The organism is Streptomyces sp. NPDC087428 (assembly GCF_044744085.1).
In the GTDB taxonomy this organism is placed as follows: domain Bacteria; phylum Actinomycetota; class Actinomycetes; order Streptomycetales; family Streptomycetaceae; genus Streptomyces.
In genome coordinates this window covers 170717-228072 of sequence record NZ_JBIUXR010000012.1, presented here as the reverse complement: position 1 = coordinate 228072, position 57356 = coordinate 170717, and the positions used below count along the sequence as shown (strand labels likewise).

At 72.1% G+C, this 57356-nt stretch carries 45 protein-coding genes and 2 pseudogenes (1 of these 47 cut by a window edge); 18 read left to right on the top strand and 29 right to left on the bottom strand.

Features of this window, described 5'->3' with window-relative positions:
• Positions 1-84 precede the first annotated feature (84 nt).
• Positions 85-957: an SDR family NAD(P)-dependent oxidoreductase gene (locus tag ACIO3R_RS26215; protein ID WP_402109138.1), complete on the bottom strand. Its 873-nt coding sequence runs from the start codon at positions 955-957 to the stop codon at positions 85-87.
• A 55-nt stretch (positions 958-1012) separates the two neighbouring features.
• Between ACIO3R_RS26215 and ACIO3R_RS26210 the strand changes: the two genes are divergently transcribed.
• Positions 1013-1660 carry a TetR/AcrR family transcriptional regulator gene (locus ACIO3R_RS26210; protein WP_385036427.1) on the top strand — a complete coding sequence of 216 codons (648 nt, stop codon included), beginning with the start codon at positions 1013-1015 and terminating at the stop codon, positions 1658-1660.
• Between the two features lie 47 nt (positions 1661-1707).
• On the opposite strand, the gene ACIO3R_RS26205 is transcribed toward ACIO3R_RS26210, so the two are convergent.
• Complete coding sequence (locus ACIO3R_RS26205) at positions 1708-2118, bottom strand: ATP-binding protein (protein WP_385036428.1); 411 nt, start codon at positions 2116-2118, stop codon at positions 1708-1710.
• A gap of 183 nt (positions 2119-2301) precedes the next feature.
• Between ACIO3R_RS26205 and ACIO3R_RS26200 the strand changes: the two genes are divergently transcribed.
• Complete coding sequence (locus ACIO3R_RS26200; protein ID WP_385036429.1) at positions 2302-3150, top strand: helix-turn-helix domain-containing protein; 849 nt, start codon at positions 2302-2304, stop codon at positions 3148-3150.
• Positions 3147-3353, top strand: coding sequence for a DUF397 domain-containing protein (locus ACIO3R_RS26195; protein ID WP_385036430.1), 207 nt, complete (start codon positions 3147-3149; stop codon positions 3351-3353). Before ACIO3R_RS26200 ends, ACIO3R_RS26195 begins: the two co-directional genes overlap by 4 nt.
• Positions 3354-3369: 16 nt before the next feature.
• Here ACIO3R_RS26195 and ACIO3R_RS26190 read toward each other — a convergent pair whose 3' ends face one another.
• On the bottom strand, positions 3370-4323 hold the full coding sequence (locus tag ACIO3R_RS26190) for a LysR family transcriptional regulator (RefSeq protein ID WP_402109137.1): 954 nt from the start codon (positions 4321-4323) through the stop codon (positions 3370-3372).
• A 63-nt stretch (positions 4324-4386) separates the two neighbouring features.
• Between ACIO3R_RS26190 and ACIO3R_RS26185 the strand changes: the two genes are divergently transcribed.
• The 4 genes from ACIO3R_RS26185 to ACIO3R_RS26170 all read left to right on the top strand — a co-directional run bounded on the left by ACIO3R_RS26185 (position 4387) and on the right by ACIO3R_RS26170 (position 8005).
• Positions 4387-5706, top strand: a complete 1320-nt coding sequence (locus ACIO3R_RS26185) for an MFS transporter (protein WP_402109135.1) — start codon at positions 4387-4389, stop codon at positions 5704-5706.
• A 139-nt stretch (positions 5707-5845) separates the two neighbouring features.
• Positions 5846-6562, top strand: coding sequence for a L,D-transpeptidase family protein (locus ACIO3R_RS26180; protein ID WP_363022308.1), 717 nt, complete (start codon positions 5846-5848; stop codon positions 6560-6562).
• 100 nt (positions 6563-6662) lie between these two features.
• Complete coding sequence (locus tag ACIO3R_RS26175) at positions 6663-7655, top strand: sigma-70 family RNA polymerase sigma factor (protein WP_385036433.1); 993 nt, start codon at positions 6663-6665, stop codon at positions 7653-7655.
• The gene (locus tag ACIO3R_RS26170; protein WP_402109132.1) at positions 7652-8005 is read left to right on the top strand and encodes a hypothetical protein; all 354 of its coding nucleotides are present in this window, start codon (positions 7652-7654) and stop codon (positions 8003-8005) included. The genes ACIO3R_RS26175 and ACIO3R_RS26170 overlap by 4 nt, the downstream gene beginning before the upstream one ends.
• A gap of 66 nt (positions 8006-8071) precedes the next feature.
• Here ACIO3R_RS26170 and ACIO3R_RS26165 read toward each other — a convergent pair whose 3' ends face one another.
• The gene (locus ACIO3R_RS26165) at positions 8072-8434 is read right to left on the bottom strand and encodes an STAS domain-containing protein (protein ID WP_385036435.1); all 363 of its coding nucleotides are present in this window, start codon (positions 8432-8434) and stop codon (positions 8072-8074) included.
• Between the two features lie 447 nt (positions 8435-8881).
• Between ACIO3R_RS26165 and ACIO3R_RS26160 the strand changes: the two genes are divergently transcribed.
• Positions 8882-12148 (top strand): S8 family serine peptidase, encoded by a 3267-nt coding sequence (locus ACIO3R_RS26160; RefSeq protein WP_402109130.1) that lies wholly within the window; start codon positions 8882-8884, stop codon positions 12146-12148.
• A 98-nt stretch (positions 12149-12246) separates the two neighbouring features.
• Here the strand turns inward: ACIO3R_RS26160 and ACIO3R_RS26155 are convergent, their stop codons facing one another.
• The 8 genes from ACIO3R_RS26155 to ACIO3R_RS26120 all read right to left on the bottom strand — a co-directional run bounded on the left by ACIO3R_RS26155 (position 12247) and on the right by ACIO3R_RS26120 (position 21414).
• Positions 12247-13524 carry a thymidine phosphorylase gene (locus tag ACIO3R_RS26155; protein WP_402109128.1) on the bottom strand — a complete coding sequence of 426 codons (1278 nt, stop codon included), beginning with the start codon at positions 13522-13524 and terminating at the stop codon, positions 12247-12249.
• 130 nt (positions 13525-13654) lie between these two features.
• Complete coding sequence (locus ACIO3R_RS26150; protein WP_385041536.1) at positions 13655-14077, bottom strand: cytidine deaminase; 423 nt, start codon at positions 14075-14077, stop codon at positions 13655-13657.
• Entirely contained in the window at positions 14074-15363 is a 1290-nt protein-coding gene (locus ACIO3R_RS26145; protein ID WP_385041539.1) for an ABC transporter permease, read from the bottom strand. Before ACIO3R_RS26145 ends, ACIO3R_RS26150 begins: the two co-directional genes overlap by 4 nt.
• A complete protein-coding gene (locus ACIO3R_RS26140; protein WP_385041542.1) occupies positions 15360-16475 on the bottom strand; it encodes an ABC transporter permease in 1116 nt (371 codons plus the stop codon). The genes ACIO3R_RS26145 and ACIO3R_RS26140 overlap by 4 nt, the downstream gene beginning before the upstream one ends.
• Positions 16472-18058, bottom strand: a complete 1587-nt coding sequence (locus ACIO3R_RS26135) for an ABC transporter ATP-binding protein (RefSeq protein WP_402109124.1) — start codon at positions 18056-18058, stop codon at positions 16472-16474. The genes ACIO3R_RS26140 and ACIO3R_RS26135 overlap by 4 nt, the downstream gene beginning before the upstream one ends.
• Positions 18059-18316: 258 nt before the next feature.
• Positions 18317-19357 (bottom strand): BMP family protein, encoded by a 1041-nt coding sequence (locus tag ACIO3R_RS26130; RefSeq protein WP_385038933.1) that lies wholly within the window; start codon positions 19355-19357, stop codon positions 18317-18319.
• 138 nt (positions 19358-19495) lie between these two features.
• Positions 19496-20734 (bottom strand): amidohydrolase, encoded by a 1239-nt coding sequence (locus ACIO3R_RS26125; RefSeq protein WP_385038936.1) that lies wholly within the window; start codon positions 20732-20734, stop codon positions 19496-19498.
• A gap of 128 nt (positions 20735-20862) precedes the next feature.
• On the bottom strand, positions 20863-21414 hold the full coding sequence (locus ACIO3R_RS26120; protein ID WP_385352877.1) for a hypothetical protein: 552 nt from the start codon (positions 21412-21414) through the stop codon (positions 20863-20865).
• 242 nt (positions 21415-21656) lie between these two features.
• Here ACIO3R_RS26120 and ACIO3R_RS26115 point away from each other — a divergent pair, with 242 nt between their 5' ends.
• Together ACIO3R_RS26115 and ACIO3R_RS26110 are read left to right on the top strand one after the other, a co-directional pair.
• On the top strand, positions 21657-22775 hold the full coding sequence (locus ACIO3R_RS26115) for an XRE family transcriptional regulator (protein WP_402109122.1): 1119 nt from the start codon (positions 21657-21659) through the stop codon (positions 22773-22775).
• A gap of 308 nt (positions 22776-23083) precedes the next feature.
• Positions 23084-24244 (top strand): M48 family metallopeptidase, encoded by a 1161-nt coding sequence (locus ACIO3R_RS26110; protein WP_402109119.1) that lies wholly within the window; start codon positions 23084-23086, stop codon positions 24242-24244.
• A gap of 151 nt (positions 24245-24395) precedes the next feature.
• Here the strand turns inward: ACIO3R_RS26110 and ACIO3R_RS26105 are convergent, their stop codons facing one another.
• From ACIO3R_RS26105 to ACIO3R_RS26075, 7 genes and pseudogenes are all read right to left on the bottom strand, one after another.
• The gene (locus ACIO3R_RS26105) at positions 24396-25382 is read right to left on the bottom strand and encodes an XRE family transcriptional regulator (RefSeq protein WP_402109297.1); all 987 of its coding nucleotides are present in this window, start codon (positions 25380-25382) and stop codon (positions 24396-24398) included.
• A 107-nt stretch (positions 25383-25489) separates the two neighbouring features.
• Positions 25490-25609, bottom strand: a pseudogene (locus ACIO3R_RS26100) (helix-turn-helix domain-containing protein); the annotation flags it as partial.
• A 145-nt stretch (positions 25610-25754) separates the two neighbouring features.
• Positions 25755-26363 carry a hypothetical protein gene (locus ACIO3R_RS26095; protein WP_402109116.1) on the bottom strand — a complete coding sequence of 203 codons (609 nt, stop codon included), beginning with the start codon at positions 26361-26363 and terminating at the stop codon, positions 25755-25757.
• Between the two features lie 211 nt (positions 26364-26574).
• Positions 26575-27633, bottom strand: a complete 1059-nt coding sequence (locus ACIO3R_RS26090) for a hypothetical protein (protein WP_363022272.1) — start codon at positions 27631-27633, stop codon at positions 26575-26577.
• Positions 27634-27644: 11 nt separating this feature from the next.
• A complete protein-coding gene (locus ACIO3R_RS26085) occupies positions 27645-28580 on the bottom strand; it encodes an N-acetylneuraminate synthase family protein (protein ID WP_363022270.1) in 936 nt (311 codons plus the stop codon).
• A gap of 11 nt (positions 28581-28591) precedes the next feature.
• Positions 28592-29860 carry a cytidylyltransferase domain-containing protein gene (locus ACIO3R_RS26080; RefSeq protein ID WP_385352891.1) on the bottom strand — a complete coding sequence of 423 codons (1269 nt, stop codon included), beginning with the start codon at positions 29858-29860 and terminating at the stop codon, positions 28592-28594.
• 95 nt (positions 29861-29955) lie between these two features.
• Complete coding sequence (locus ACIO3R_RS26075; RefSeq protein ID WP_402109113.1) at positions 29956-31344, bottom strand: DUF6716 putative glycosyltransferase; 1389 nt, start codon at positions 31342-31344, stop codon at positions 29956-29958.
• A 220-nt stretch (positions 31345-31564) separates the two neighbouring features.
• On the opposite strand from ACIO3R_RS26075, the gene ACIO3R_RS26070 reads away from it, so the two are divergent.
• Both ACIO3R_RS26070 and ACIO3R_RS26065 read left to right on the top strand, forming a co-directional pair.
• Positions 31565-32545, top strand: a complete 981-nt coding sequence (locus ACIO3R_RS26070) for a glycosyltransferase family 2 protein (RefSeq protein WP_385038963.1) — start codon at positions 31565-31567, stop codon at positions 32543-32545.
• Positions 32542-33915, top strand: a complete 1374-nt coding sequence (locus tag ACIO3R_RS26065) for a polysialyltransferase family glycosyltransferase (RefSeq protein WP_385038965.1) — start codon at positions 32542-32544, stop codon at positions 33913-33915. Before ACIO3R_RS26070 ends, ACIO3R_RS26065 begins: the two co-directional genes overlap by 4 nt.
• A 90-nt stretch (positions 33916-34005) precedes the next feature.
• Here the strand turns inward: ACIO3R_RS26065 and ACIO3R_RS26060 are convergent.
• Both ACIO3R_RS26060 and ACIO3R_RS26055 read right to left on the bottom strand, forming a co-directional pair.
• A pseudogene (locus tag ACIO3R_RS26060) lies at positions 34006-36352 on the bottom strand (glycosyltransferase).
• The gene (locus ACIO3R_RS26055; protein WP_402109110.1) at positions 36349-37902 is read right to left on the bottom strand and encodes a hypothetical protein; all 1554 of its coding nucleotides are present in this window, start codon (positions 37900-37902) and stop codon (positions 36349-36351) included. Before ACIO3R_RS26055 ends, ACIO3R_RS26060 begins: the two are co-directional and overlap by 4 nt.
• A 259-nt stretch (positions 37903-38161) precedes the next feature.
• Here ACIO3R_RS26055 and ACIO3R_RS26050 point away from each other — a divergent pair, with 259 nt between their 5' ends.
• A complete protein-coding gene (locus ACIO3R_RS26050) occupies positions 38162-40669 on the top strand; it encodes a YfhO family protein (RefSeq protein WP_402109109.1) in 2508 nt (835 codons plus the stop codon).
• A 21-nt stretch (positions 40670-40690) separates the two neighbouring features.
• Here the strand turns inward: ACIO3R_RS26050 and ACIO3R_RS26045 are convergent, their stop codons facing one another.
• Complete coding sequence (locus ACIO3R_RS26045) at positions 40691-41335, bottom strand: TetR/AcrR family transcriptional regulator C-terminal domain-containing protein (protein ID WP_402109106.1); 645 nt, start codon at positions 41333-41335, stop codon at positions 40691-40693.
• A 60-nt stretch (positions 41336-41395) separates the two neighbouring features.
• Between ACIO3R_RS26045 and ACIO3R_RS26040 the strand changes: the two genes are divergently transcribed.
• Complete coding sequence (locus tag ACIO3R_RS26040) at positions 41396-42832, top strand: FAD-dependent monooxygenase (protein ID WP_402109105.1); 1437 nt, start codon at positions 41396-41398, stop codon at positions 42830-42832.
• A 95-nt stretch (positions 42833-42927) separates the two neighbouring features.
• On the opposite strand, the gene leuE is transcribed toward ACIO3R_RS26040, so the two are convergent.
• Together leuE and ACIO3R_RS26030 are read right to left on the bottom strand one after the other, a co-directional pair.
• Positions 42928-43596, bottom strand: coding sequence for a leucine efflux protein LeuE (leuE, locus tag ACIO3R_RS26035; protein ID WP_385035959.1), 669 nt, complete (start codon positions 43594-43596; stop codon positions 42928-42930).
• A gap of 51 nt (positions 43597-43647) precedes the next feature.
• The gene (locus tag ACIO3R_RS26030; protein WP_402109102.1) at positions 43648-45228 is read right to left on the bottom strand and encodes a methylmalonyl-CoA mutase; all 1581 of its coding nucleotides are present in this window, start codon (positions 45226-45228) and stop codon (positions 43648-43650) included.
• A gap of 144 nt (positions 45229-45372) precedes the next feature.
• Between ACIO3R_RS26030 and ACIO3R_RS26025 the strand changes: the two genes are divergently transcribed.
• Positions 45373-46287 carry a L,D-transpeptidase family protein gene (locus tag ACIO3R_RS26025; RefSeq protein WP_402109099.1) on the top strand — a complete coding sequence of 305 codons (915 nt, stop codon included), beginning with the start codon at positions 45373-45375 and terminating at the stop codon, positions 46285-46287.
• A 192-nt stretch (positions 46288-46479) separates the two neighbouring features.
• On the opposite strand, the gene ACIO3R_RS26020 is transcribed toward ACIO3R_RS26025, so the two are convergent.
• Positions 46480-47700 carry a hypothetical protein gene (locus ACIO3R_RS26020; protein ID WP_402109097.1) on the bottom strand — a complete coding sequence of 407 codons (1221 nt, stop codon included), beginning with the start codon at positions 47698-47700 and terminating at the stop codon, positions 46480-46482.
• Positions 47700-48518: an RNA polymerase sigma factor gene (locus ACIO3R_RS26015; protein WP_402109283.1), complete on the bottom strand. Its 819-nt coding sequence runs from the start codon at positions 48516-48518 to the stop codon at positions 47700-47702. Before ACIO3R_RS26015 ends, ACIO3R_RS26020 begins: the two co-directional genes overlap by 1 nt.
• Before the next feature lie 503 nt (positions 48519-49021).
• Here ACIO3R_RS26015 and ACIO3R_RS26010 point away from each other — a divergent pair.
• Positions 49022-49762, top strand: coding sequence for a beta-phosphoglucomutase family hydrolase (locus tag ACIO3R_RS26010; protein ID WP_402109095.1), 741 nt, complete (start codon positions 49022-49024; stop codon positions 49760-49762).
• Complete coding sequence (locus ACIO3R_RS26005; protein WP_402109094.1) at positions 49759-52119, top strand: glycoside hydrolase family 65 protein; 2361 nt, start codon at positions 49759-49761, stop codon at positions 52117-52119. The genes ACIO3R_RS26010 and ACIO3R_RS26005 overlap by 4 nt, the downstream gene beginning before the upstream one ends.
• A 475-nt stretch (positions 52120-52594) precedes the next feature.
• Here the strand turns inward: ACIO3R_RS26005 and ACIO3R_RS26000 are convergent, their stop codons facing one another.
• From ACIO3R_RS26000 to ACIO3R_RS25990, 3 genes are all read right to left on the bottom strand, one after another.
• Positions 52595-53935, bottom strand: a complete 1341-nt coding sequence (locus ACIO3R_RS26000) for a tetratricopeptide repeat protein (protein ID WP_402109091.1) — start codon at positions 53933-53935, stop codon at positions 52595-52597.
• Positions 53936-54059: 124 nt separating this feature from the next.
• The gene (locus ACIO3R_RS25995; protein ID WP_402109088.1) at positions 54060-54758 is read right to left on the bottom strand and encodes a class F sortase; all 699 of its coding nucleotides are present in this window, start codon (positions 54756-54758) and stop codon (positions 54060-54062) included.
• Positions 54755-56419: a DUF4331 domain-containing protein gene (locus tag ACIO3R_RS25990; protein WP_402109085.1), complete on the bottom strand. Its 1665-nt coding sequence runs from the start codon at positions 56417-56419 to the stop codon at positions 54755-54757. The genes ACIO3R_RS25995 and ACIO3R_RS25990 overlap by 4 nt, the downstream gene beginning before the upstream one ends.
• Positions 56420-56809: 390 nt before the next feature.
• On the opposite strand from ACIO3R_RS25990, the gene ACIO3R_RS25985 reads away from it, so the two are divergent.
• Positions 56810-57356, top strand: partial view of a nickel/cobalt transporter gene (locus ACIO3R_RS25985; RefSeq protein WP_402109083.1) — the 5' end (the start) only. The gene runs 1178 nt beyond the window's last position; only the first 547 of its 1725 coding nucleotides appear in the window; the start codon lies at positions 56810-56812; its stop codon lies beyond the right edge, outside the window.

Sequence of the window (57356 nt, the reverse complement as noted above, 5' to 3'; positions counted from 1 at the left end):
AATGCCTGGAGCGGGAATTCGGCGGCTGTGAGCTCATCGGCGGCCGCACCACGGCAGGGAGCGAAGCCGGGTGTGGACTCCTCGTCAAGCGGCGGCTCCCTTCGGGTAGTGGCGTCGCAGGTTGGCGGCGAGGATACGGTCGAGCGTGCGGTCGGACAGGATCCGGACCAGGCGGGTGATCACGGTGGCGTCCCGGCCGGCGGTGTAGCGGGTACGCGGCCTGCGGGCTGTCACGGCCTTCGCGAGGACCCGGGCGGCGGCGTCGGCGGTCAGGCCCGATGCGGTGCCCGTGACCATCAGCTTGTTGTTCGCCTGGACCAGGCCGCTGTAGCGCTCGGCCTGCCCCGGCGTCATCCGGACAGCCAGTTCGTTCGCCGCCAGGACCCCGCGGGCGGCCATCTCCGTGCGGACGCCGCCGGGCTGGACCACGACCACCTGTACGCCCAGCGGCGCGACCTCACGGCGGAGCGAGTCGCTGACCGCCTCCAGGGCGAACTTCGTGCCGGCGTACGCGCCGTATGTGGCCATGGCGACCGTGCCGCCGATCGAGCTGACGTTGATCACGCGGCCCTTGCTGCGCAGCAGTGCGGGCAGGAGCGCCTGAGTGACGGCGATGTGGCCGAACAGGTTGACTTCGAACACCCGCCGCCACTCCGCGAGTGGCAGGGCTTCGACCGCGGCGTTCACCTGGATACCGGCGTTGTTCACGAGCGCGTGCAGTGCGCGCGAGTCGTCGGCGACTCGCGCGGCGAGTGCCTCCACCTGCTCAGGCTCGGTGATGTCGAGGATGACCGGCTCGATGCCGGTCGATCGGATGGCGTCGGCGTCACGGACGCGTCGCACGCCGGCCAGGACGTGGAATCCCCGACGGGCCAGTTCGCGGGCGGCCGCCGCGCCCATGCCCGTGGAGGCGCCGGTTACGACGATCAGCTTCTGTGGTTCAGATGACGTTGTCACCTGAACCACGTTACCAATTCAGATGACGCCGTCAACTGAATGTACGATGGGTGCCATGGTCACCCGTGCGGAATCCGCCGCCCTCACCCGCCGCGCCCTGCTCGACGCGGCCGCCGAGCTCCTTGACCTCGGCGGCCCCGAAGCCGTCACCCTGCGCGAGATCGGCGCGCGGGCAGGCGTGACGCGCGGAGCGCCGTACCGGCACTTCATGGGCAAGGACAGCCTGCTGGATGCCGTCGCGACCGAGAGCTGGGAACGGATCGGCGACCGGATGCACGCCCTGCGGACCGACCCGGCCCTGCCGGCCGCCGAGAAGCTGCGCGGCGCCCTCCACGCCCTCATCGGCGTCGGCCGGGACCAGCCGTACAGGTACCAGCTGCTGTTCAAGCGGCTCGGGCACGGTCCGGGAGAGCGCGGCGAAGGGCTCGACCGCGTCGTGCGCCAGCTCTGCGGCCCTGAGGGCGACCCCGCCGCAGCCGTCCGCGCCTCAGCGCGCTTCCAGGACGAGTTCCTGGCCATCGTCGCCGCCCTCGTGGGGGAGCGGAACGCACGCCACTACGGTGCCCTGCTCCTGGCCGGCGCTCACGGCATCGCAGACATGGAACTCAGCGGCCACCTCGGCGAGGACACGTGGCGCACCACCGCCGACGAGCTCGTCGACACCCTCGTCCGCCTGATCGCGGACACCGGCGAAACGACATAGCAACGCCCACGCCCCGTCGGCAGCAGACTCCCCGCGCACGAGACTCCTCACAGCCCAGCCGGCCCCGCCTCCGCCCACACCGTCTTGCCCGGCCCCACCCGGTCACTCACGCCCCAGCGGGCGGCGATGGACTCCACGACGAGGAGGCCCCGGCCTCCGTCCGCGTCCGGGGCGGGCTGCCGCGCCACCGAAGGGTTCGGGCGGGTCTCGTGGGTGTCCGACACCTCGATCCGTACGACCCCGGCCTCCTCGTACGGGTACATGAGCCGAAGTTCGAAGTCGCGGCCCGGCACCCGCCCGTGCAGGACCGCGTTGGCCGCCAGCTCCGCGACCAGGAGCGCCACCGTGTCGGAGAGCCGGGTGCCGTACGGAATCCCCCAGGTGTCCAGCTTCCACACGGCCAGGCGTCGCGCCAGGGACGCACCACGGCGGGTGGCCGAGCACCTCTGGGCGAACACACGTACAGTTAGGGGCGGTTGTGCCTGAAGAGCCGTCATGCGCTCAGCGTTCCGCCTCGGTCGCCCCCGCCAGTAGGAACAACACCCATACACGTTCACTTGTATGGGTTGGTTCCCTGGACGGGACGGGTAACCCTCCGTGATTCTGGCTGCGTTGATCCATGCGCGAAAGACGGGGCAGCGATGACGGCCAACCACGACAGCACCACGCCCCCGGGCGAACCCGAGCTCTCCGACAGCCTGAAGACATTCGGGGCGGTCATGAAGGCCCTGCGCGAAGCGGCCCGCCTCACCCAGGAGGAGTTCGCACCCCGCGTGCGGTACTCGGCGGCCTACATCGCCAAGATCGAACAGGGCCGGCGGTTCCCGCCCGAGGACCTTCCCGAGCGGGCGGCGGACGTCCTCGGGCCGGTCGCGGGCAAGGTCCTCGCCGCTGCGGCACGGAGCATTCGGCGCAGGGCCGGTCTGGCGTCGTGGTTCCTCCAGTGGGCGGGGATCGAGGAGGAAGCGATCACGCTGTACGCCTACGAGTGCCGGGGCATTCCGGGGCTGCTCCAGACCGAGGGGTACATCCGGGCCGTCTTCGACCGGAGGCTTCCGCCGCTCGCCGAGGAGCAGTTCGAGCAGCAGGTGGCCGCGCGCCTGATGCGACAGGAACTCCTGGCCGAACGCCCCAACACCTCTTTCTCGTTCATCATCGAACAGGCCGTCCTTGAGCGTCAGTTAGGAGGTGCGGACGTCACCGCCGCGCTCATCGACAATCTGTTGGTGCAGGGCGGTCGGCGGAACGTGGAGATCCTCGTCATGCCGCTCAAGCAACCGGATCACTCGGGCGTCGACGGGCAGTTGTACCTGGCGGAGACCCCGCGCAACTCCTGGTTCGGCTACGTCGAGGGCCATGACAGCAGCACCCTGCTCACTGACCCTGGATTGGTCAGTGCCATGCTCCAGCGCTATGGCAAGATGCGCTCACAGGCGCTGAGCCACGAGGCCACTGTGGGCCTGCTGAAGCAGATGCGAGGAGCGCTATGAGCACCGAACCGGCCTGGTTCAAAAGCAGTTACAGCGGCAGTGGCGGCGACAACTGCATCGAGGTCGCCCTTCACAGCGAGCCCCTCCACGCCGACGCCGTCCACGTCCGCGACTCCAAGGACACCGCCCGCCCCGCGTTCACCGTCTCCATCGCCGCCTGGTCGCACTTCACCGCCTACGCGTCGTCCACCGCACGGTCCTGACCGTCGCCGGCGCCGCTCACTCCGGCAGCAGGTGCCCCCGCCGTGACAGCAGGAACTCCTTGAACGCCGCCACCGGCGGGGTGTCCGGATGCCCGTCCAGCCAGGCCACGCCGATCTCCCGAGCGGCCCGCGGTGCCGTCACCGTCAGTTCCACCACGCCGGGGCGGGCCACCGCCGGAGGCGGGAGCAGGGCCACGCCCAGGCCTGCCGCCACCAGGCCGCGCAGGGTTTCGGCCTCCTCGCCCTCGAAGGCGACGCGGGGGACGAAGCCCGCCTCCGCACAGAGGTCGTCCGTGATGCGGCGCAGGCCGTAGCCGGGTTCCAGGGTGACGAAGGTCTCGTCGGCGGCCTCCGCCAGGCGGATGCGGCGGCGGGTGGCGAGGCGGTGGTCGTCGGGGACGACCAGGCGCAGCCGCTGTTCGTCCAGGCGCAGGGCGACCAGGTCCGGGGCGTCCGGGACGGGTGAGGTGAGGCACAGGTCGAGGCCGCCCGCGCGGAGGCGTTCGATCATGGCCTCGCCGTAGTTCTGGACGAGCTGGAAGCGGACCCGGGGGTGGTCGGCGCGGAAGGCGCGGATCAGGGCGGGGACGGTCTCCGAGCCCATGGTGTGGAGGAAGCCGAAGGCGACCTTGCCCGCGGTGGGGTCGGCGTCCGCCCGTACCGAGTCGGCGGCCTTCTCCACCTCGGCGAGCGCCCGTTCCGCCGAGCCGAGGAAGGTGCGGCCCGCGGGGGTGAGGGAGACGGTGCGGCCCTTGCGGGCGAACAGGGCGACTCCCAGGTCCTGTTCCAGTCTGACCATGGCGCGCGAGAGCGTGGACTGCGGCACGCCCAGCTCGTGCGCGGCGCGGGTCACGTGTTCGTGCCGGGCCACCGCCTCGAAGTAGGCGAGCCGTGGCGCGAGGACGGCGCGGATGTCTTCTTCGTAACTGCTTGGTGACAGCCGTGGCTGTGAGCTGTGCTGATGCGCCATGGGATTGATTATCGCCCGTTTGTGCATTGGACGCATGAAAGGTGTGCGGCCTACGTTTTCTTCATGCCTCCCGCCAGTACCGGGGCGTCCACCCTGACCGTGGCCGCCTCGACCCAGTCGTCCCCCGTAACCGCCACCATCGCTGCCGAGACCGCCACCGCGGACCGGCTCGAACCCGGTGGGCCCGGCTACCGCCGGATGAGTCTCGCGCTCTTCGCCGCCGGTGTCGCGACCTTCGCACTCCTCTACTCCACCCAGGCCCTGCTGCCCGCCGTCTCCGCCTCCTTCGGCGCCACGGCCGGACAGGCGAGCTGGACGGTCTCCGCCGCGACGGGTGCGCTGGCACTCTTCGTACTGCCGATGAGTGCGCTGTCCGAGCGGTTCGGGCGGCGGCAGATGATGACCGCCTCGCTGACGGTCGCGGTGGTCGTCGGGCTGTTCGTGCCGTTCGCGCCTTCGCTCGGCTGGCTGATCGCGCTGCGCGCCGTGCAGGGCGCCGCGCTCGCCGGGCTGCCCGCGTCCGCGATGGCGTATCTCGCGGAGGAGGTACGGCCCAAGGCGCTGGTCGCCGCGATCGGACTGTTCGTGGCCGGCAACAGCATCGGCGGGATGAGCGGCCGCATCCTCACCGGCTGGGTCGCCCAGCTGTGGGGCTGGCGGGCCGCGCTCGGCTCGGTCGGGGTGCTGGCCGTGGCGTGCGCCGTCGTCTTCCACCTCATGATCCCCAGGGCCCGGCACTTCACCCCCGGTTCGCTGAACCCGAAGGCGCTCGCCCGGACCGTCGGCGGCCACCTCGCCGATCCGCTGCTGCGCCGGCTGTACGCGATCGGCGCGCTGTTCATGACGGTGTTCGGCGCGGTGTACACGGTGATCGGCTTCCGCCTCGTGGAGGCGCCGTTCAACCTCCCGCAGGGCATCGTCGGCTCGATCTTCCTGGTCTATCTCGTCGGTACGGTCTCCTCCGCGGCGGCGGGGAGGCTCGTCGCGCGGACGGGGCGCCGGGGTGCGCTGTACCTCGCCGTCTCGACCACGGCCGCCGGTCTGCTGCTCTCGCTGGCCGACCAGCTGGCGGCCGTGCTCCTCGGCCTGGTCCTGATCACGGCGGGCTTCTTCGCCGGGCACGCGGTGGCCTCCTCCTCCGTCAGCCGTACGGCGACCAGGGGCCGGGCCCAGGCGTCGGCGCTGTACCAGTCTGCGTACTACCTCGGCTCCAGCGCGGGCGGCACGCTCGGCGCGGTCGCCTTCCACGCCGGCGGCTGGGCGGGCACGGTCGTGCTGGGACTGCTCGCGGTCCTCGGTGTCGTCTCGATCACCCTGTTCGGGACGCGGGCCGCGCGCATCGAGCGGCGTCGGCCGGCCGTCATGGTGTCCGTACGGAACTGAGGCAGCCCGGCCTTCAGGCCCTCCGTGCAGAACCGAGACATTCGGCGCACAACCATCCGCTCCCCGACGCGCGTCTAGCAGGCGGAATCACCGCACCGCACGCGAAGGGGAGCTGGCGTACATGGGAGTCACGGGGAGCATGAAGAACATCCAGGGCATACGGGGAGTACGGCTGCGGCGCGTACTCGCGCTGTCCGTCGCGGGCCTGACCGCGATACCGGCGATCGTCCTCGGCAGTGGCACGGCCGCGCAGGCCGCGTCCTGCACGGCGTCCAAGGGACCGAACCAGAAGCAGGTCGAGAAGTACCTGCACCTGAAGGTGGACGGCAAGCAGTCGGCCGCCGACTGCAAGGCGATCCGGTCGTTCCAGAGCACCTACGGGGTCACGCCCACCCTCGGCTACGCCGGGCCGGTCACCTGGCGCACCATGCAGACGCTCACCGCCCAGAAGGCGGCCGGGAAGAACCCGAACAAGGCGAAGAAGTGCCCCACCGACAAGGGCCGCATCGCCTGCGTGGACCTGACCCGGCAGATCAGCTGGATCCAGGACGGCAGCAAGCTGAAGTTCGGTCCGGTGCCGGTGCGGACCGGGCGGGACGGGTACGAGACGCGTACCGGGGCGAAGAAGATCTACTGGCGCCACATCAACCACGTGTCGTCGATCTACCACGTGTCGATGCCGTACTCCCAGTTCTTCGACGGCGGTCAGGCGTTCCACTCGGTGGGCGTGAAGATGTGGAACCCGCCGGGTTCGCACGGCTGCGTCAACATGCGCACCGCCGACGCGAAGTCGTACTGGAAGCTGCTGAAGAACGGCGACGACGTGTACGTGTACGGGCGCAAGCTCGGAACGTGACCCCTTTCCGCTCTTCCGCCTCCCGTTGTCAGTGCCCTGCGGTAACTTCCGAAGTGCTGGAGTGAGCGGTGTCACGGTACGACAGGGGTGGAGCGTAGCGATGGGTGATCTGACGGCGACGGCGGACGATGTCGACAGCCGCCTCGAAGGACACCGGGTCGAGCTGACGGGGTACTGCTACCGGATGCTCGGCTCGGCCTTCGAGGCGGAGGACGCGGTCCAGGACACCCTGGTGCGTGCCTGGCGCAACTTCGACAAGTTCGAGGGCCGTTCCTCGCTGCGGTCCTGGCTGTACCGGATCGCGACGAACGTCTGCCTCGACATGCTGAACGCGGGCAACAAGCGGGCCAGGCCCGTCGATCTGTCCGGCCCGACGCCGCTCGCGCAGGCCGCGCTCAACCCGCTGCCGGAGAACACCTGGCTGGAGCCGATGCCGGACGGGCGCATCCTGCCGTCCGTCGCGGACCCGGCAGAGGCGGCCGTGGCCCGCGAGTCGGTGCGGCTCGCGTTCGTCGCCGCGCTCCAGCATCTGGCGCCCAAGCAGCGGGCCGTGCTGATCCTGCGCGAGGTGCTCGCGTGGAAGGCGAGCGAGGTCGCCGAGCTGCTCGACACCTCGGTCGCGTCGGTCAACAGCGCCCTCCAGCGGGCGCGGGCGACGATCGGCGAACACCAGGACACGGCCGCCGACGCCGCCGATCCGCTCGACGAGGAGCAGGCCAAGCTCCTGGAGCGGTACGTGGCGGCGTTCGAGGGCTACGACATGAAGGCGCTGACCGCGCTGCTCCACGAGGACGCCATCATGACGATGCCGCCGTTCGACCTCTGGCTCCAGGGGCACGACGACATCGCGGGCTTCATGACCTCCATCGGTGCGTCCTGCGCGGGCTCCCGGCTCATCGCGACGGCGGCGAACGGCACCCCGGCGTTCGCGCACTACAAGCCCAATCCGGACGGGCCCGGGTTCGTGCCCTGGGCGTTGCAGGTCATCGACATCTCGGACGGTGCGATCACCGGGATGCACTGCTTCCTGGACACCCCGCGCTGGTTCCCGCTGTTCGGGCTGCCCGATCACCTGGAGGCGGACGCGGCGTGAGCCGACGACCGGGCCGGGGCGCGGTGTACGGGCTGGTCGCGGCATGGGCCGTGATCGCGGTCGGCGGCTGGGGGGTCAGCCAGTGGCTCGGGGAGCCGACGGCGACGTCCGGCCCCGGCCGCGTCCTGCCGCCGGCCTCCGACGCGGAGCCGGGGCCGCAGCCGGAGTCCGGGTACGCGGACGTCTGCGACCGGGCCCGGTCGGGGGCCTCCACCAAGCGGTACGCGCCGCCCTCCCCGTCGCCGTTTCCGAGCGTCCTGCCCTCGGAGACGGTGCGTGACGGGGCCCGTCCGACTGCCGTCCAGTGCTCGAAGGTGGTCGTCAGGGACGGCTGGAGCGAAGCGGACTGAAGGGTCTGGGGTCTCCTCCGTCCGCACCAGGTGGTGGCCGGTGCGGTGCCGGGTCAGGCCGCCCGCTCACTCCGGGACCCTGCGTGCCCCCTCCTGGTCCGCGAGGCCGACGACCTCGTCCAGCCCCACCAGGTCCAGCAGCAGCCGGAGTTCGGGAGGCGTTCCGCGCAGCCGGAGCCGTCTGCCGCCCGACCGGCGGGCGACCAGCGACAGCCGGGCGACCGCCTCGACGGCGGCGAGGTCGGGGTGGACGAGCCCGCCCACGTCGCAGTCCACCACCGTCACCCGCGTGTCCGCGGTGGCGAGCAGCGCCTCCAGCTCGGCGCAGAGCCCGGGGACGGCGGACCGGGTGAGGCGTCCGGAGACGGTGAGAACGATCGGCGTCATGGCATCCACATCAGGAAGACCGGTCGGGCGGCCGAAACTCATCGCCGCGCCGCTCACCGCTTCCCGTCGGACCCGAGCGCTCCGCACGACCGGCGGCTCGGGGCGCCCGGGTGCCCCGAGCCCCCCGTGAACCTCTCCGGCCACCCCTGCGACAGCCGCTCCCCCGCATCGCCGGAGCAACCGGCGGCCGGCCGATCGCCGGTCGACTACCGATCAGCGGCCGACCGACTGTCGATCGGTGCCCGATGAAGATGCGCCAACTCCAGTCATCTGTGTGCCTGCTGTGAACCGATCCGGTCAGATCTCCCCTCTCTACGGGTGAAACGGCCGGCGCCGGTGCGCGCACCGGCGCCGACTGCCCAGTGGCCCCCTCGGGGGCCGCCTGATTCTCCAGGGGGAGAGTTGCGCAGACACGTCAGAAGAGCGTGTGTTTCGACCGTCGCCACGGCAGCCGCCGTGGCGCTCGCGGCCGGGTTGACCACCCCGGCCATGGCCCGCGACAGCAGCCCGTCGCAGCCGGCGGACAGCCCGTCCGGCGCCCGGCACCGGCTGACGCTCATCACCGGCGACCGCGTCACGGTGGACGCCAAGGGCCGGGTCGTGGGCTTCCGCCCCGCGGCGGGACGCGAGCACATACCCGTACAGCGTCAGATACGCGACGGGCACACCCTGCTCGTCCCGGCCGACGCACACCGGCTGATCGGTTCCGGAAAGCTGGACCCCCGGCTGTTCGACGTCACGGAGCTGAACCGGGCGGAGAACCGCAGGGCCCAGAAGTCGGGCCTGAAGCTGATCGTCGCCTACCGGGGCACCGGGGCCACGGCCGCGAGGGCCGAGATCAAGGACGCGGGCGCGACCCGGGTCGGGCCCGTGCTGAAATCGCTGAACGCCCAGTCCGTGGCCACCCCGAGGGACGACGCCGCGGCTGTCTGGCAGGCGCTCACCGCCAGGCCCTCGAACAGCGCCCAGCGGACCACGGCCGCCGGGATCGACCGGGTGTGGCTGGACGGCGTGCGCCGGGCGAGCCTCGACAAGAGCGTCCCGCAGATCGGCGCCCCGACCGCCTGGAAGGCGGGCTACACGGGCAAGGGCGTCAAGATCGCCGTCCTGGACACCGGTGCGGACGCCACCCACCCGGACCTCAAGGGCCAGATCCTCACGACGAAGAACTTCTCCGGGACGCCCGACGCGTTGGACCACTTCGGCCACGGCACCCATGTCTCCTCGATCGCGGCCGGTACGGGTGCGAAGTCGGGCGGGAAGTTCAAGGGCGTGGCCCCCGACGCCAAGCTCCTTGAGGCCAAGGTGCTCGACGACGACGGCTTCGGTGACGACTCCGGCATCCTGGCCGGCATGGACTGGGCGGTCGCGCAGGGCGCCGACGTCATCAACCTGAGCCTCGGCGGCACCGACACCCCGGGCATCGACCCGCTGGAGGAGGCGGTCAACAAGCTCTCCGCCTCCAGCGGCGTGCTCTTCGCCATCGCGGCGGGCAACGAGGGCGACGGGGCGGGCACGGTCGGCTCCCCCGGCAGCGCGGACGCCGCGCTGACCGTCGGCGCGGTCGACGACCACGACCTGCTGGCGGACTTCTCCAGCCGTGGGCCCCGGGTCGGCGACAGCGCGATCAAGCCCGATGTCACCGCCCCCGGCGTGGACATCACGGCGGCGGCCTCACCCGGCTCCGAGATCGACAAGGAGGTCGGCCAGAACCCGCCGGGGTATCTGACGATCTCCGGTACGTCGATGGCGACCCCGCACGTAGCGGGCGCCGCGGCGCTCCTCAAGCAGCAGCACCCCACGTGGAAGTACACCGAGCTCAAGGGCGCGCTCACGGCGTCCACGAAGCCGGGGAAGTACACCCCCTTCGAGCAGGGCTCGGGCCGGATCGCCGTCGACCGGGCGATCACCCAGTCCGTCGTCGCCGACCCGGTCTCGGTGAGCTTCGGCCTCCAGCAGTGGCCGCACACCGATGACGCGCCGGTCACCAAGCAGGTGTCGTACCGCAACCTCGGTACGACCGATGTCACGCTCGCGCTCACCGTCCAGGGCACCGGCCCGACGGGCAAGCCGGCCCCGGCCGGCTTCTTCACCCTCGGCGCCACCGAGGTGACCGTCCCGGCGGGCGGCACCGCCCGGGCGCCGCTGACCGTGAACACCAAGCTCGGCGGCTCGGTCGTCGGCGCCTACTCCGCGTCCGTCGTCGCGACCGGCGGCGGGCAGACCGTCCGCACCGCCGCCGCCGTCGAGCGCGAGCGCGAGTCGTACGACCTCACGCTCAGGACCATCGGGCGCGACGGCAAGCCGGCCGCGTTCACCACGGGCGACGTCTACGGCATCGGCGGCGCCGCGGCCGGCGTGTGGGAGTCGCCCGAGGTCGTCGACGGCAAGGCGAAGCTCCGCGTCCCCAAGGGCGGGTACGTGCTGAACTCGGCCGTGTACATCGACCCGGAGGACTTCGGCAAGGGCGTCGACTGGCTCACCCAGCCGTACCTGAACGTCACCAAGGCCACCACGGTGACCTTCGACGCGCGGCTCGCCAAGCCGGTGGACATCACCGTTCCGTCCGCCGCCGCGAAGCCCCTGCTCGCCTCGCCCGACCTCCAGGTCGACACCGCGGACACCGGCTACGGCTACGGCTGGCTGCTCGACTCGTACAAGTCGCTGCGCACCGCGCACATCGGTCCGAAGGCGACCGCCGTCCAGCTCTCGCAGCACTGGTACGGCACTTGGGCCACCAAGAGCGGCGCGACCCGGTACGACATCGCGGTCGGCGGCCCGGTGAGCCGGGCGGCGACCGGCTACCACCGCGCGTTCAGCAGCGGCCAGCTGGCCACGTTCACGATCCGCGCCGGTACCTCCGTCAAGGGCAAGACCGGCGACATCTCCGCGTCGGGCGATGTGCCCGGCGCGTTCGGCGGCTGGGCGGCCGCGACCACCCAGAAGCTCCCGTCGACCACCACCGCCCATGTGTCCACCGCCGACCAGGTGCGGTGGGCCTTCGACTTCAGCCAGAACGGCGCGCCCGACGAGGACGGCTTCCCGCGGGCCGACGCCTGGTACTCCCTCGGCGCCCCGCAGACCGTCAAGGCGGGCAAGGCGTACGCGAGGACCGTGAACACCGCGGTGTTCGGCCCGTACGTCAACGCCGACTTCGGGGTCTTCCGTGAGGGCAACGGCCTCACGGGGTCGCTGCCGCTGGTCGCCGACGGCCACCGGAACGTCGGAGACTCCGCCTACGGCTCGGTGAAGACCGTGCTGTACCGCAACGGCAAGGTGCTCGTCAGGAACGACGACCCGCTGGCCGGCGAGAACTCCTTCACCGTGCCGGCCGCGGCAGCCGACTACCGGCTGACCACGTCGGTGCGGCGCGGCGCCGATGTCGCTTCCGTCTCCACCCGGATCGACGCGAGCTGGACCTTCCGGTCCGGCCGGACCAAGGGTCTCGTCGCGCTGCCGGTGTCCATGGTCCGCTTCACGCCCGATGTGGCGCTGGACAGCACGGCCAAGGCCGGGAAGTCCGTCTCCGTGCCGGTGACGGTGCAGGGCGCGGCCGCCGGGAAGAACCTCAAGTCGCTCACGGTGTACGTCAGTTACGACGCCGGGAAGACCTGGAAGAAGACGGCGGTCAAGAAGGGCAGGATCTCCGTGAAGAACCCGGCCAAGAAGAAGTCACTCTCCTTCAAGGCCGATGTCACGGACAAGAAGGGCAACAAGTCGTCGGTGGCGATCTATGACGCCTACTTCGGCAAGTAGCCGGTGACCGGCGGAACACGGCCGGCGACCGCATGAAAGCGGCCCGCCGGGACGGTGAGACACCGTCCCGGCGGGCCGTTTCGCGTCGGCGCCCGCGGTTACGCGATGCGCTCGCGCACCACCGGGGTGGCGGCGAACTCCGTGCCCGCCGGGGCGATGTCGTACGCGTCGGGCAGCGCCTTCAGCGCGTAGCCGAACTTCTCCGGGGTGTCCGTGTGCAGCGTCAGCAGCGGCTGGCCGGCCGTCACCGTCTCGCCCGGCTTGGCGTGCAGTTCGACGCCCGCGCCGGCCTGCACCGGGTCCTCCTTGCGGGCGCGGCCCGCGCCGAGGCGCCAGGCGGCGACGCCGATGTCGTACGCGTCCAGGCGGGTCAGCACGCCGGAGGACGGGGCCGTCACGACGTGCTGCTCGCGGGCGACCGGGAGGGTGGCGTCCGGGTCGCCGCCCTGGGCGGAGATCATCCGGCGCCAGACGTCCATCGCGGAGCCGTCGGCGAGGGCCTTCTCCGGGTCGGCGTCCTTGAGCCCGGCCGCGTCCAGCATCTCGCGGGCGAGGGCCAGGGTGAGGTCGACGACGTCCTTCGGACCGCCGCCGGCCAGCACCTCGACCGACTCGCGGACCTCCAGGGCGTTGCCCGCGGTCAGGCCGAGCGGGGTGGACATGTCGGTGAGCAGTGCGACCGTCCGCACTCCGCTGTCGGTGCCCAGGGCGACCATGGTGGAGGCCAGTTCGCGGGCGTCCTCGATCGTCTTCATGAAGGCGCCGGAGCCGACCTTGACGTCCAGGACGAGTGCGCCGGTGCCCTCGGCGATCTTCTTGGACATGATCGAGCTGGCGATCAGCGGGATGGCCTCGACGGTGCCGGTGACGTCGCGGAGCGCGTACAGCTTCTTGTCGGCGGGGGCGAGGCCGTCGCCCGCCGCGCAGATGACCGCGCCGGTGGTGCCGAGGACGTCGAGCATCTCGGCGTTGGTGAGGTGGGCGCGCCAGCCGGGGATGGACTCCAGCTTGTCGAGGGTGCCGCCGGTGTGGCCGAGGCCGCGTCCGCTGAGCTGCGGCACGGCGGCGCCGCAGGCGGCGACCAGCGGGGCGAGCGGCAGGGTGATCTTGTCGCCGACGCCGCCGGTGGAGTGCTTGTCGGTGGTGGGGCGGGAGAGCGCGGAGAAGTTCATCCGCTCGCCGGAGGCGATCATGGCGGCGGTCCAGCGGGCGATCTCCGTGCGGTTCATGCCGTTCAGCAGGATCGCCATGGCCAGCGCGGACATCTGCTCGTCGGCGACCTCACCGCGGGTGTACGCGTCGATGACCCAGTCGATCTGCTCGGGGGTCAGCTCGCCTCGGTCCCGCTTGGTGCGGATGACGGAGATGGCGTCCATGTCCTGGAGTCCTTCCGGCCGGTACGTACGCATGAGTCCCGTTGACTCTACGCGCATAGAGGATAGGAGCACCGCCGGGCGGGCAGGTTTCCCGGCCCGCCCGGCGGCGGTGGTGGTGGGGCGTGCGGCGCTATCCGAGGTGGGACGGCCCGAACGCCTGCGGGAGCATCTCGTCGAGGGTGCGGAAGCCGTCCGGGGTCTCCAGGACGAGTTCCGGCCCGCCGAACTCGTACAGCAGCTGTCTGCACCTGCCGCACGGCACCAGGATCTCGCCGGCCCCGTCCACGCAGGTGAAGTGGGTCAGCCGGCCGCCGCCGGTGGCGTGCAGCTGGGAGACCAGTCCGCACTCGGCGCACAGCCCGATGCCGTACGAGGCGTTCTCGACGTTGCAGCCGACGACCGTGCGGCCGTCGTCGACCAGGGCGGCGACGCCGACCGGGTAGCCCGAGTAGGGCGCGTACGCCCGGGACATGGCTTCCCGGGCCGCGGTCCGCAGGGCGTCCCAGTCGGCCCCCGCCACGGCGGTGGCGCCCGCCCCCGAGGTGGGCGTCACTTGCCCTGGCCCTTGCGGTAGCGCATACCGTCCGCCTTCGGCATCCGCAGCCGCTGCGCGGAGAGCGAGAGGACGAGCAGCGTGACGACGTACGGGGTCGCGCTCACGAACTCGGTGGGCACGGTGTCCGTACCGAGGTACCAGACCAGGACGGCGGCGGCGATGACCCCGCTGACGACGCCCTGCACGAAGCTCTTGCGGTAGAGCTTCCAGGCCGCGATGCCGGCCAGGACGACCACGAGCAGCAGGAGCAGCGCGTGGACGGACTCGCCGCCGTTGCGCAGCTGGAGCGCGTCGGCGAAGCCGAACAGGCCCGCGCCCATGGCGAGTCCGCCGGGCCGCCAGTTACCGAAGATCATCGCGGCGAGACCGATGTATCCGCGGCCGCCGGTCTGTCCCTCGTTGTAGATGTGCGAGGTGACCAGGGAGAGGAAGGCGCCGCCCAGTCCGGCCATGCCGCCGGAGATGATCACCGCGATGTACTTGTACCGGTAGACGTTGACGCCGAGCGACTCCGCGGCCACCGGGTTCTCGCCGCAGGAGCGCAGCCGCAGGCCGAAGGCGGTCTTCCACAGGACGAAGAACGTCAGGACGAAGAGGAGCACGGCGACGATCGTCAGCAGCGACACGTTGGTGACCAGGCCGCCGAGGACGCCGGCCAGGTCGGAGACGAAGAACCAGTGGTGTTTCTCGACGGTGTGCAGCCAGTCGGAGAGGCCGGGGATCGTCACCGAGGTGATGTCGTCGGCCGGTGGGGACTGCTTGGGCGAGCCGCCCTTGAGCGCCGCGTCGCCCGAGTTGAACCAGAGCTTGGCGAAGTAGGTGGTGAAGCCGAGCGCCAGGATGTTGATGGCGATGCCGGAGATGATGTGGTCGACGCCGAAGGTGACGGTCGCCATCGCGTGCAGCAGTCCGCCGAGCATTCCGCCGACGACACCGGCGAGCACGCCGAGCCAGGGGTTGGTCTGCCAGCCGGCCCAGGCGCCGAAGAAGGTGCCCAGGATCATCATGCCTTCGAGGCCGATGTTGACGACGCCGGCCCGCTCGGCCCAGAGGCCGCCGAGACCGGCGAGGCCGATCGGCACGGCCATCGCGAGGGCCGCGCTGATCTGTCCGGCCGAGGTGACGTCCTGCGCGCCGGTGATGGCGCGCACGGCGGACAGCGCGAGCAGCACGCCCGCGATGATCAGGAGGATGACGGGGAAGGAGAAGCGGGTGCGGCCGCCCTTGCCGCCGGAGACCTTGGGGGCCGCGGGGGGCGGGGTGGAAGTCGCCGTGACGGTCACGCCGACACCTCCTGCTGGTCGGAGTTACGGGCGGCCTGTGCGGCGAGTTCCGCGCCGACCTTGCTCTGCTGGCGCTTGAGTCCGTAGCGGCGGACGACTTCGTAGGCGATGACGACGCACAGGACGATGACGCCCTGGATCACGCCGACGATCTCCTTGTCGTACCCCTCGAACTCCAGCTTTCCGGTGCCGCGTTCCAGGAAGCCCCAGAGCAGCGCGCCGAGCGCGATGCCGACGGGGTGGTTGCGGCCGAGGAGCGCGATGGCGATACCGGTGAAGCCGATGCCGACCGGGAAGTCGCCGCTGTACTCGTAGCTGTCGTTGAGCAGCGTGGGCATGCCGATCAGGCCTGCCACGGCGCCCGAGATGAGCATCGAGGTGACGACCATCCGCTTGACGTTCACACCGCTGGCCTCGGCGGCGGAGCCGGACTGGCCGACGGTGCGCAGGTCGAAGCCGAACCGGGTGCGCGAGAGCGTGAACCAGTAGGCGACGCCCGCGACGACCGCGACGACGACGAAGCCCCAGACGGGCGTCGGGGTGGTCGGGAACGTGAAGAAGTGCGAGGACTCCGGGAGCGGCTTGGTGGAGATCTTGGTGCCGGCCTCGTCGAGGTGCCCGAGGCGGTTCTGCTGGAGCAGGTAGCCGATGATCGCGGTCGCGATGGCGTTCAGCATGATCGTCGAGACGACCTCGCTGACGCCCCGGGTGACCTTGAGGACACCGGCGATCCCGGCCCACATCGCGCCGACGATCATCGCGGTGAGGATGATCAGCGGGATCTGGAGGGCGCCGGGCAGGGTCAGCGCGCCGCCGACCGCTGCGGCGAAGAACGCGGCGAGGCGGTACTGGCCGTCGACGCCGATATTGAAGAGGTTCATCCGGAAGCCGACGGCCACCGCGAGACCCGCGAGGTAGTACGTCGTCGCCTTGTTCAGGATGTAGACCTGGCTGTCCGACTTCACCCCGTAGTCGAACATGATGCCGAAGGCGCTGAACGGCTCCTTGCCGGTGGCGGCGAGCACGAGTGCCGTCACCAGGAAGGCGACCACGATCGCGAGTACGGGGGCCGCGATCCCCAGGAGCAGCCGCTCCTTGTCGATCTTCTTCATCGGTCCTCTCCCCCGTCCCGGGGGTCGGTGTCGTCCGTGGTGGGGGCGGCGGACGCGCCGTCGCCCTCGGGCGCTTCGAGGTGGCCCTCGGCCGCGCCCGTCATCGCCGAGCCGAGTTCCTCCGGGGTGACGGTGGCGGGGTCGGCGTCCGCGACGAGTCCGCCGCGGTACATGACGCGCAGGGTGTCGGAGAGCCCGATCAGCTCGTCCAGGTCGGCGGAGATCAGCAGCACGGCGAGCCCCTCGCGGCGTGCCTCGCGGATCTGGTCCCAGATCTGGGCCTGGGCGCCGACGTCCACGCCCCGGGTCGGGTGCGCGGCGATCAGGAGCTTGGGCGCGTGGCTCATCTCGCGGCCGACGATCAGCTTCTGCTGGTTGCCGCCGGAGAGCGAGGCCGCGGTGACCTCGATGCCGGGGGTGCGCACGTCGTACTCGCGCACGATCCGCTCGGTGTCGGCGCGGGCGGCCTTGAGGTCGAGGAAGGCGCCCTTGCTGTTGGGGCGCTCGGTGACGTGGCCGAGGATGCGGTTCTCCCAGAGCGGGGCCTCCAGCAGCAGTCCGTGCCGGTGGCGGTCCTCGGGGATGACGGCCATCCCGTCCTCGCGGCGCTTGCGCGTCGGCGTGCGGGAGATGTCCGCGCCGTCCAGGGAGAGGGTGCCCGCGTCGAGGGTGCGCATGCCCATGATGGCGTCGACCAGTTCGGACTGGCCGTTGCCCTCGACGCCGGCGATGCCGAGCACCTCGCCCTTGTGGATGGTGAAGGTGATGCCGTCGAGCACGGCACGCACCACCCCGTCCGGGTCGGTGGCGGTCAGCCGCAGCCCGTCGACAGTGAGCATCGGCGTGTCCGTGACGGTCGACTCGCGGGTCTCCGGCGACGGCAGCTCACTGCCGACCATCAGCTCGGCGAGCTGCTTGGCCGTGGTGTGCGCCGGGTCGGCGGTGCCCACGGTCGTCCCGCGCCGGATGACGGTGATCTCGTCGGCCACCGAGAGCACCTCGCCCAGCTTGTGCGAGATGAAGATGACGGTCAGGCCCTCGGCCTTGAGCTCGCGCAGGTTGTCGAAGAGCGCCTCGACCTCCTGCGGTACGAGGACGGCGGTGGGCTCGTCGAGGATCAGGGTGCAGGCGCCGCGGTAGAGGACCTTGAGGATCTCCACGCGCTGGCGGTCGGCGACCCCGAGGTCCTCGACCATCGCGTCGGGGCGGACGCCGAGACCGTAGGAGTCGGAGATCTCCCTGATCCTCGCGCGGGCCCGGTCCCCGATGCCGTACAGCTTCTCGGAGCCGAGTACGACGTTCTCCAGGACGGTGAGGTAGTCGGCGAGCATGAAGTGCTGGTGCACCATGCCGATGCCGCGGTCGATGGCGTCGCCCGGGTTGGAGAACGTGACCTGTTCGCCGTCCACCGCGATGGTGCCCTCGTCCGGCTTCTGCATGCCGTACAGGATCTTCATGAGCGTGGACTTGCCGGCACCGTTCTCGCCGATGAGGGCGTGGACGGTGCCGCGGCGCACGGTGATGTCGATGTCGTGGTTGGCCACGACCCCGGGGAACCGCTTGGTGATGCCGCGGAGCTCCACGGCATGGGGACTGCTGGACGCGTTGATGGCGCACTCTCCTTGACAGGAGCGGAGGGCGGAGGCGGTGGGGTGCCGATTGCGGGGGCGGAAAAAGGTACCGCGCCCGAGCGGGCGCTACGCGCGTAGCGCCCCCGAATCGTTGGCCACCCGTTCACAGGTGGCGTACCGGGGCCGGTGACCCCCGTCGCGGGGGTACGTGAATCGGGGCCCGGACGAGCGGCCGAAGCCGCTTGTCCGGGCCCCGATCGACGGGCGGGATCAGGTCGTGGACTTGACCTTGATGGTGCCGTCGACGATCTTCTTCTTCGCGGCGTCCAGCTGGGCCTGGATGTCCTTGAGGTGGTCACCCGTGGTGGTCAGGCTGACGCCGCCCTTGGCCAGGGAGTAGGTGTTCGTGCCGGTCAGCGGCTTGCCGTCCTTGACGGACTTGACCAGGTCGAACACGCCGGTGTCGACGTTCTTGACGACCGAGGTCAGGATCGTGTCCTTGTACTTCGCCAGCGCCGGGTCCAGGGCCTGGTCGGAGTCGACTCCGATGGACCAGGCGCCCTTCTTGCCCGCGACGGCCTCGATCGAACCGGCACCCGAGCCGCCCGCGGCGGCGAAGATGACGTCGACGCCCTTGTCGAGCATTCCCTTGGCGGCTTCCTTGCCCTTGTCGGGGCTGCCGAAGCCGGACAGGTCCGAACCGGTGGACAGGTACTGGATCTGCACCTTGGCCTTGGGGTTCGTGTCGGTGACGCCCTGCTGGAAGCCGGCGGCGAACTTCTTGATCAGCGGAAGGTCCACACCGCCGATGAAGCCGACCTGGCCGTCCTTGGACTTCAGCGCCGCCGCGACACCGGCGAGGTAGGAGCCCTGCTCCTCGGTGAAGACGATCGAGTCGACGTTCTTCACGTCGGAGACCGAGTCGACCAGACCGAAGCTGACCTTGGGGTACTTGGGCGCGATCTTGTCGACCGCGTCCTTGTAGGCGAAGCCCACGGCGACGACCGGGTTGTAGCCGCCCTCGGCGAGCGACTGCAGGCGCTGCTCGCGGTCGGCCGGGGTCTCACCGTTCTTGGCGGTGAGCTCCTTCGTCTGGGCGTGGAACTCGGCCTTGGCCTTGTCCAGGCCGCGGGCCGCGGAGTCGTTGAACGAGTTGTCGCCCCGGCCGCCCACGTCGTAGGCCATGCCGATCTTCATCTCGCCCTTGTCGGAGCTGGTGGACTCGTCGGACGAGCTGCCACACGCGGTGGCAGTGAGGGCGAGCGCCGCCGTAATGGCACACGCGGCGGTGATCTTGGATACCGGGCGCAAGGGAAGGCTCCTTCAAACCTGACCGAAGCGCCTCTTCCGGCGCTGGTTTCGCGGCGATCGTAACGCGCGTAGATGTCAGATAAAGCCCTGTACGGAAGCCGTTATCGGATCGTCGCGAACCGGGGGTGACCTGTCCGGTTACAGATGATTACCGTCCAGCAACGCAGAGGCGGTGAAGAGCTCCACGGCCACGGTGATCGCCTCCTCGTCCGCGTCGAAGTTGCCCCGGTGCAGGTCCAGCCCACAGGTGTCGCCGGGCGTCCGCACTCCGAGCCGCGCCATCGCGCCGGGAACGTGCTCCAGATACCAGGAGAAGTCCTCCCCGCCCAGGCTCTGCTCGGTGTCCTCGATCGCATACGATCCGCGGCGGGCGGTCATGGCCCCGGCGAGCAGATCGATCGCGGCGGCGTCATTGACCACGGGCGGGACGCCCCGGATGTAGTTGATCACCGTCTTGGCCCGGTGCATTCCGGCCACCTCGTCGATCGCCGCGTGCACCAGGTCGGGGGCGGCCCGCCAGGCCGCCAGGTCCAGGCAGCGGACGGTGCCCGACAGCTCGGCGTGCTGCGGGATCACGTTGCAGGCGTGCCCGGTCTCCAGCCGCCCCCAGGTCACCGCGAGCCCGGCCCGCGCGTCGACCCGGCGGGCCAGCAGCGCGGGGACCTCGGTGGCCACCCTGGCGGCGGCGGTGACCAGGTCGGTGGTCAGGTGCGGGCGGGCGGTGTGCCCGCCGGGCCCGTCCAGGGACAGCTCCAGCCGGTCGCAGGCGGAGGTGATCGCCCCGACCCGCAGCCCGATCCGCCCCACGTCGACCTTCGGGTCGCAGTGCACCCCGATGATCCGGCCGACGCCCTCCAGCACCCCCGAATCGATCGCGTCGGGCGCCCCGCCGGGCAGCACCTCCTCGGCCGGCTGGAAGACCAGCCGCACCGGGTTGGGCAGCAGCCCCTGCCGGTCCAGCCCGGCGAGCACGAGGCCGGCGCCGAGCACGGCGGTGGTGTGGACGTCGTGCCCGCAGGCGTGCGCCCGGTCGGGCACGGTGGAGCGGTAGGGGACGCCCGTCTTGGTGTCCGGGATCGGCAGCGCGTCGATGTCCGCCCGCAGCGCCAGCATGGGCCGGGTGGCCTCGCTCCGCGTCCCCACGTCGCACATGAGCCCGGTCCCGGAGGCGAGCACCCGGGGTTCGAGGCCCGCCAGCTCCAGCCGGGCCTTGATGGCCGCGGTGGTGCGGAACTCCTGGTTGCCGAGCTCGGGGTGCATGTGCAGATCGCGCCGGAAGGCGATCAGCTCGGCGCGCAGCGCTTCTGGCAGCGTGCCGGGCAGGGCCTCCGCTGCGGGCGGCTGGGCTTCACAAACGCTGGACGTCGAGTGGTTCACTCGTGAAGCGTAAAGCCGTTCCCCCTCCAACTGACCATGAAACAAGAAAAGTTCAGCCACATAGGCGAATAAATGACCGGGTCACGGCGTGTGGGCCGACACCGTGGTGGGTAAACTCCCGCGCGCTCTCACGGCGGAGCGGTGATCACCTCGCGGGCGCTCCGGGTGAACTTCTCCCGGCTCCTCTCCACCGCGTCGACCGCGTCTTCGAGGCCGGTGCGGTACCCGTCGTCCGGCAGCCCCTCGCGCACCCCGTGGAGCACCCCTTCGAGGTGGGCCCGCAGGGACCGCACGTCCGACCACACGTTCACGGCGTCCTCGGCCACGGGCTCCGGCCCCATGAGATCGAGCCGGGCCTGCGCCCTGTACAGCGCGAACACCGCGCTCCCGAGCTCCTGGACCGCCGCGTCCAGCACCTCGACCGGCGGCGGGGTGTCCCGGGCGGAGGCCGGTACACCGTCCTGGTGGGCGATCCGGTGCAGCACGTCGTCGACCGGTTCCGCCGCCTGCATGAACGCGAGGTACGCCTCACGGCGTTCGCCCCGCAGCGCCCGCCCGTGCTCGACCAGCCCCTGGTCATGCGCCTGCCGCCGGGCGGACGCATACGTCAGCCCGGAGGTGCACAGGGTTCCGGCGACGCCCAGCCCGGTTCCCAGCAGGGCCGCCCACGCTTGGTCCATGCGGTCCATTTTCTGCGATACGCCGCCGGACGCGGCCTTTTCGCGGATATTCGCTCCTCCTAGACTCGGGAGCGCAGACCAGACGTCACACATGGACGATTACGGACCATGGCTTGGAGGACGGACAGGTGGCCGCAGCATCACAGCCCCCGCCGGACGATCCGGCGGCGGATTCGGCAGCGCGGTTCGCTCACGGGTTACGGACCCTGCGCAGCGCGGCGGGCACGCCGTCGTACCGTCAGATGAGCGCGCGTACGGGCCAGTCGCCCGGCGCCCTGTCCGACGCCGCGGAGGGCAGCCTGCTGCCGCCCCTCGAAGTCGCCCTGGCCTACGCGGAGTTCTGCGGCGGCGACCGCGGGGAGTGGGAGCGCCGGTGGCTGGCGGCGAACGCCGGGTCCGGTGCCGCGCCCCGGCGGGGCCGGCGGCGGACGGTCGTCGCCGTCGCGGGTGGTGCCGTGCTCGCGCTCGCGGTCGCCGTGGCGGTCCTCGCGATCCGGCCGGGGCACGAGGCGCCACCGCCGGACGCGGCCGGCGGCTCCTCCCGCTTCTTCGCCGACGACGACGCCTTCAACCAGCGGCATCCGCGCCCCCGTCTGTCACCCGACTCCGCGCAGATGGTCACCGGCCTGCTCGCCACGGGCCGGGTGGAGGTGTACACCGGCACGGCCGGCTCCCTGGTGTACCGGGCCACGTCCGGCACGCGGACCTACGACGTCACTCCGCGCAAGCACGTCGGCCAGTGGGGGGCCAACCCCTTCGAAGGTGCCGCCTTCCCCTGGGACCCGTCGTGGAAGGCGCCCTCACCGGATCGCGAGTGGACGGTGGTGATCGGACCGGACGGGCGGGCGATGGAGTGCTGGCGGACCGAGGTGGTGAACGGCAGGCCGAGCTGTGAGTGGGGAGCCGTCTCCGACACCCGGGGCTCGTCGGTCTCGGAGAAGGGCCAGGAGACGGGCAGCGGCCTGTCCCGCCTCGCCGGACTGATCACCCGCGCGGACTGGAAGGCCGGCCGCATCGATCACGCCCTGAGCTTCGGCACCCCGGACAACGGCGGCGGGCACGTCCTCCCCGCGGTCGGCAGCGACGGCAAGGGCCAAGGGCCCTGGCGCGCGGGGCAGTTCATCTGGCTGGACCCCTCGTACGACATCGACGCCGACACCTCGCTCAAGCCGTACGAGCGGATGATCGCGAAGGCGTTGCAGGAGTACGGCGCGTTCGACGTCAAGAACGCCGGCAGGTTCAGCTTCACGTCCGAGTTCGGATCGCGGGCCCCGGGCGACAACGGCGAGGCGTACGCCTCCCTCGGCCACATCAGGTTCGCGGAGTACCTGCGGGTCGGGACGGTCGAGCCGCCGCCGTAGGCGGCCGCTTCTCGAACATGTCGCTCATGGCCGTCCGCCGCGACGAAATGGCGGAGACTCCCCCGGGCCCTACCGGTCCGAACCGCCTGTACACCCCATCGGCCGGCGGCTTACGCTGCGTCGTTGCCGTCGGACGCGGATACGCGTCCGGCATCGCGTGAACGGTTCCTGGGGGGAGCCGTCGGACGAGGGGGGCCTCAGCAGTGCTCGGCACGGTGGAGGAGCGCGTTCAGTCATGCCCGGAGTGCGGGGAGGAGATCCGGACGGACCACAGGTTCGTACCGTGGTGTGCCGCCTGCGACTGGAACGTGGACCCGGGTGAGCCCGAGGAGCCGGGCGGGCGGATGGAGGCCCTGCGGCGCAGGCTCGCCCGGGAGCACGGGGAGCGGCTGCTGGCCGAGGTGACGACGGACGAGGCCCTGCGCCCCCGGCGCGACGCGGCGAGTGTCCTCGCCCTGGCGCTGGCGCTGGCCGTCCACGGCTTCACGGCCGCGCTGTTCGTCGGCGGAGTGGTGCTGGTCGTCCTCGGCTGGGGCGGCGCGCTCCCGGTCCTCGGCGCTCTGTGCCTGTTCATCGCCTGGCTCCTGCGCCCCCGGTTCTCGCACCTGCCCGAGGACGAGCAGGTGCTGTACCGGTCGGACGCGCCCGAACTGTTCGCCCTGATCGACGAGATCGCCCGGACGGTGGGGACGACCGGGGTGCACGCGGTCGCGGTCAACGGAGAGACCAACGCGAGCGTGTCGACGTACGGCCTGCGGCGCCGCAGGCTGCTGACCATCGGTCTCGGCCTCTGGGAGATGCTCACCACCGGCCAGCGGATCGCGCTGCTGGGCCATGAACTCGGCCATTACGCAGGCGGTGACACCCGCCACGGTCTGGTCATCGGGAACGCGCTCGGCTCGTTGCGCACCTGGCTCTACCTGCTGAGCCGGATCGAGCGCCCCACGGTCCCCGAGGCCGTGCTGAACGCCCTCTGTCTGCTCCCCCGCGGCGCTGTGCTCGGCGCCGCGATGGCCCTCGACCACCTGACCCTGCGCGCCACCCAGCGCGGCGAGTACCTGGCCGACTCCTTCGCCGCCCGGTGCGGCTCGACGGAGGCCGCCGTGGGGCTGATGGACGCGCTGATGGTCTCCGGCTCCGCCGATGCCACCCTGCTGCGCGAGTCCAACGTGCTGCGCGGCCACCGCGGGGCGGCCGGTGAGGCCGAGAGCGGCCTGTGGGACCGGCTGGCCGCCCATACGGAGTCGATTCCGGCGAGCGAGTACGAACGTCAGCGCCGCCGAGACGCCCTGCGCGGGCACAGCGTCGACTCCACGCACCCCCCGACCCACCTGCGCCGATCCCGGCTGCTGGCCGTCGCCGCCCTGCCGGCGGCGGTCACCGTGGACGCGGCGCGCGGTTCCGCGGTGCGGACCGAACTCTCGGGGGCACGGAAGCTGGTGGCGCGCCGCATCCTGAACGGCGGGTAGTTCCGGCCGGGGTGCGCGTCACCCGCGAGGCGATCGGTGACCGTCCGCGACGCCTGCCCCGGTCGCGTCCTCCGCGCTCCCGTCCAGCCGGTTCCCACGGCTCACGGCGACGCACACAACTTCCCGGTACACCTGGGACAGGGCGTCCTGCTCAGCCCTCAAGGCCCAGCCGGCCCGCGAGATCCGACACCGGGGAGACACGGCGTCGCTCTTCGCCTCGCAGATCGGACACGAGGCGTCGGCTCGTCGAGTGGTAACGCATCCACTCCGGTGCGATCCGCTCGGCCGTCAGCAGCGCGCGCACCGCGCCGTCCGCGTTGTTCAGCTCCGTGTGCGCCAGTGCCCGGTCGACGTGGAAGCGGGCGAGCCAGGTCGGCGGGAGGGAGCGCAGATCGGGGACGGTACGGGCGGTACGGAGCGCCTCGGCACTGTCCTCCGTCTCGACCAGGAAGTTGACCTTGGCCACACCCACGTTCGTCGGCCCGAACGGAGTCGCGTAGTCGAGTCGGTCCGTGCCGATACGGGCGGCCGCCGCGCTCACCAGGGTCAGCAGTTCGCGCACGGTGTCGTGGCGGCCGGCGCGCACCGCCGCCGTCGCCGCCCGGAGCAGGAGAATCCCCCAGAGCGACAGTTCGACCGGCTGGGACCGGAACGTCGGCTCGACGCGCTCGGCGGTGACCGTGGCGATCCGCTCGGCATCCGCCAGCCTGCCCTGCCGAGTGAACACCCAGGCGAGACTGGAGATCCCCGCGGTCTCCAGGTGCGGATCGTCTCCCTTGCGCGCGGCCTGTGTCGCCCGCTCCAGCGCGGTGAAGCCCGCGTCCTCCTTGCCGAGCGCGGTCAGTGTGGTGGCGGCAACCTGATACGCCTCGGCCAGCACCGAGTACGCTGCCGCCGCATCCGCGCCGCTGTGCGCCCGTACGGCCGCTCTCGCATCGCGGATCAGCTGGGGCAGCAGCAGACCGATCTCACCGATGCGTCCCTCCCGCCGGACGAGCTCCGTGGACCGCAGCGCCGCCCGTAACTGCGCAAGCGTGGGCGGCTCCTCGGGGTCGGACTCCTCCCCCAGCAGATCGGCGACCGGCGAGAGCACCTGTCGCAGGGCCAGCACCGAGGGCTGGTCCTGTTCGCCGCGCACCTCGAATGTGGAGGGCTGCCCGACGAGTACGGACGGCTCGACATCCAGGCGCGTGCCAGGGCGTTGAGGGTCGTGAGCCGCGCAGTGCTGCGCACGCCCTGTTCGAGTTTGCGGACGACGTCGACCGAGACACCCGCGCGCTCGGCGAGCCTCTCCTGGGTCAGCTTCCGCCGCAGTCGCAGCCGGGCGATCCGGTCACCGATACCGGGCTCCTCGTGGAACTCCATGGCCACCACCCGCGCAACTGGTCCGAGTCCGACTCACCACGATACGACCAGGGTTGAGCCGTGGCGGGGCACCGAAGCCCGATGGGCGCTCCACCGTGCCGCGCGACGGTCGAGCCGCTGTCATCGCAGGAGTCCGGCACCGCCGTCAGTCCGGCAGCCCGCGGCGCACCGGGAAGAGGGCCAGTCCGATGCACAGGGCTCCCGCCGTCAGCAGGTCCAGGCTCACGGCCATCATGACGGTCCCGGCCAGCACCAGCAGCGGGGACCAGGCCGGGACCTCGTTCCGGCGGAGGAACGCGAGCAGGGTGACGAGCGCAAGCAGCCCGAGCCAGAACAGCATCGGCACCGCCGTGTAGACCACCGGCATCACACCGGGCACGTCCTGCACCTTCTCGAACATGTCGCTCATGGCCCGGTCGTCCGCCGCGACGAACCCGACCGCCAGGTCGATCACCGCCTGGACCGTGACCGCGGCCACCCCCAGCAGCCCGGCCCCGGCCGCCACCCGGACCCCGGCCCGTCCGGCGCCCCGTGCCCCGTCCGGCATCCGCAGGCCCCGGAAGACCGGGACGAACGCGAGCACCCCGGCCAGGAACAGCAGGTGCGCCACCGACCACCACGCCCCGGGCCCGTAGTCCCCCACCGCCCGCCCGGCCAGCCGCACCAGGCCGTAGCCGGCCATCAGGGCCGGACCCAGGAGGAACTTCCTTGCGGTGGAGCTGTCCTGACGTCGCGTCACATCCGTGGTCTGCATGCTTCGATGATCGTCCCGGTGTGTCCCCGGCCGCTATCGGGGATGACCCCGGGCCGACCCTGGTCCGGATGCCGGCGGCACCCGGGGGTGGGCTCGGGGTCGGCGGCCGGAGCGAGTCCGCTCGCCGTGGCCTGGCGTTGGTCAGGTCCTCCTACGACGTCCAGGTCATGCCCGTCTGACCCTGCCCGGCCGGCGGGCCCGTCCGGCCGGCTCACGCCTCCCTCGTCACCGCCGTCGCCCGCCACGGCGCCAGCCGCTGGACGTCGCGGGCCGTCTCCGTGACACCGGCCAGGAAGCCCTGGGCCCGTGGGGACGCCGTTTCGCGGAGCCACTCCGGGGCGATGTCACAGACCGCGACCTTCACCTCGGTGCCGACCAGGGCCAGCGGCAGGGTGTGGACCACCGTGGAGGGGAAGCTCAGGACCGTGCGGCCGATCGGGCCGCGGCGGGCGATGAGTTCCAGGGGGAGGTCGGGGCGGACGATCTCCAGGCCGGTGGCGGCTTCCAGGGCGTGGAGCTTCTCGGTGGATTCGCGGCGGTGGGCGAAGTAGCGGGTGGCGCCGTGGGTGCGGGCCAGCTCGGCGACCGCCTCCAGGTACGGGGCGCGGTCGACCACGCCCGTCTCCACCAGGGAGGTGCCGACCAGGTCCGCGCCCTTGGTGAGCAGCGGCGGGCCGAAGCGGGAGCGGGTCCAGGAGAAGGTGTTGGGGATGAGGGTGATGCCGGGCGGCGGTATCACCGGCATCGCGGTGAAGAGTTCGACCTCGCGGGCCGCGGACGGGGTGAAGCGGCGCCGCGCGGTGGCGGTGACCGGGGCCAGGGCCAGGTCGCGGGGGCTCGATCCGCCGCGGCGGTGCCAGCGGGTGAGGCGTTCGCCGCGGGTGATCTGGGCGACGAACTCCATGGTGGCGGTGCCGTCGTCGACCACGGTGAGGCGGCGCGGCCGCACCAGGGTGAGCAGCAGCTGCACGTAGCGGGAGAACGGGTCCCCGATGACGATGTGGTCGGCGTTGCGGACGAGCCGGGTCAGGGCGCGCAGCGACTTCAGGGGGGTGCCCGAGTCGCCGCGCGCCTCCTGCCAGCGCACGGTGACGCCCTCGTCGCGGGCCAGCTCCGCCATCCGGCGCAGCTGGCCGCGCGACATCGGGTCGACCGGAGGGAGGACGACGACGGTGACGTCCGCGAGGACGCGGCCGCCGCCTCCCTCTGTGTAGGCCCACTCCAGGACGTTCAGGAGCTGGACCGGGCTCTCGACGAAGGCGAGGTTCACCGGTCTGCCCGTCAGACCGCGAGCGGCTCGGCGGCCTGGGCCGTCTCACCGCTCTCCGCGACGACGCCCGGGACCCGGCGGAGCTTCTTCATCGGGCCGAGCTCCGACTCGTACACCTTCTTGACGCCGTCGCCGAGGGACGCCTCGATGGTGCGGATGTCGCGGACCAGGCGGGTGAGGCCCTGGGGCTCGACGGACGCGGCCTGGTCGGAGCCCCACATGGCGCGGTCGAGGGTGATGTGGCGCTCGACGAAGGCGGCGCCGAGGGCGACGGCGGCGAGGGTGGTCTGCAGGCCCGTCTCGTGGCCGCTGTAGCCGATCGGGACGTTGGGGTACTCCTGCTGAAGGGTGTTGATGACCCGGAGGTTCAGCTCCTCCGCCTTCGCCGGGTACGTCGAAGTGGCGTGGCAGAGCAGGATGTTGTCCGAGCCGAGCACCTCGACCGCGTGGCGGATCTGGCGCGGGGTGGACATGCCGGTGGAGAGGATCACCGTGCGGCCGGTGGCGCGCAGCGAGCGCAGCAGCTCGTCGTCGGTGAGGGAGGCGGAGGCCACCTTGTGGGCGGGGACGTCGAACTTCTCCAGGAACGTGACGGCCTCGGTGTCCCACGGGGAGGCGAACCAGTCGATGCCGCGCTCGGCGCAGTGCTCGGAGATGGCCCGGTACTCGGTCTCGCCGAACTCGACGCGGTGGCGGTAGTCGATGTACGTCATCCGGCCCCAGGGGGTGTCGCGCTCGATGTCCCACTGGTCGCGCGGGGTGCAGATCTCCGGGGTGCGCTTCTGGAACTTGACGGCGTCGCAGCCGGCCTCCGCGGCGGCGTCGATCAGCGCGATGGCGTTGTCGAGGTCGCCGTTGTGGTTGATGCCGATCTCGCCCGTGACGTAGACGGGGTGGCCGGGGCCCGCGGTGCGGTCGCCGAGGGTGCGCAGTCGTGAGGTGTTCATGAGGGTGGTCCTTACTCGGTGGGGGTGGAGCCGGTGGGGGTGGAGAGGTGGTCGGTGAGGGTGGGGCCGAGCAGCCAGGCCGCGATCTCGCGGATGGCGCCGAAGCCGCCGGGTGTGACCGTCACGGCGCGCGCCGCGGCGCGTACCGAGTCGTGGGCGCTCGCGACGGCGACGGGCCAGCCGGCGAGTGCGAAGCAGGGGAGGTCGTTGACGTCGTTGCCGACGTACATGACGCGTTCGGGGGCGATGGACTGCTCGTCGCACCACTGCTTGAGCGCGAGGTCCTTGCGGTCGATGCCGTGCAGGACGGGGACGCGGAGCTTGTGGGCGCGGGCGGCGACGACCGGGTTCTGTTCCGTGGAGAGGATCAGGAGGGGCAGGCCCGCCCTGCGCAGCGCGGCGATGCCGAGTCCGTCGCCCCGGTGGACGGCGACCGTCTCGCGGCCGTCGGCGTCAATGAGGACCCGGTCGTCGGTCTGGGTGCCGTCGAAGTCCAGGACGACCGCGTCGATGTCGTCGCGGGTGGGCAGCGGCGCCGGGTCGAGGAGCGGGGCCAGGGCGCGGGCGCGGGCCAGGTCGTGCGGGTCGTCGATCTCCAGCACCCGCGCCGGGTCGGTGCGCACCAGGGCGGTGTGGCCGAAGAAGCGGTGGCGGTGGGTACGGAAGCCGGCCGCGTCCATCGCGTAGGCGGCGCCGGTCTCGAGGAGGTCCTCGGGGCGGTCCTGGCGGCGGGGGCGGACCGACTTGTCGTGGTTGACGCCGTAGTTGTGGTCCTCGACCGCGCTGCCGTCGCGCCACAGGAAGCCGTGGAACGGGGCGACGGTGACGGCCGTGTCGGCGCCGTCCCGGGAGACCGCGGCGGCGACGCCGTCGATGTCCTCGCGGGCGACGAAGGGGCTGGTGCACTGGACGAGGAGGACGACGTCCACGCGCCGGCCGTGCTCGGCCTCGTAGCTGTCCATCGCGTGCAGCACGGCGGCCTCGCTGGTCGCGGTGTCCCCCGCGATGGCCTCGGGGCGCCGCACGCAGTGCACCCGGGCGCTCTCGCCGAGCGCTTCGCCGGCGGCGCGGACGGCCTCGGCGACGGCCGGGGCGTCGGTGGTCACGACGACGTCCGTGACCTCGGCCGACGCCAGGCAGGCGCGGACCGCGCGGACGACCAGTGGTACGCCGCCGACCTGGGCGAGGTTCTTGGCCGGTACGCCCTTGGATCCGCCGCGGGCGGGGATCACGGCGAGCACGGTGGGCGGTGTGGTGGCCGGTGTGGTGGGCTGCGTCATCGCTGCTCCCGGGGGTGTCTCGGTAGGGGTGTTCACAGCTCGCGAAGGAGTGGCAGGGGTGTTCACAGCTCGCGGAGGAGTCGTGGCAGGGGTGTTCACAGCTCGCCCATCCGCCGGATGACCGGGGCGACCCGCTGGACGCCGTGGCGGTACGCGCCCCGCGCCGCGTCCCGGACCGCCTCGCGCACCGCTCCCCTGACCCGGCCGGTCTCCCCGGTCGCGGGGGCGCCCGGCAGCGGGTGGCCGTCGGGGGCCAGGTGGTGGCGGGCGAGGATGCCGGGGAGGTAGCCGGGGGCGGTGGCGGGCGTGTAGTAGGGCGCCGGGCCGGGCAGCCGGTCCTTCGCCAGCAGGGCGGCGACCCGGGCGCGGGCGGTGTCGTAGGCGGCGTCGTAGCCGCCGTCGGCGGCGACGCCCTGGCCGGCCAGCCAGTGCTCGTCGGGCTCCGGGTGGGCGCCGCCGTCCAGGTGGTCCCAGGAGGTGAGCAGGCCGGAGCCGATGAAGTGGTGGTTGCCGAGGGTCTCGCGCACCCCGAGGTCGGTGAGGACGGCGGTGGGGATGCGCCGGTGCAGGGATTCCAGGGCGGCGGTCGAGGAGACGGTGACCAGCAGGTCGGTGCGGTCCAGGACCTCGCCCATGTTCCCGTACACCAGGCGGAAGTTGGGCGGGAGCCCGCCGGGCAGCCGCTCGGCGAGGCGCTGGTAGGGGAGTTCCTCGACGTGGGTGGTGTGCTCGCCCGGCTTGGAGCGCAGCTTCAGCAGCACCTCGCGCCCCGGGTGCAGCCTGGCGTGTTCGACGAGCCTGCGCAGCAGGTACGTACGGTCGGCGCGGGAGGCCGGTACGGAGGGCTGGGCGGCGAACACGACGGTGTCGCGGCCCTGTTCGGGGGTGTACGGGGCGCCGCCGAGGAACGGCAGGGCGGCCTCCGTGACGGCCGAGGCGTCGGCGCCCACTCCCTCGTACACCGCACGGAAACGCTCCGCGTCGTGGCGGGAGTTGGCGAGGACGACATCGGCGCCGTGCCGCAGCAGCAGCCCGTCCGCGAGCTTCTCGTAGACGACGCCGACGTAGCCGGTGACGACGACGGGCCTGGCGGGCAGCCGGAGTGCGGCGAGGCCGTGCAGCATCGCCTGGACGGCGCCGCCGACCAGGGCGAGGACCACCAGGTCGTATCCCTCGTCGCGCACGGTGTGCAGGAATTCGGCCGCCGTGACCTCGCGCACCCGGTCGGTGGCGATCCCGACGTCCCCGACCTCGGCGAGCTGGCGCGGGGTCGGGGTCGCCCGGCCGCGGAGCAGCAGTCCGCCGATCTCCGCCCGGGGCGCGCCCGCACGGCCGTCGCCCGAGGTCAGCCGGCGCGCGGTGAGCGCGCCCCACTTCCATCGGGTGTCGGAGTCGGCGAGCACGGCCACCCGGAGCGCCGGGGGCGGCGCGTCCGTGGATTCCGGTTCTGCCGGAGAAGCCGAATTGCTGTTACGAGGGGGCACGTCCAAGAAGGTAGGAAGGCCCGGGGGTGCGCAGCCCAACGTGACAGCAACAAAGGGTTAACAGCCCACCGACGCTTGCCCAACCCGCCGCCGGACCGCTCGGACGGGCCGGAAAAGCACCCCCGGGTGCTTACCGGTTCATCATTTCGACGGGTGCCGTTCACTCCGCGTCCGTACGGCCGCAAGGGCGAATGCCCGGCCCGGAACTAGCGTGATGCGGGTGGTTAAGCTCTCCGTCATCGTGCCGTTCTACAACGTGCAGACATACGCCCCCGACACCCTGAGAAGCCTGCGGGCGAACGCCCGCGAGGACTTCGAGTTCATTCTCGTCGACGACTGCTCGACCGACGGGACCGCGGACATGCTGCGCCGCGCGCAGGACGAGATTCCGGGGGTGGTCGTCCGCAGACACGAACAGAACGGCGGACTGGCCACCGCCCGGAACACCGGTCTGGACGCGGCCCGCGGCGAGTACCTCGCCTTCCTGGACGGCGACGACTGGCTCGCCCCCGGTTTCTACGCCGAACTCCTGGCCCGGACCGAGGCGTTGGGCTGCGACTTCGTCCGTACCGACCATGTGCAGGCCGACGGCAGGACCCGTACCGTCCAGCGCGTCCCGCACGGCCCCAGGGGCGAGGTGATGGCGCCCCGGGACGCGATCCTGCCCGCCGGGCGCAGCACCTCGGTCGACTACGCGTACGCCTGGGCGGGCCTCTACCACCGCCGGCTGCTGGACCGCGGGCTGCTGCATTTCACGGACGGTCTGCGCACCGCGGAGGACCGGCCGTGGATCTGGCGGCTGCACCGCGAGGCGGATTCCTTCGCGGTGCTGGGACTTCTCGGAATCTTCTACCGACGCGGCGTCGCCTCGTCGCTCACCCAGATCGGTGATATGCGCCAGCTCGATTTCATTCGCTCGTTCGACCAGGTCGTACGGGAAACAGCGGCGGACCGCGATGCGCGGGAACTCCTGCCGAAAGCGGTCCGGAACTATTGCGCGATCATTTCCCATCACATGGGTTCGATCGAAAGATTCGAACCCGCTGTGGCGCGTGCGCTGAAATCGATGAGCGCCGGTGCTCTCGGGCGAATGCCGCAGGATGTGCTGGACGAGGCCCTGGACTCGATGGACGTCAAGCGCGCGACCCTGCTGCGCCGGCTGCGCCGCCGGTCCGCCGCGAAGGAGGTGGCGGCCGCGTGAGCAGCAGCCGGGCCCGTACGACGCAGATCTTCTTCGCCTCCACCCTCTACGGCACGGCCACGCTCGCCGCCGCCCTGGACGCGGGTCTCTTCGCGGACGCCGGCCGCCGCGTGCTGCTCGTCTCGAACAACGCGGCGATCCCGGAGACGGCGACCGCTCTCGACGCGATGCCCGGGTTCGAGGTGCTGCGCGGCCGGTTCGACGACGTCGTGTCGTGGAACGCGACGATCGCCCCGCACCACCCGGGCGGCTGGTCCCCGCGCCCGGACGACGTACCGCTGTGGGAGCGGCATCTGCGGCTCGCCTGGGGTCTCGGAGACGATGCCGTCGAGATCGCCGTGGAGTCGATCCAGGTCGACCCGGCCATGGCGATCGCCCAGATCTTCACCGGCGTGCCGATCGACGTGTACGCGGACGGGCTGATGAGTTATGGCCCGACCCGGAACAAGATCGACCCGCTGGTCGGCACCCGGGTGCGGCGGCTGCTCCATCTCGACCTGGTGCCGGGGCTGCGGCCGCTGCTGCTCACGGAGTTCGGCGTGGCGCCGCGGATCGTGCCGACCGAGGCCTTCCTCAAGGTGCTCGGCGAGCTGGGTGACGCGCCCGACGTCGCGGCGGGCGTGCCGTCCGCGGAGGCGCCCGCGCTGCTGCTCGGCCAGTACCTCTCCGCGCTCGGCCTGATCAGCGCGGCGGAGGAGGAGGAGCTGCATCTGCGGATGATGCGCGGCGCGGTCCGGCTCGGCCACACCCGGCTGGTGTTCAAACCGCATCCGACGGCCCCGGCCCAGTGGTCGCGGGGGATGGAGGCGGAGGCGGAGCGGCTCGGTGCGGAGCTGACCGTGCTGGACGCGGGGGTGCTCACCGCCCCGGTCCTCGCCGAGGTGCTGTACCGGCGGCTGCGGCCCGCCCTGGTCGTGGGCTGCTTCTCGACGGCGCTGCTCACGGCGTCCGCGTTCTACGGGCTGCCGGTGGCGCGGGTCGGTACGCGGACGCTGCTCGACCGGCTGACCCCGTTCGAGAACAGCAACCGGATTCCGGTCACGCTGGTGGACGCGCTGGTGCCGGACCTGGAGGACCGGGGCGCGGGCGCGGCGCTGCCCGCGGTGGCACCGGACGGGCTGAACGACCTGGTGAGCGCGGTCGGCTTCGCCATGCAGCCGAAGATCTATCCGGGGCTCCGCCCGGTCGCGGAGCGGTATCTCGCCGACCGCCCCGCGGCCGCGACCCGGCGCTACTTCAAGCGCCGGCGGCTGACGTCGCTCGCGCTGCCGGGCGGGGTGCCCGAGCAGCTCGCGTTCCTGCCGCGGAGCGCCGCGGTGCGCCGGGTGGCGCGGCGGGCGAAGGCACTGCGGCCGGGTGCGCGGCGGTGAGCCCGGCCTGAACCGGGGGCCGGTGACAGCGGGTGAGGGGGCGGGACGCTGTTCGCGTCCCGCCCCCTCACCCGCTGTGCCGTTCCGCTGTCAGACGCGCACGCCGGCCTGGATCAGCTGGAGGTCGGCGGCGTTCGCCTCGGTGACCTTCCACAGTTCCCGCTGGCGTCCGTGCACGTCGGCCACCGCCGCCGCGTGGTCGTCCAGCAGTCCGGCCGCCCGCTCCAGCAGCCGCGCGCCGAGGTGCCGGTCGTGGACGGAGATGCCCCACTCGGGCCGCTCGATGTCGGACAGGAAGTACGCCATCTTCGGGTGCGAGATCAGGCTGATGACCGGCGTACCGCAGCCGAACGGGATCATGCCCGCGTGCCCGCGCATCCCGATGACCAGCTTGGTCCTGGCGTAGGTGTCCCGGATCTCGTCGTTGCCGAAGTCGTACATCGGGATCACCGGCAGCGCGATGCCGTGCTCGCGCCGCAGGTCGAACGCGATCCGCTCGTCGTCCAGCGAGTGGGCCACGCACTTCACCTCTGCGTGCTTGCCGAGCCCCTTGACCGCGGTGGCCGTCTCGGCGAGGAAGTGCCCGTAGTCGTGGCCGAAGCGGAGCCCGGAGCGGTCGTACGCGGCGTTGATCAGCACGGTGTCCTCGCGCCGCACCGGATCGGTCCAGCCGTCCACCAGGTGCCGGGTGACGGTGGTGGGGCAGGGCTGGAAGCGGACCTTGTCGTGGAGCGAGGCCGGCAGCAGCTCGCGGACCTTGCGGATCGAGCCGTGGTTGCGGAGTCCGAAGAACGCGGAGCGCTCCACCAGCTTGCGCAGCGAGGAGAGGAAGCGGTCCCGGCCGTGGCCGTACGCCTGGCCGTCGAAGGCGTTGAAGCCGACCGCGTACACCATGACGGGTACGTCGATCCGCTCCAGCAGTTCGTCGGGGACGTTCCACTGCCAGCCGCTGTTGCCGTTCGGAGCGGTGTCCGGGATGAAGAGGCCGCCGCCGCCGATGACCAGTCCGCGGCGGGCGTTGACCCGTTCCAGGGCGGCCTCGTCGAAGAGCCGGTGGGCGTGGACGGAGTGCCAGCGGGCCGGGCCGGGGTCCCGGCCGAAGGCGAGGCGGACGCTTTCCGGAAGCAGCTTGTCCCCGGCGTTGCCCTGCCGGTCCATGTAGAAGGCGACGTGTGCGAGCTGGTCGGCGGCCGGTCCCTCGTCGGGGGCGGCGGCCTCGCCGGTGCGCTTGTACATCAGGCGGTTGGCCCGGTGGGTGGGGTCGACGCCGAGCCCTTCGAGGGCGTACCGCGCCGCGCCCATGTCGTCGCCGTGGATCCAGGCGATCTGGGCGAGGCGCGAGAAGGCGGTGGCGGCCCGGTTGGGCGCGGCGGCGGCCAGCAGGAGCTGGGCGCGGGCCTCCTCGTAGCGGGAGACGCTCATCAGGGCGTGGCCGAGCACCTCGTGCGGCCAGGCCTCGTCGACGGGGATCGGGACCGAGCCGAGGAGTTCGGCCGCCTCCTGGTACTCACCGGCGACGATGTGCGCGGTGGCGACCCGGCGGGCGCTGTCGGGGTCGGCGGTGCGGCGGACGTGCGGGGTGCCGTAGTGCACCAGCAGGTCGTGGTGCTTGGCACCGGGCAGGGCCAGGTAGGCGGCGTGGAACTCGGCGTCGGACAGCTCGGACTCGCGCCAGCGCTCCTCGGCCTGTCCGTACCCGGCCTCGCCGCCCTGCCACGGCTTGTGCCGGCCGGTGAAGTGCAGGATCGCGGTGGTGTCCGGCACCGGGAGATCGCCGGAGAGCCGCCGCTTGACGTAGTTGTAGCGGGAGTCGAGCTGCACGAAGTCGCCGTCGAGCACGGCGTTCAGGATGCCCTGGTCGTGCTTGTCCAGCTCGTAGTCGCCGCTGCGGACCGACCGCGTCGATCCGTGCGCAGAACGCGTCGCTCAGGTACTCGCGCTGGATGACCAGCAGCCCGCTGTTGAGCTTGTGCTGCCCGTAGAAGAACTGCGGGACGGCGGCGAGTCCCTCGCGCAGCCGCAGCAGTTCGTCCAGGGCGCCGAGGACGACCATGTCGGTGTCCAGCGTGATCACGGTGTCGTAGTCGCGCACCCGGAAGACGTCCAGGATGAAGTAGGCCTTGCGCACCAGGTAGTTGTCCTGGTCGCCCTTGGCGTACGTGTCGTAGTGCGCGGCGTCGACCCGGCGGAAGTCGACGCGCGGGTGCAGCTCCCGGATACGGGCGACGGACGCGGGACGCAGACCGTCGTGCAGGACGACGAAGTCCTCGCAGACCCCCGGGTTGGACAGGGCGAGGCTGCGCAGCAGGGCGAGGAAGCCGGGCAGGTAGTTCTCGTCCACGAAGCTCGCGAAGGCGACCCGGCGCTTGCCGGTGAGCGCGTTGGCGGGGGCTGCCTGTGCGGGGGTGGGCGTCTCGGCAGGGGGCGTCGTCGTCATCGCAGTCGGATCCTCGTATCGGTGACGCTCAGGGCGCGTTCCATGACCCACGCCTTTTCGCTGGTGTACTCGTGCACGGAGGTGATCGGCATCTTCATCGCGGCGGGCAGCCGGTAGGCGCCGCTCTCGTAGAAGTCGAAGCCGATCAGGTCGAGCCGCGGACTGACGTCCAGGTGGTCCAGCAGCCACAGCATGTTGAACCCGCTGGTGGGGATGGACGGCCAGACGTCCGTGCCGACCTTGCCGATGTCGCGCAGCGGCCAGCGCAGCGACTCGTCCCCGAGGTAGCGCTGGGCGCCCGGCACCAGCCGGTTGCGCAGCGAGTACTTCCAGTCGCCGGAGAGCCCGCCGAACACCAGCCGGGTGTGGACCTCGCGGTCCCAGTTGAAGCCGTGCTTGTGGATGGTGACGTGGATGTCGGTGCGGCTGCCGGTGGCGGCCGGGTCGATCCGGTACGAGTTGAAGCGGACGACCAGGTCGTACGCGTCGATCTCGGCGCCCATCGAACCGGCGCCGACCCGCTGCGAGTTGGCTATCAGACAGATCGACTTGCCCGCGATGTGGTTGCGGAACTCCCCGAGCGTGACCCATTCGACCCCGCCGAAGGTGGGGTCGGCGACCGGGCCACGCATCCGGGTCCGGCGCTGCCCGGCGTAGAGCGCGATCAGCTCCGTCAGGTGGCCGGCGCCTTCGCCGCCCGCGGTGGTGCGGGGAGCGCCGCCGCTGCCCGGCGCCCCGGCGGCCTCCAGGGCGAGGCCGAGGTACTGGGCCAGGGCCTCCTGGATCTCCGGTACCGGCGCGCCGGCCCGCTCCTGGGCCAGGAGGGCGCCGATCAGCCGGGACCGCGCCCGGTTCCGGTCCCCGCGTGCGTGCAGCGCCAGGCCCTCGGCCCAGGTGTCGGTGACCGGCTCTCCGGCGAAGCCCGCGGCCTCGGGGCAGTCCCGCTCCAGCATCCGCAGCAGTTCGCCCTGGCGCTCCGCGCCGGCCCGCAGCCCGGCCGTCCGCGCCGCGATCCCGAAGCCGTCGTCGTCGGTGAGGGCGAGGTAGCGCTCGTACGCCTCGACGGCGTCGCTCTCCGCGCCCATCGCCTCCAGGACGCGGGCCCGCAGCCGCCAGGCCGCGCGGGAGCGTCTGCGCTGGGTCAGCACGGTGTCCGTGACGAGGACCGCGAGCTTCAGCTCGTCCTCGTAACCGCAGTCCAGGGCCTTGTTGCCGACGGCGAGCAGCGGGTCGAGCAGTTGGTCGCCGAGGATCAGGGCGGGGCCGGCGGGGCCCTTGGAGGTGCGCCGCAGCAGGGGCGCCGGGGAGGAGGCGGCGGGCGTCTGCTCCAGGGTGGCGTGGGTGGCGAGCAGGTTCCGCAGGGCCTCCGCGAGCGCCGTGCGCCGCCGGTCGAGCCCGGCGACCAGCTTCCCGCTGTGGGCGGCGCAGGCGCGCAGGCAGGTCTCCAGCTCCGTCGGTCGGACGGCGGCGAGGGACCCGGTGCCGTCCTCGGACGGGGCCGGGTCCTGTGCGTCACGCTGCCGTGGCCAGCGGGTGCGGGCTTTCGTCATGGCGCTCCAAAGCGTCTGCTGCCCGTGGGGCGTAGGGAGGGGGACGGATGTTCGTCAACCGTTCGGGGTTCCACGGCACGCTAGGAAACCTGAACGGCCGCAGGATGAACTCGCCCTGTCGGCGGGGAAAACTGCTGCCGCCCGCCCGTTCCCGGTGATGACCCGGCGGGGGCCGCCGGATGAAGGGCCGCGGACCATCAGGTGAACCACCCTGTCCTGCAAGGGATTTCACGATGTTCGATGACATATTCGACCCACCATGAGGACTCCGCCGATTCTTCGATCGCCGCGCGGCCGGGGCGCCGCCCTGGCCGCCGTGCTCGCCGTCGTCACCGTCTGCACCGGCGACGCCATGGCCCGCGGCTACCCCTTCGGCCCGCGCACCCGCAGCGTGAACGACCTGGGCAACCAGTTCGTACCGTTCCACGCCCACCTCTGGGACCTGCTGCACGGCAGAGCGGACGGCGGGCTGCTGCTGAACTGGCAGTCCGGCTTCGGCACCAGCTTCCTGCCGGACCTCGGTACGTATCTGAGCAGCCCGTTCGCGCTGCTCGTCGGGGTGTTCCCGAGGGACCGGATCGACCTGGCCGTCTACGTGGTCACGCTGGTGAAGACGGGCGTGGCGGCGGCGGCGATGTCGTGGCTGCTCACCGTGTTGCGCCGGGGGCGCGGCCGGGAGTGGGCGGCGGCCGTGCTCGGCGCCTCGTACGCGCTGTGCGGCTGGTCGGTCGCAGAGGCCGCGTACAACCCGATGTGGCTGGACGGGCTGATCGCCTTCCCGCTGCTCTGCCTGGCCGGTGAGTGGGCGCGGACCGGGCGGCGGCCGGTCCTGGGAACGCTCCTGGTGACGCTCGCCTGGGTCGCCAACTTCTACACCGCGTACATGGCCACGCTCGGGGCCGCGCTGGTGCTGGTGGTACGGCTGCTGCTGGAGGACGGGACGTCACGGGAGCGGGTGCGGGGGCTGGGGCGCGCGGTGCGGACGGTGCTGCTGGGCATCGGGCTGGCCGCGCCGGTCCTGCTGCCGGTCTTCCTCGGCACCGAGCACGCCTACCCGGGCTGGACCCGGGAGTTCGCCCCGGCCGCCTGGCCGGATGTCGCGGCCCGGCTGCTGCCGGCCACGTACGGCTTCTTCAGTCCGGCGGTCTTCCTCGGCACGGCCGCCCTGCTGCCGGCCTGCGCGCTGGCCTTCCACCGTGCCGTGCCACGGGCCGAGCGGTGGGTGTGGCCGGGGCTGGTGGCGGTGGTCGCGCTGTCGATGCAGTGGGGGCCCACCCATCTGCTCTGGCACGCCTTCGCGACGCCGAACGGCAGCCCGTTCCGGCAGACGTTCGTGCTCTGCGGCCTCCTGGTGATCGCCGCCTGGACCTCCGTCGCCCGTGCCTGGCCGGACCGGCGGGCGCTGCTGGGCGGCGGCGGGGTGCTGTTGCTGATCGCGGCCGCGGCCGCGCCCAGCGCGCTGGTCACCCGGTGGACGTATCCGCTGTTCGCCGCGGGTCTGGTGGCGGCGCTCTGCGCTCTCGCGCTGGTGCGCGGCGGCAGGTTCCTGGCGCTCGCGGTGCTGCTGCTGGTGGGGGCGCAGGCCGGGCAGGCCGCGGCGACCACCGCGTACGCCGACCGGCAGCGGCTGAGGCTGCTCGACGACTACGCGCCCTGGGGCGAGCACCAGCGCCTCCAGGCCGATGCGGTGGCCGGCGCCGACGGCTGGCCGCGCTACCGCACGGAGCCGGGCGCGGAACAGACCACCGCCAACGACCCGCTGCTGGTCGGCGGTCAGGGCGGGGCGTACTACAGCAGCCACACGCCCGACGTGACGACCCGCACCTTCCTCGCGCTGGGCGGCGGCTGGACCTCGCGCGGCCGGGCGTTGCAGAGCCTGGACAACCCGGTGACCGACGCGGTGTTCTCGGTCGGCGCCCGGGTCCACGCGCCGCGCGATCCGCACCAGGTCTGGAACCACCCCGACGACCGGCCGGTGACCGTGACCCGGCAGGACGTCCCGCCGCTGGTGACCGTGCGGCCGTCCGGGTCCGGGGGTACGGCTCCCTGGGGGCGTTCCCCGTTCCGCAACCAGGAGAGGCTGCTCGGCGCCCCGGTGTACACGTTGCCGGCGACCGTGCTGCGGTCCGCGGACGGTGGGGCCGCCCCGGACCGGAGTACGTCCGCGTACGAGGTGCGGTCCGGCACGTACACCCTGAGTGCGAGCTGTCCGGCCGGCAGCCGGGTGTTCCTGTGGGCGCCCGACCTGTTCGGCACCGCCCGGCTGGGGGCCGCCGGTGAACCGGCCGACCTCCGGGGCGACCTGCCCACGCGCCGGGCCGCGATGCTGCCGCTGGGTCCGGGCGCGGGCCGGATCGCCGTGACGCTGCGGGCGGAGCGGGACGGGACCGTTCCGCACGAGTCCGTCGGCTGCCTGGATCCGGGGCGCCTCGCCTCGGCGGTGGCGGGGCTGAAGCGGTCGGGCGCGACCCGGGTCACCGTCTCCGGCGGCGGGGTGCGCGCCGAACTCCCGCCGCACACCGAGGGGATCGCCGTGCTGGCCGCGCCCAGGATCGCGGGCTGGAGCTGCGACGGGCGCCCGGCCGGCTCGTACCTCGGTCTCGTCGCGGCGCCGGTCGACGGCCGGACGACGGTGGACTGCTCGTTCCGGCCACCGGGGCTGCGGGCCGGGGCGCTCGCCGGGGCCGCCGCGCTGGCGGGCCTGCTCGCGACGGCGTTCGCACCGGCGGTCCTGGCCCGGACCCGGCGGCGGCGCGCCCGCCCGTAGGGCCTTGCCGGCCGGGGGTCCTCAGCGCACCCCGTACCGCGCCTCGACGCCCGCGACGATCAGCCGGAGCCCGTCGTCGAAGCGTGCGTCGTAGTGGTCGAAGATCTCGGAGCCGGCCGCCGCGGCGAGCGGGTAGCGGGCCATCCGCTCCGCGCGTTCCCCGATGTCGAAGCCCTCGCGCCGCTGGTCCGGCATCGGCCGGACGCCCTGCTCCTCGCTGACGAAGCCCATCGTGAACGCGTACGCGGTGGTGGCCGCCCGGACCGCCTGCCACAGCTCGAAGCCCGCGTCGACCATGGTCCGCAGATGGCCTTCGAGCCCGTCCGCGTGGTCGGTGCCGGTGAACTTCGCGCCGCCGTAGACCTTGGCCCCGTCGCGGTAGCGCAGCAGCGCGCGGCGCAGCCCGGTGTTGTACGCGACGAGCTGGTCCTGCCAGTTCTGCGGGGCCGGCCCCGGCAGGTCCTCATCGAGCATCCGGCGGTACATCACCGTGGCCATCTCGTCGAGCAGCGCCTGCTTGTCCTTGAAGTGCCAGTAGAGGGCGGGCGCCTTGACGTCCAGCTCCCTGGCGATGGCGCGCAGGCTGAGCCCGTCCAGGCCCACTTCGTTCAGCAGCCGCAGCGCGGTGTCGGCCACCCGGGACCGGTCGATCTTCGTCGTACCCACCTCGTCAAGTTAACAGCCCCGCCTTGACAATTTAACAGCGTTAAGCACAGACTCCGAACCATGGAACTTAACAACGTTAAGGAAACCGGCGTCCTCATCGTCGGCGCCGGCCCCTCCGGTCTCGCCCTCGCCTGCGACCTGGCCCGCCGGGGCGTGCCCGCCCTCCTCGTGGAGCAGGCGCCCGCGCTCTTCCCCGGCTCCCGGGGCAAGGGCATCCAGCCCCGCACCCGGGAGGTCCTGGACGACCTCGGGGTCGGTGCCGCGGTCCGCGAGCACGGCGGCCCCGCGCCGGTCGGGATGGTCTGGCAGAACGGCGAGCGGGCGGGCGAGCACCGCATGTTCCGGGTGGCGGCCCCGACGGACGCCGAGCCGTACGGGGAGCCGTGGATGATGCCGCAGTGGCGGACCCAGGAGATCCTGCTGGCCCGGCTGCGCGAACTGGGCGGCGACGTCGCCTTCTCGACCGCGCTGACCGGCCTCGGCCAGGACGCCGACGGGGTCACCGCCCAGCTGTCCACCGGCCCGGTCCGCGCCTCCTACCTGGTCGCGGCGGACGGCGGGCGCTCCACGGTGCGGCGGGCCCTGGGCATCGCGATGACCGGGGAGACGGTGGACCCGGCACCGATGCTGGTGGCCGACGTACGGGTCGCGAAGGAGGCGCTGGACCGGCTCAACTGGCACATGCTGAACACCGACTCCGGGTTCGTCACCCTGTGCCCGCTGCCCGGCACGGCGGACTTCCAGCTGGTCGCCCAGTTCAAGCGGGGCGAGCCGGACCTCTCCCTGGCGGGGGTGCGCGCGGTCGTCGCGGAACGCACCCACCTGGACGCCGAGGACATCACCGAGCTCCGCTGGGCCTCCGACTTCCGGCCGCGCGCCGCGCTGGCCGACCGGTTCCGCGAGGGGCGGGTCTTCCTGGCCGGGGACGCCGCCCACGTCCACTCCCCCGCCGGCGGGCAGGGCCTCAACACCAGCGTCCAGGACGCGTACAACCTCGGCTGGAAGCTCGGCCAGGTGCTGAACCACGGCGCGGCCCCGGCCCTGCTCGACAGCTACGAGGAGGAGCGCCGCCCGGTCGCCGCCGAGATGCTCGGCCTGTCCACCCGTATCCACCGCGGCGAGCAGGAGCGCGGCGCGGCCACCCAGCAGCTGGGCATCGGCTACCGAGGCGGCCCGCTCTCGTCGGGCCGGGCGGGCGTCCTGGAGGCCGGCGACCGCGCCCCTGACGGGCCCACCGGCGACCGGCGGCTGTTCGACGTCTTCCGGGGCCCGCACTTCACGCTGCTGGCGGTCGGCACCGACGCGGAACTGCCGCAGTCCGCGGGGCCGGCGGTCCTGGTGCACCGCACGGACGCGTACGAGGCGTACGGCACGGGGCTGTTCCTGGTCCGGCCGGACGGCTACATCGGCTGGGCGGGCGAGGACACGACCGGGCTCGCCGCGTACCTGGCACCGCTGGGCCTCGGACCGCGACTCGGCCGAGGGGCTGCCGGGTGACCTCCGGCCGGGCGGTCAGACGCTGCCGAACGAGAGCTTCGCGGCAGATCCTCGGTCAGACGCTGCCGAACCAGAGCGTCGCGGCAGATCCTCGGTCAGACGCTGCTGAGCGAGAGCTTCGCGGCGAAGCCGAGGAACAGCACACCCGCCGCCGAGGTGGCTCCCGCCGAGAGCCGCTTGCGGCGGCGGAACGCGGCGGACAGCCGGGTGCCGCCGAATATCAGCATCGTCAGGTACAGGAAGCTCGCGGCCTGGAGCAGGGTGCCCAGCAGCAGGAACGAGAGCGCCGGGTAGGCGTACCCGGGATCGACGAACTGCACGAAGAACGAGATCAGGAACAGGATCGCCTTCGGGTTGAACAGGCTGACCACCAGCGCCCGGCGGTACGGCCGCTCCATCGTGCCCACGGCCCCGTCCCCGTCCGCCGGCTCGCCCGTCAGCTCGGCCACCCGCCGGTGCCGCTCGCGCCACATGGACACCGCGGCCCGCAGCATCCCGAAGGCCAGCCAGGTCAGATACCCCGCCCCCGCGAACTTCACCACGGCGAAGAGCACGGGCGTCGTCTGCAGCAGCGAGGAGGCCCCCAGCGCGGACAGCGTCATCAGCACGGTGTCCCCGGTCCACACCCCGGCCGCGGCCACATAGCCGGTCCGCACCCCGCGCCGGGCGGCGACGGACAGCACGTACAGCGAATTCGGGCCCGGCAGCAGAACGATGAGCACCAGGCCGGCGAGATAGGTCGGAAGGTCAGTGACACCCAGCATGAAACGGAGTGTCGCACGCGAGTACGACAGTCCGGCCCCGGGGTGGCGGGATCAGAACGTGTCCGCCGGCACGTACGCCCCCCACACCTCCCGGAGCGCGTCGCACACCTCGCCCACCGTGGCGCGGGCCCTGAGCGCGTCCTTCATCGGGTACAGCACGTTGTCCGTGCCCCCGGCCGCGCTCCGCAGGGCGGCCAGCGCGGTGTCCACCGCGCCCCCGTCGCGCTCGGCGCGGAGCCGCGCCAGCCGGGCCGCCTGCCGGGCCTCGATCTCCGGGTCGACGCGCAGCGGCTCGTACGGCTCCTCCGCGTCGAGCCGGAAGCGGTTGACACCGACGACGACCCGCTCGGCGCTGTCCGTCTCCAGGGCGACGCGGTAGGCACTGCGCTCGATCTCGTTCTTCTGGAAGCCGCGCTCGATCGCGCTGACGGCGCCGCCCATGTCCTCGACCCTGAGCATCAGCTCCAGGGCCGCGGCCTCGATGTCGTCCGTCATCCGCTCGACGGCGTAACTGCCGGCGAACGGGTCGACGGTGGCCGTCACGTCCGTCTCGTACGCCAGGACCTGCTGGGTGCGCAGCGCGAGCCGGGCGGACTTGTCGGTCGGGAGCGCGAGTGCCTCGTCGAAGGAGTTGGTGTGGAGGGACTGGGTGCCGCCCAGGACGGCGGCGAGGCCCTGCACCGCGACGCGCACCAGGTTGACCTCGGGCTGCTGGGCGGTGAGCTGGACGCCCGCGGTCTGGGTGTGGAAGCGCAGCATCAGCGACTTGGGGTTCGCGGCACCGAACTCCTCCTTCATCACCCTCGCCCAGATCCGCCGGGCGGCGCGGAACTTGGCGACCTCCTCCAGCAGCGTCGTACGGGCGACGAAGAAGAAGGAGAGCCGCGGGGCGAAGTCGTCGACGTCCATGCCGGCCGCGACGGCGGTACGGACGTACTCGACGCCGTCCGCGAGCGTGAAGGCGATCTCCTGCACGGGCGAGGCCCCCGCCTCCGCCATGTGGTAGCCGGAGATCGAGATGGTGTTCCACTTCGGGATCTCGGCCCGGCAGTACCTGAAGATGTCGGCGGTCAGCCGCAGCGAGGGCCCCGGCGGAAAGATGTACGTGCCGCGGGCGATGTACTCCTTGAGCACGTCGTTCTGCACGGTGCCGGTCAGCTGCCGCGCGGGCACCCCCTGCTCCTCGGCCACCAGCTGGTACATGAGCAGGAGCAGCGCGGCCGGTGAGTTGATCGTCATGGAGGTCGAGACCCGGTCCAGCGGGATCCCGTCGAACAGCTCCCGCATGTCGTCGACCGAGTCGACCGCCACACCGACCTTGCCGACCTCGCCGGACGCGAGGGCCGCGTCGGAGTCGTGGCCCATCTGGGTGGGCAGGTCGAAGGCGACGGACAGGCCGGTGGTGCCGTGGGCGATGAGCTGCTTGTACCGGGCGTTGGACTCGGCGGCCGTGCCGAAGCCCGCGTACTGGCGCATCGTCCACGGGCGGCCGGTGTACATCGACGGGTACACGCCGCGGGTGAACGGGTAGCCGCCCGGCTCTCCCAGCTTCTGCGCGGGGTCCCAGCCGTCGAGCGCGTCCGGCCCGTAGACCGGCTCGACGGGCAGTCCCGACTCCGACTCGCGCGTCATCCGCTCCGCCTCCCGCCGGGTCACCGATGCGGAACCTGGGGCCCTCGGGTGCCCGTTAACGATTTCCCCATCATCCGCGGGATTCGGCAACCGGGCGGAGCGGGAATCCGTCCCATGGGATACCGGAGACCCGAGGGGGCCGAGATGATACGCACCAGAAGGACCGGACGCGGCCACGCGCCCAGGGGCGGCAGGGGAGCCGCGGCGACGGTCGCGGCCGTCGCCGTACTCGCGCTGACCGCGGTGACCGCCGGGTGCGAGCCGCAGGCCGCGGGCAGCACCCCGTCCGCCCCGACGCCCGTACCGGTGAGCGGTACGCCCACCGACGACGCCGAGCCCGGCACGGGCGAGCCGACGACGACGCCCCCCTCCGCGAGCGCGGAGCCGAGCGCGCCGTCGACGTCCGCACCCCCGCCCGACCCGCAGGGCAAGGTGCTGATGGCGAGCGGCGCACAGGGCAAGCAGGTGCGCGAGCTCCAGGCCCGGCTGCGCCAGATCGGCCACTTCGACCGCAGCCCCACGGGCTACTACGGCACCGTCACGGTCGCCTCCGTGCAGTCGTTCCAGGGCAAGCGCGGACTGTCCCGTACGGGGAAGGCGGACACGCTCACCTGGCAGAAGCTGCTCGGCATGACGCACGAGCCGACGGCGGCGGAGCTGAACCCGCCGACCACGCGTCCGGTCGCGAAACCGGACAAGCGCTGCATGACGGGCCGGGTGATCTGCATCAGCAAGAACAGCCGGTCGCTGTCCTGGATGATCGACGGCACGGTCCTCTCGTCGATGGACGTGCGGTTCGGCTCGCAGTACACGCCGACCCGCGAAGGCACCTTCTCCGTCTACTGGAAGTCGCGGCACCACGTGTCGACGCTCTACGACTCCCCCATGCCGTACGCGATGTTCTTCAGCGGCGGCCAGGCGGTGCACTACTCGTCGGACTTCGCGGCCCGCGGCTACAACGGCGCCTCGCACGGCTGCGTCAACGTCCGGGACGAGGGGAAGATCGCCTCGCTGTTCGCCCAGGTCCGCAAGGGCGACAAGGTCGTCGTCTACGGCTGAGCGCCGGGCGGGTCCGGAGTACGGAGGAGATGAGGGGCGCGGGCGGGACCGGGGGAACGTGTCCCGCCCGCGCCGATGCGCCGAGCCGAAGGTACGGGGGGAACCCCGGCTCAGGACGCGGCCGATGACCAGTCGGCTCACTCAGTACTGCGTCTGTGCCCCGAAAAACGTCACACCCGGTGGCGGGCGGGGTCAGCGGGCCGCGACGGGGGTGCCCGGCGCCGCCGGCTGCGAGGCACTGACGTCCGACGCGGGCTCGGTCCCTGGGCCCGTTCCCGGGTCCGTCGCGGGGTCGGTTCCGGCGAAGGCGGTCGACGGCTGCGGGGAGACCGGGGTGAACCCGATCGACGGGAGGGAACCGGAACCGCCGGACGGCGAGTCGCCGCCGCCGTCGCCGTCCGAATCGCCGCCACCGTTCTGGCTGTTGCCCTGGCCGTCGGCCTGGTCGAGCATCCGGTCGCAGAACCGGTCCAGGTTGGTGGCGCCCTTGGCCAGCGCTTCGAGGCGGCGTCTGCGGTCGTCGTCGAGCTTGCCGTCGCGGTAGTCGCGGCAGGCCTTCAGGGTCTTGGCGTACCAGGCGCCCGAGGTGTCGGGCGGGGAGGTGCCGGGCTTCCCCGCACCGTCACCGTCCTTGCCCTCGGCGGCGTCCGAGGAACCGCCGGCCGGGTCCTCGTGCTTCCCGGTGCCGGTCCCGCCACCGGCCGCGGGGGCGGTGGGGCCGCTGCTGCCGGGGCCGGCGGTGCGCTTCCCGCCGGAGCGGGCCGGGTCCGGGGTCTTCGGCGGCACGCTCTCCGCGCTCGCCGAGCCGGACGGCGGCTCGGGCGTCCCGTCGTCGGCGGTGAGGCCGGAGCCGAGCTCCTCGGGCGACGCGGCAGCCGACACCGAGGTCGCCGGCGAGGGCGCGTGCCGGCCGAAGGGTCCGGGCAGCACCCCGGTCCCGGCGGCCACCGCCACCCCGCCGATCGCACAGCACGCGAGGGAGGCGACCAGACCGAAGCGGAGGGGCCGGCTCCAGCGCGAGGGGCGGCCACCACGGAAACCAGCGGACCCGGCCCCGGACCTGGACCTGGACCCGGACCCGTGGCCGGAGGTGGCCCTGCCTATGTGTACGGGCGCGAGCATGCCGGTCTCGCCCGTCCCGTCCAGCCCGGCGGCGGGCACCCCACCGGTACGCGCGGACGCGGAACGGGTACCGGACGCGGCGCGGGGGGCAGCACGGAAGGCGGCCAACGCGGCTGCCTCGCCCGGAAGTTCACCGGTGGCCGGGCGGGCGGACCGGGCCGCGGCGTCCAGAGCGGCCGCGAGCCTCCGGGCGTCCTGTTCTGGCTGGCCGTCGGCAGGATCGACCGGTTCGCCGCGGAGCAGTCTCTCCGCCGCTTCCTTGTCAAGCCATTCGTAGTGCTCGTCGGCCATCACATGTCCTTCTGCGTCCACGGACGCGAATGCGTCACACCGGCGGGCGCCACCAGGCCGGTGTGGGAGGGGCGCTGCGCGGGTACGGCACCGAGTTCCGCCGTCCGGCCCGCCGCGCTGCCGTGCGGGGACTGCGCGGGGGACGAGGCGTCGACCGGACGCCCGGTGCCGCCGGGACCGCCGGTGCCGTCGGGGCTGCTGGTGCCACCGTGACTGCCGGTGCCATCGGGGCTGCCCGCGCTGTCCGGGCTCTCCGCGCTCTCCGCGCTGTCCGCCCGCAGCAGTTCGGCGAGCCGCTTGAGCCCGCGGTGGGCGGCGGTGCGTACCGCGCCGGGGCGCTTGCCCAGCGTCAGCGCCGCGCTCTTCGCGTCGAGACCGACCACCACGCGCAGCACCACGGCCTCGGCCTGGTCCTGCGGCAGCTGGGCTATGAGCGACATGGTGCGGCCGGTGGCCAGGGCTTCGATCGCCTCTGCGGCCGTGTCGGACTCGGCGGGCTTCTCGGACAGTTCCGTCTCGTCGCCGCCGGCCGAGGGCCTTCTGCCGCGCATCCGCAGATGATCCAGGGCACGGTTGCGCGCTATCCGCGCCGCCCACCCCCGGAACCGGTCCGCGTCACCGCTGAACCGGTCCAGGTCGCGCGCTATCTGGAGCCAGGACTCGGACGCCACGTCCTCGGCGTCCGGCTCCCCCACCAGCGTCCTTATGTAGCCCAGCAACCGCGGCTGCACAGCGCGGTACACAGTACGGAAGGCGTCCTCGTCCCCGTCCTGCGCCGCGAGCACCGCGGCAGTAAGCCCCGCGTCGTCCCCCAGCACTCCCTCAACCCGCCCTGCTGTCCTGAATCGCAGCTGGTCACCACTGCCGCGCCACCCTGCGCGACTCAGCACGCTACGTCCTTCGCGGGCATCACGTCCATGACTTGTACAACCCGCAACATTCCGCGGCCGGGCCGCGGTGTGACAGAAAACGCGGTCACGACGCTGAGATGAGTACGGGGTCGTCCTGCGGCCCCGCGGAAGACGACCGGGGCCTCTCCTGTGGGGGGTGGCGGCCCCGGTCGTCGTTCCGGCCTTCCCGCTCCGCTTGTGCCCGTTGACCCGGTCTCACCAGCCTTTCAAGGAGACCTTCGTGCCTCCTTGGAGGCCCGTCTCCTCGTAGAGCTCACGGACCGCCCCGCCACTTCGACACCCAGTCCCCGACCGAGCCCGCCCCTGGCGCCGACACGGACGCCCTCGCCGTCCTCGCCCATGCGGGCCGCCCGGCACACCCCACAGCGTGTCGTCCGATCAGCCCCGCCCCGGCAGGAAAATGTGGGGGTATGACGACACAGCTCGGACTCCCCGACGACATCCAGGCCTGCCTCTTCGACCTCGACGGGGTGGTCACCAGGACGGCGATGGTGCACGCCGCCGCCTGGAAGGCGACCTTCGACGCCTTCCTGCGCGAGCGGGACGGAGCTGACTTCCGTCCCTTCACCGACTCCGACTACGATCAGTACGTCGACGGCCGACCCCGTGCCGACGGCGTACGCTCCTTCCTCGCCTCGCGCGGCATCGAGTTGCCCGAGGGCACCCCCGGCGATCCGCCGGACACGCAGAGCGTCAACGGCGTCGGCAACCGCAAGAACGAACTCCTCCTGGAGAAGATCCGCACCGACGGCGTGGAGCCGTACGAGGGCACGCTGCGCTACATCGACGCGGTCCGCGCCGCCGGACTCGCCACCGCGATCGTCTCCTCCAGCGCCAACACCCGCGACGTACTGCACTCCATCGACGCCGAGCGGCTGTTCGACGTACGGATCGACGGTGTAGTGGCCAGGGAACGGAAACTGCCGGGCAAACCGCACCCCGACACCTTCCTGGCCGCCGCCCGCGACCTCGGCGTCGAGCCGTCCCGCGCCGCCGTCTTCGAGGACGCGCTGTCCGGCATGGACGCGGGCCGATCCGGGCACTTCGGCTTCGTCGTCGGCGTCGACCGCGTCGGGCAGACCGACGCCCTCTACGCCCACGGCGCCGACCGTGTCGTCAAGGACCTCGCCGAGCTCGGAGGCCGTGCATGATCACCAACCGGACGTACACCGTGGAGCCCTGGCGCGTGCGCGAGACGGCGCTCGACCTCGACCTGCTGGCGCAGAGCGAGTCCGTCTTCGCCCTGTCCAACGGGCATGTCGGCTGGCGCGGCAACCTTGACGAGGGCGAACCGCACGGCCTGCCCGGCAGCTACCTCAACGGCGTACACGAACTGCACCCGCTGCCCTACGCCGAAGCGGGCTACGGCTACCCCGAGTCGGGCCAGACCGTCATCAACGTCACCAACGGCAAGCTGCTGCGGCTGCTGGTCGACGACGAGCCCTTCGACCTGCGCTACGGGCGGCTCGGCAAGCACGAACGCACCCTGGACTTCAGGCGCGGCGTGCTGGAGCGGAGCTGCGAGTGGACCTCCCCTGCCGGTACGACCGTCCGGGTGCGTTCCACTCGCCTCGTCTCCCTCACCCAGCGCGCCATCGCCGCCGTGGAGTACGAGGTCGAGCCCGTCGACAGCCGGACCAGGGTGGTCATCCAGTCGGAGCTGGTCACCAACGAGAGCCTGCCCTCCTCCGACGGCGACCCGCGGACGGCCAAGGCGCTGCAGTCCCCGCTGGAGCCGGAAGAGGACCAGGCCATCGGATCGCGGCTGCGCCTGGTCCACCGCACCCGGCGCAGCGGCCTCAGGGTCGCCGTGGCCGCCGACCACGTCGTGGACGCGCCCGGGGAGATCACCACCAGCAGCGAGAGCAACACGGACGTCGCCCGCCTGACCATCACCTCCGTCCTGGACCCGGGACAGCGGCTGCGGGTGCAGAAGACCGTCGCCCACGGCTGGTCGGGCGCCCGCTCCCGGCCCGCGATGAGCGACCAGGTCGAGGCCGCGCTGGCCGCCGCCGCACATGGCGGCTGGGACGAACTGATGGCCCAGCAACGGGCTTACCTGGACGACTTCTGGGCCCGCGCCGATGTCGAGGTGCACGGCGACGAGGAGATCCAGCAGGCCGTCCGCTTCGCCCTGTTCCATGTGCTTCAGGCCGGCGCCCGCGCCGAACAGCGCGCGATTCCAGCCAAGGGGCTGACCGGTTCCGGATACGACGGCCATGCCTTCTGGGACACCGAGATGTTCGTGCTGCCCCTCCTCACCTACACCGCGCCCAAGGCAGTCGCCGAGGCGCTGCGCTGGCGGCAGGCCACTTTGCCCGCCGCCCGGGACCGCGCCACCCAGCTCGGGCTGCGCGGCGCCGCGTTCCCGTGGCGGACCATCGACGGCTCGGAGGGCTCCGCGTACTGGCCGGCCGGCACCGCCGCCTTCCACGTGGCCGCCGACATCGCTCACGCCGCGGTGCGTTACACAGCGGTGACCGGCGACACCCACTTCGAACGCGAGACCGCCCTGGAACTCCTGGTGGAGACGGCCCGGCTGTGGCGCTCACTGGGCCACCACGACAACCACGGCGTGTTCCACATCGACGGCATCACGGGGCCGGACGAGTACAGCGCCGTCGTCGACGACAACACGTACACCAACCTCATGGCCCGCTCCAACCTCCTCGCCGCGGCCGACGTGTGCGAACGCCACCCGGAGGAGGCGGCCCGGCTCGGCGTGGACGAGGAGGAGAGCGCCGCCTGGAGAGACGCCGCCGAGGCCGTGCACATCCCCTACAACGAGGAGATCGGCGTCCACGAACAGCACGCCGGCTCCACCCACCACCAGCGCTGGGATTTCGCGGGCACGGGCGCCGACCAGTATCCGCTGATGCTGCACTTCCCCTACTTCGACATCTACCGCAAGCAGGTGGTCAAGCAGTCTGACCTCGTGCTGGCCATGTACACCTGCGGCAACTGGTTCGACGCTCACTGCGACGACGACCAGATGGCCGCGAACTTCGCCTACTACGAGCCCCTGACCGTACGGGACTCCTCCCTGTCCGCGTGCTGCCAGGCCGTCGTCGCCGCCTGGACCGGACATCTGCGGCTGGCCTACGACTACGCCACCGAGGCCGCCCTGATGGACCTGGACGACTTGGAGCACAACACCCGCGACGGACTGCACATCGCCTCACTGGCCGGTACGTGGACGGCACTGGTCGCCGGATTCGGCGGCACCCGCCGGAACGGCGACCGTCTGCGCTTCACACCCCGCCTGCCCGAGAAGTTCAGCCGCCTCGCCTTCCGGCTCCAGTTCCGCGGGCGGTGCCTGCAGGTGGAGATCGAGCCCGACAGGGCGACGTACTCGCTGCTGTACGGCGACCCCCTGACGATCCACCACCACGGGGCGGAGACACACGTGAGCGGGGAGGGGCCCGTCACCCTCGCCATCTCCCCGCCGAAGCGGCGGCCCACCCCCGAACAGCCACCGCACCGCCGTCCGGGAGCCGCCGACCGGTGAGGCCCGGAGCAGGGATGAGACGGCGTGACCGGGCGAGCAGAAGGCGTTCGCCTGCCCGGCACCGAAGAGCGTGGGCTCGCAGACGCGGTACCCAGCAGTGCTTGGTCATGTTGGTGCGGGGTCTGGAATGTCGCGGTGACAGGTGGGGCGGGCGCCGGTCCAGGTCGCGAGGAGTAGTTGCAGCTCGCGGACGACTCGGTAGAGGCTCAGGCCGGCGCCGTCTCTTGTGGGGATCGGCTCAGTCGCTGGAGGGTGCAGAAGGTTGCGGGCAGATTGAAGAGCCAGAACTGCACGGGTTCGTCCTGGTCGGCGGGCCATTCGGCCAGCGGCCGGCGCGTCGGAAGCTCGGCGCCGGCCGTGGCCTTGCGGATCTCACCTCCGGCGGGCCGGATCCGCAGGGCCGCGACGCGGGCGCACCTGGCACCGGCCGGTCGCAACCCTGGCCGCCCTTTGCCGCCTGGTGCGGTGAGACGGTTCACATCGTTTTCAGAGCGGCGCTCGCCTCGGGCGCGTGCAGCGGACTGAAGTGCGGGTTGACGGCGAGGGCTGTGGTGAGCTCGTCGCGGGCTGCGTCGGTGTTGCCGAGGGACTGCTGGATCATCCCGCGGTGGTAGTGGAAGAGCGCGTTGCGGGTGCCCAGCGTGAGCGCCCGGTCCGAGGCGGCCAGGGCTTCCCGGTCCTGGCCGTTGACGTGGAGGGCCCAGGCCAGGGCGTCCTGGGAGTCGAGGAAGGGCCGGCTCTTCACGCTCTCGCGTGCGAGGGCGAGGGCTTGTCCGCGGTCTCCGTGGTCGGCCTCGAACAGGGCTGCGTCGGAGTCGAGTGTGACGCCGTTGGCCGCGAAGAGTTTCTGTTCGGCGCGGAAGATCCCGTACTGCTGGTCTGCTTCCTTCGTACGGCCGAGCGACTGGTAGAGCTCGCCGAGCTGGAGCACGTATTCGGGAAGTGGCAGGCGTTGGCCGGCGCGGGTGAGGTCGGTGACGGCTGCGGTGTTCTTCCCGAGCGCGGCCTCGGCCCTGGCTCTGATCTGGAGCAGGGCGGCGTCGTCGGGGACGGTGCGCAGGCCCTCTTCGGCGTCGGTGAGTGCCTGGTGCGCGTCGCCGTTGTTGAACGCCATTTCGCTGAGGTAGTAGCGGGCGAACGCCTGATCCGCGGGGCTGCCCGCGGTCTCCAGGGCTCGTCGCATGTCGGTGCGCGCGGTGGTGAGGTCGCCCCGCAGTTCCGCGGCGTAGGAGGCGCGGGCCAGTGACGGGGTGCCGGGTTTCAGGTCGACCATCTTCTGCACGGCGTCGGCGGCCTCGGAGTAGCGGCCCAGCTGGGTGCAGGCGTCGGCGAGCGTCCCGTAGAGGGTGGCGTTGTACGGGTTGACGGCGATGGCGCGCTCGGCCCAGTCCAGTCCCTGGGCGAAGTTGTGCCGGGCCGCTTCGAGTGCGGCCATGCCGCCCATCGCGGCGAAGTTGTCCGTGCTGTCGAGAGCCAGTGAGCGCTTGAGGACCGCTTCGGCCTTCGGGTAGTACGTCGGGTCGGCGGTGATCTTCGCCTGCTGGACGTAGTTCAGGCCGAGCGTGCCGAGTGCGACCGGGTCACGCGGGTTGCGTCGTGCGCGGTCCTGGAGCGTGGTGATGTCGACAGCCAGCGGGTCGGCGCCGGTCGCGGGGCCGCGTCCGGCGTTGGCTTCGGGGGCGCCGGCAGTGCTGTGCGATGCGGGCCACGGGGTCAGCCCCAGTCCGCCGGCGAGGAAGAGCGCCGTGGCGAGGACGGTGGCCACGGCGGCGGACAGCAGGATGCGTCGGTACGTGGGCAGTCGGCGGAGTTGCATGGTCTGTTCCCGCTCTGGAGTGTGGACGAGCCCGGTGGCCGGCTGGGTCTTTCGGCCGGATCGGGCTGGATCAGGGAGTGCGGCACCGGACGCCGGGCGCCGGACGGGCCCTGGCGGACATGGTCTAGCCGGCAAGGGTGGCGTAGACGACGAGGTTGGCGAGGTACCCGCCCCGGGTCCGGTCGTAGGTCCCGCCGCAGGTGATGAGCCTCAGTGCCGGTGGTCCGGTGGTCGTGTAGACCTGACTGTCGGGGAAGGCGTCCTTCTCGTAACTCCGCAACGCCCGGACCGTGAAGGCGAGATCCGTGTGGTCGTCGCGGCGGACGGTTATCCGGTCGCCCGGCCGGAGGGAGGACAGCCCGTAGAAGGCCGCCGGACCGGTGGCGGAATCGACGTGTCCGACGAAGACCGCCGCACCCGGGTCGCCGGGCCGCGGCCCGTCGCTCCACCATCCGACGTCCGCGGGATTCCCGGGCGCCGCGAGCGTGCCGTCCTGCTGGACGCGGAGGCCGGTGAGGGCCTTGTCCAGTCCGATCGTGGCTATGCGTATGCGCTGGGGCGGCGGCGCCGCCGGTGAGGTCTCTGCGGCGGTGTCGTCCCCGCCCTGCTGGACAGGGACGACGCCTATGTCGACGTCCCTGATACCGGCGGTCGTCGGTGCGAGGAGCGCCCACGTTCCGGCGCCGCCGAGCGCTATCCCCCCGACGACGGCCGCCGTCGCGATGATCAGGCGGCGGCGCTTCGGGGGCTGCCTCCGGTCGCGCCGCGGTCGCCCGCCCTCGGGTGCAGAGGGCGGGCGACCTGTGGTGGCGGGGCCGGTCATGCCTGGTTGGCGCGCCGCCGGCGCAGGGCCAGCGCTCCCGCACAGGCGAGGAGAGCTCCGCCGCCGACCGCGGTGACGGCCACGACGGGGAATCCGTCGCCGAATGCGGTGCCGCCGAGGCCCGCCCCGACGCCGCCGCCGGGGTGCAGCGAGTCGGCCTGGTTGACCGCCGCGGTGTTGGGCAGCGCGACGTAGGGGAACGAGGCGCCCGGCCGGCGGTAGGGGGTGTCGACCGCGTCGCCCGCTGCGAGGCCGGTCACGATCTTGCCGGTCTGTGCGGCGCCTTCGAGTGCCTGGAGCTCGATGTCGACGACATCGTCGTTCAGTCGACGGCCGTTGGGGAAGCCGCCCAGGTCCTGGGCGAGGACACCGAGGCGGTTGGGCTCGGCCGTGACCGGCACGGACATGTTCAGCCGCAGCTCCTCGGCCGGGACGAACGCGGCCTTGTCGACGTCCGCGTTCAGCAGCTGGGAGTTCAGGTCCGCCTTGATCGGTCCGCACGCCTTGCAGACGCCGGTGAGGAAGATCTCGACCAGGTCGTTGCGCGGCGTGGCCGGGGCCGGAATCCCGTAGATGCTCTGGATCAGCTTGGGCACGATCGGGTCCTTGACCTTGTCCACGACCGGCGTGACGGTGTGGTCCATGTCCGGACTCAGCGCGTTGAAGGCGTCCTTGTACTTCAGCGGGACGACCACCTCGTTGACCAGCGGGTTACCGAGGCGTGAGACCTGGCGCCACTCGGACTCGCTGCCCTTGTCGGATGCGGTGCCCTTGGCGTCCCCGGCCGAGGACGACGACTCCCCGCCCTTGCCGCCGGCACCGGCGACCGTCGCGCCCTTGCGGTCGGTGGTGGACCAGATGCCGATGACCGGGTTGCGCTTGGCGTCGCCCTTCAGTGCCAGATCCTTCTTGGGCACCTGGAGGGCGATGGTGTTGACGTTGTAGCCGGCGAGCGTGTTGTGCCCGGTCTCCTTCAGGTTGCCCCCGTAGAGGAGGTCGAAGATCCGCAGGTCCAGGAAGAACGGGTCGGACGCCTGCCCCGCGAACGTCTGGCCTCCGCCCGGCACGTCGAGGACGGCCTGCTTCCGGAGCGAGGCGTAGTCGGGCATCGAGGCCCTGCCCACGTTCGACGGCGCCGCCGGGGCGTCCTTGAGCAGCGTCTTGGTGTTTCCGTGCGCGTCGGTCGCCGTCAGGGTGTACGTCTGCCGGAAGTTGAGCGTCGAGTCGTCCAGGGTCTTCACGACACCGGTGTTGTAGAGGAACTGGTTGGCGTCGTCCCGGATGTGATCGGTGAACTTCCAGGTGTACGTGGTGTCGGGCTTGCCGTCGCCGTTCCCGTCGATCTTGATGTTGTAGCGGGCGTCGTTGGCGAACGGGTAGAAGTTCGGGCCGCCGTTGGGTTCCTGGAAGGGGATCCAGTTGGCCACCAGCGTGACCGTGTCCGGCTTGTCGGGGCTGGTGAAGGCGTAGACGTCGGTGTTGTCGGCCTTCGGGTCCCCCGATGTCAGGGGCGCCTCGCGGTGGCTGGAGGCGGAGCTGATGCCGGGCGCCAGGCCGGTGAGCGCCATGGCGCTGACCAGGGCGAGGGTCCCCGAGGCGGCGAGCGCTCGTTCGAGGCTGCGAGCCGGGCGTTTCGATCGTGAGGGGCGGCAGAACTGCATGGGCCATCCGTTTCCGGTGAGAGCCGCGGCCTTCCGGAACGTGAAGGGAGGCGGCTGGGAGCTGCGCTCGAAGTGCCACCTGGGAGTACGCCGGGCCCAGCCCGGAGGTGAGACCCACGCGGCAAGCGTCACACGGTGTGACGAAGAGCTATGTAAAGGGCACCATGGGTGACGTGCCTCCGCGCGACGGCGGAGCCGAACGAGGGCCCCCACGCGTCGGCCCGGAGGGGCTCGCTGAGCCGCGTGAGTGACGGGCGGGCCGGGGCAGTCGGTCACGGAGGACGAACGGGTACCACTGTGGTCCCGCCCGTCAGGCGGTCACCCATCAGCACGCAGGCCGCGCCGACCGCCCCGGCGTCCCCCTGCGTCCCCTCGCCGGAGGCGAAACGGATGAACTCCCTGCTCGGAAGCGGCCTTGCGGTGACGGCTCGCCGTGCCCTCGCACGGCGGGCGGCTCTGGTGGCCGCCGCCGTGGCGTGGCTGTTCGCCATGGCCGTGCCCGCGGCCGAGGCGCATCCCCTCGGCAACTTCTCGATCAACGAGTACGCCGGTTTCGCCCTCCGCCCCGACCGCGTCGACGTGCTGACGGTCACCGACACCGCCGAGATCCCCACGCTTCAGGCCACCCCGGCGATCGACACGGACGGCGACGGCCGGGCGAGCAGCGGTGAGCTCAGCGCCTGGGCCGGCACACAGTGCGCCGCGACCTCCGCGAGGCTCGCCGTCACCGCCCCGGAGCGCCTGGTCTGGACGACCCGGTCGGCGACGTTCCGCCTCCAGCCCGGCCAGGGCGGTCTGCGCACCGGCCGGCTGGAGTGCAGACTGCGGTCACCGCTGGACCTGACAGCGGGGCCGGTGACGCTGCGGGTCGACACGGGCGCGGACCGGAAGCGGGTCGGCTGGCACGAGATCACCGCGACCGGAATCGGAACCCGGC

Bases quoted from the DNA above. Each gene is read 5' to 3' on its own strand.
- ACIO3R_RS26210 (WP_385036427.1), top strand. From the start codon at position 1,013: ATGGTCACCCGTGCGGAATCCGCCGCCCTCACCCGCCGCGCCCTGCTC.
- ACIO3R_RS26200 (WP_385036429.1), top strand. From the start codon at position 2,302: ATGACGGCCAACCACGACAGCACCACGCCCCCGGGCGAACCCGAGCTC.
- ACIO3R_RS26195 (WP_385036430.1), top strand. From the start codon at position 3,147: ATGAGCACCGAACCGGCCTGGTTCAAAAGCAGTTACAGCGGCAGTGGC.
- ACIO3R_RS26190 (WP_402109137.1), bottom strand. From the start codon at position 4,323: ATGGCGCATCAGCACAGCTCACAGCCACGGCTGTCACCAAGCAGTTAC.
- ACIO3R_RS26185 (WP_402109135.1), top strand. From the start codon at position 4,387: ATGCCTCCCGCCAGTACCGGGGCGTCCACCCTGACCGTGGCCGCCTCG.
- ACIO3R_RS26180 (WP_363022308.1), top strand. From the start codon at position 5,846: ATGAAGAACATCCAGGGCATACGGGGAGTACGGCTGCGGCGCGTACTC.
- ACIO3R_RS26175 (WP_385036433.1), top strand. From the start codon at position 6,663: ATGGGTGATCTGACGGCGACGGCGGACGATGTCGACAGCCGCCTCGAA.
- ACIO3R_RS26165 (WP_385036435.1), bottom strand. From the start codon at position 8,434: ATGAGTTTCGGCCGCCCGACCGGTCTTCCTGATGTGGATGCCATGACG.
- ACIO3R_RS26160 (WP_402109130.1), top strand. From the start codon at position 8,882: ATGGCCCGCGACAGCAGCCCGTCGCAGCCGGCGGACAGCCCGTCCGGC.
- ACIO3R_RS26155 (WP_402109128.1), bottom strand. From the start codon at position 13,524: ATGGACGCCATCTCCGTCATCCGCACCAAGCGGGACCGAGGCGAGCTG.
- ACIO3R_RS26140 (WP_385041542.1), bottom strand. From the start codon at position 16,475: ATGAAGAAGATCGACAAGGAGCGGCTGCTCCTGGGGATCGCGGCCCCC.
- ACIO3R_RS26120 (WP_385352877.1), bottom strand. From the start codon at position 21,414: ATGGACCAAGCGTGGGCGGCCCTGCTGGGAACCGGGCTGGGCGTCGCC.
- ACIO3R_RS26115 (WP_402109122.1), top strand. From the start codon at position 21,657: ATGAGCGCGCGTACGGGCCAGTCGCCCGGCGCCCTGTCCGACGCCGCG.
- ACIO3R_RS26095 (WP_402109116.1), bottom strand. From the start codon at position 26,363: ATGCAGACCACGGATGTGACGCGACGTCAGGACAGCTCCACCGCAAGG.
- ACIO3R_RS26085 (WP_363022270.1), bottom strand. From the start codon at position 28,580: ATGAACACCTCACGACTGCGCACCCTCGGCGACCGCACCGCGGGCCCC.
- ACIO3R_RS26080 (WP_385352891.1), bottom strand. From the start codon at position 29,860: ATGACGCAGCCCACCACACCGGCCACCACACCGCCCACCGTGCTCGCC.
- ACIO3R_RS26055 (WP_402109110.1), bottom strand. From the start codon at position 37,902: ATGACGAAAGCCCGCACCCGCTGGCCACGGCAGCGTGACGCACAGGAC.
- ACIO3R_RS26050 (WP_402109109.1), top strand. From the start codon at position 38,162: ATGAGGACTCCGCCGATTCTTCGATCGCCGCGCGGCCGGGGCGCCGCC.
- ACIO3R_RS26040 (WP_402109105.1), top strand. From the start codon at position 41,396: ATGGAACTTAACAACGTTAAGGAAACCGGCGTCCTCATCGTCGGCGCC.
- leuE (WP_385035959.1), bottom strand. From the start codon at position 43,596: ATGCTGGGTGTCACTGACCTTCCGACCTATCTCGCCGGCCTGGTGCTC.
- ACIO3R_RS26030 (WP_402109102.1), bottom strand. From the start codon at position 45,228: ATGACGCGCGAGTCGGAGTCGGGACTGCCCGTCGAGCCGGTCTACGGG.
- ACIO3R_RS26025 (WP_402109099.1), top strand. From the start codon at position 45,373: ATGATACGCACCAGAAGGACCGGACGCGGCCACGCGCCCAGGGGCGGC.
- ACIO3R_RS26020 (WP_402109097.1), bottom strand. From the start codon at position 47,700: ATGGCCGACGAGCACTACGAATGGCTTGACAAGGAAGCGGCGGAGAGA.
- ACIO3R_RS26010 (WP_402109095.1), top strand. From the start codon at position 49,022: ATGACGACACAGCTCGGACTCCCCGACGACATCCAGGCCTGCCTCTTC.
- ACIO3R_RS26005 (WP_402109094.1), top strand. From the start codon at position 49,759: ATGATCACCAACCGGACGTACACCGTGGAGCCCTGGCGCGTGCGCGAG.
- ACIO3R_RS26000 (WP_402109091.1), bottom strand. From the start codon at position 53,935: ATGCAACTCCGCCGACTGCCCACGTACCGACGCATCCTGCTGTCCGCC.
- ACIO3R_RS25995 (WP_402109088.1), bottom strand. From the start codon at position 54,758: ATGACCGGCCCCGCCACCACAGGTCGCCCGCCCTCTGCACCCGAGGGC.
- ACIO3R_RS25990 (WP_402109085.1), bottom strand. From the start codon at position 56,419: ATGCAGTTCTGCCGCCCCTCACGATCGAAACGCCCGGCTCGCAGCCTC.